Origin of the sequence: Shewanella gaetbuli (assembly GCF_023284065.1) — a bacterium.
Classification (GTDB): Bacteria; Pseudomonadota; Gammaproteobacteria; order Enterobacterales; family Shewanellaceae; genus Shewanella; species Shewanella gaetbuli.
This window is the reverse complement of sequence record NZ_JAKIKP010000008.1, coordinates 115,343-173,013: the sequence shown is the minus strand read 5'-3', so window position 1 is coordinate 173,013 and position 57,671 is coordinate 115,343. Positions and strand designations below refer to the sequence as shown.

The window sequence follows — 57,671 nt, the reverse complement described above, 5'->3', positions numbered from 1 at the left end:
TTGCCCTTGGGCTTCAAACTCAGTAACGGCTTGTTGAGCTTGTGTCATTAATGTTTGCGCCTCAAAGCATTGCTGATGTAATTGCTGTTTTAAGTTTTGCAGCTCAGTTTTTAATTCAGCCGATAAAATAGCTTGCTCAAATTGCTGTTGTGACTCAAAAGGGCTGGCTGATAATAATGATTCAAAGGTTTGCTTAGTCTCATTAATTTCTGCATTCAACTGAGTAAGTTGCTGCTGGCTCGCCTCACTTTGCGCACTAATAGTCGCCAACTGGTGCTGTTGCGCAGTTAATGAGTCCGCATGCTGCTCTGTTTGCTGTTGTTGCTGCTCAAGCCGCTGTTGGCTGGTTTGTTTTTCAATGGCACAATCTTTGTCAGCAAATAGCGCCCTACGTTGCTCAATTAATTTCGTTAGCTCTTGTTGTAACTGTTGTTGCTGCGTATCAAGAGTGTGCAATTGAGCGGCAGCCGCTTGCAGTTGTTCAGTTAAGCTAGTGTTTTGCACTGTCAGCTGACTGATTTGTTGGCTAACCTGCTGTTGCAGCTCATTGGCTTGATACCAATCATCAATCTGAGTTTTTAACTGAGTTAACCAAATACTTAAATCACTGTGTAAGCTTTGTTCGTCAACCTCAGGAAGCTGCACATCAGTTTTTTTAATCGAATCAATTAATGCTTCACTGAGTTGCCGAATACCTTGTGTGAGTTGCTGTTGCTTTTCGGTATTTGCACTGATTGATGTATGTAAGCCTTGCAATTGTTGCTCAGCGAGTGATAACTCATGTTGTAATTGTTCAGCTAAGGTCACCGATTGCTGCTGTTGGGTGGTTAATTGTTGATGTGTTTGAGTTAGCTGACGATATTGAGTTAACTGACTAGATAACCGAGACTGAGTGTCAGCTTGCTGAGTCACATAATCAGCTAATTCATTAGACTCAATCACTAAGTTAAGCTGTATTTGTTGCGCTATTTGGGCAAACTCTTGGGTTAACTTAGCAATTTGCTCATCAACCACTTGGTGTTGCTGGCTGTTTACTTGCAACTGATTTTCTAATTTGTTTTGCGCTAATTTAGCCTGTTCACCCTGCTGTTTTAAGCTTTCAAGCTGATCTGAACTTTGCTGTAAACGCACTTCAGTGTCAGACATGTTGATCGACTGATATTGTTCCACCAATGGATGTTCTGTTGAGCCGCATAATGCACAAGGCTCTCCTTGAACCAATTTTGCACGCTCTTGTTCAAGATTAACAATTTGTTGTTCTTGTTTTAAAATAGTTTTCAAATCAACAACCTTTTGGTTTTGATTTTTCCAATCTAGTCGAATTTGCTGTAATGATTGATTTAACGGTGTCAGCTGTTGAGTTAATGCTTGTTGCTGCTGAGTTAATTGTTGTTTAGAGCCAAGGCTGTCTTGATAAGACTGCTGTAAAAACTGTAATCGGCTGCGCTGTACTTGTTGGTCAACTAACTGTTGGTATTGCTGTTGCAGCTCAGGTTCACTCACACCATTTAATTGACTGGTCAGTTGTTGTTGGCTTTGTTCAAGCTGCTGCGTTAACTCTGCGCTATTGTGCTGAGCTTGTTGCTGTTTATGCTGCAACGCCGCATGACCTTCTGATAAGCCTTGGGCTTGTTGATTTTGCTGAGCCAGCTCTTTGATTAACACATCAAGTTGTTGCTGATTATTGGCAATATTATCCACTTGCTGCAGCCATGCTGGTATCTGAGCATGAATCACTTTCCCCTGAGGAAACTGTGCAATTTGTTGATTATATTGCTCAAGCACCTGACTCGATTGAGTCAGTTCAGCGGTAAGCTGGGTTAACTTATGTTCCAGTTGCTGTTGTAATTCAAGCTGTTGTTGCTTTGACTGTGTTTTTTCAGTTAGCTTGAATTCCACTTGTGCCAGTTGATTATCTAAAGGTTGTACCTTTTGCTCAATAATATTCAGCAGTTGATTATGCTCATCTTTCAGTTGATTCAATTGCTGTTTATGTTGAGCCACAACCGTTTCAGCTTGCTGAACATTTTGCGCTAATGTCAGCTTGGTGGCCGCTTGATTTTGATGAGTTTCCTCTAGTGCCTGCTGCTGATGTAATAACTTATTTAGTGCAGTAAAAACTGGCTGAATTTTTTCAGCAGGTTCAGAAGAGTCAAGTTTGGCAAGTTGCGCTTGCTGCTGCTCTAGCGCTTGATTAGCCTGCTCATAAGCTTGTTGTTGCTGCTGAAGTTGCTGCTTTGATTGTGCCAGTTTGTCAGCCCACGATAAGTAATCTGTATACTGGGTAAGCTGTTGCTGTAACTGTTCGCTTTGCTGTTGCTCGTTGGCTATAACGCTTTGCTTTTGTTTAATTTCTTGCTCACCAAGCAACTCAATACTGCCCATACGTGCTTTATGCAACTCAAGTTGTTGTTTACTTTGGCTATACTGTAGGTGAACTTGCTCTGAAATAAGCCCGTAAATTTCAGTTCCTGTAAGTTCTTCTAACAGTTCGGCTCGGTCATTGGCGTCAGCATTTAAAAATGCGGCAAAATCGCCTTGAGACAACATCATCGACTTGGTAAAGCGGGCAAAGTCTAATCCAGTTATTGCCTCAGTAAGCTCAATTTTTTGTTTAACTTGGCTGGCAAGAATTTTGCCGCTATTAATTTCGGCTAGCTCGACTTGAGCATCTTGTAAGTTGCCATCAACTTGCCCTCTTGAGCGTCTTTGGCTCCAAAATGCACGATAAGCTTTGCCTTTTACTTCAAACTCTACTTCCGCTAAACATTCGCTGGTACCGCGGGTCATTAGCTCATTAGTTGATTTTGAAATGACTTTCAGTCTGGGTGTGCGGTGATATAACGCTAAACAAATAGCATCTAATAATGTGGTTTTGCCTGAGCCGGTTTGACCGGTAATGGCAAATAAACCATTATCTTTAAAGGGCGTCTGGGTAAAATCAATTTTCCATTCATCTTGTAATGAATTGATGTTTTTTAATCGAATACTGAGTATTTTCATTATTGTTTATCCTCAGTAGCCATTAATTGCTGATTAACCTTATCAACCACCTGAACAAATAACTGGTTTATACGTTGCTTTTTATGTTGTAAGTCTTCGCCACTAAAGTCTTCCTTTGCTAGCCTACGCTGAAATACTTCCTCAACCGATAACTCTGATAATGTTTCATTTTCCTGTTGTGTTGCTGACGGGTTATAAGTTTTTCTGCGGCGCTTAAGTTGCAAAATTTCAACCGGTAAACCTTGAGTCAATTCACTGATTTTATTCTGTAAATCAGAAAGATATTCTTGTTGCGCCACCTCAATACTTAACCAAGTTGTCTGCTGAGGTTCGTCACTAACATCAGCAAGGGCAAATTGCGCCAACTGAGATTCAATTTCAGCTAAGTTACCTTTAAGACTTGCCATAGCTTGAAACCTTGGCACAGGCAAAGCGTCAACTTGAACTAATTTTGCTTGATCAAATTCCACTAAATACACACTTTTTTGACCATTTAACTCATCAAAACTTAATGGAATTGGCGAGCCGCTATAACGAATATGCTCGGTTTTGGCTATTTTTTGCGGTCGGTGAATATGCCCTAAAGCAATGTAGTCAGCTTGGGGAAATAAATTGGCATTAAAGGCATCTAAGCTACCAATATAAATATCGCGTACAGATTCGCTAGTACTGGCTCCTACGGTGGTTAAATGGCCGGTGGCAATGATGGGTAAACGATGCTCATATTGCGCATTTTTTTGTTGTGCTAACGCAAAACATTGTTGGTATTTTTGAGCAATTTCATTGGCCAATTTATGCTGTTTGTCATGGCTAGACTCATCAGCTTGGCTAAGCACTAAGTCTCTAGGGCGCATATAAGGTAATGCACACACTATTGCGCTAGGTTGGTTATTGGTTTCAATCACTACAACATGCTCGGCTAATGCTTCAGCAACACCCGGAACAACGGTCACGTTCAAAAACTTTAATAATTGCTGTGACTCGCCTAATGTGGCTACAGAGTCATGATTACCGCCTAAGACAATCATCTGGCAAGATGTTTTTTGAATATCCACCATAAACTGATTGTATAAACTGCGGGCATAACTTGGCGGTGTGCCTGTATCAAAAATATCTCCCGCTACAATTAACGCATCAACGTGATAACGCTGGATTTGCTCGAGCAGCCATTGCATAAACGCTGCATGTTCTGCAGCGCGACTCTTACCCAAAAAGTGCTGACCTAAATGCCAGTCTGATGTATGAATAATGCGCATAATATCCAAGTTTTTATCATGTTTTATGGTAAATAAAATAGTGACTGCAATGTTACAGATACCGTGTTGTTACAAATAGTACGATGCTACATATACTGCGACCACAATAGGTTGATGCTCATTGCAAAAGACATCACCACTACCAAAGGTTTAATAATTTTAACCCCTTTTGTCATCACTAAACGTGAGCCTAATGTTGCACCAATGGCTTGACCGACTAACATGATCAGCCCCAGAACAATAGCCACTTGGCCGCCAATAATAAAAAATATCAATGACGCAATATTAGTAGCAAAGTTAAGTACCTTGGCATGTGCTGTGGCTTTAGCTAAACCAAAACCCGCCAGCGAAACAAACGCTAAGGCAAAAAAGCTACCTGTACCGGGACCAAAAAAACCATCATAAAAGCCCACACCTAAAGCGGCAGTAAATGCAAACACCGTTGGAGTAAGCACTTGTTGTTTATCATCTTCTGAAATCTTTTTTGAAAATAAGAAATAACAACCGATGGCCAGAATCAGAAAAGGTAACACCAGTTTAAGAATTTCAACATCAATCATCTGCACCAAAATGGTTCCAACTGCCGCGCCCGCAAAAGCGCAAGCGAGAGATAGTTTGATTGAAGATAAATTGACCATGCCTTTTCGAATGAAATACAAGCTGGCAAAAAAACTGCCGCCACAGGCTTGCAATTTATTAGTGCCTAATGCGGCTGCGGGGGGGAGTCCTGCCCACATTAATGCAGGAATAGTTAATAATCCTCCACCTCCTGCAATGGCATCAATAAAGCCAGCAAGTAACGCGACAGCAAAAAGTATAACGGCTATTTGTAAGGTTAATTCAAACATGAAGTATTGGGTTGCAGAGTAAAGAGAGCTATTAAACCCGCTTTAACTCAGAATTACAAAGTATCCGTAGTAGAAATTAATAAAGCCTCGGGCTATGTGTATAATCTGAGGCTTTTTTATACATCAACTGTCAATTTTTATTGCAGATGTATCAAATTTTGGTTTTAACGTTACAACCCTGCCCCAAAGACTTCTTGTTCATTTAAGCCCAGTTGTTCGACATAAGACTTACCGGGTGTGAGGGTAAATTCAAACTTTAAGATGCTCAAGCAAGCATCAAATAACGCATCACCTAACCAAGCGCGATCATATTGCATAAGCGCATTAACAATACCATCTGCCCCATAATCACCTTTAAAATTATCAGGCACTAGGGCATCAACAAAACTGGCCACTAAACCATATAAGTCTTTTTCAGCTTCACCTTCTACCGCCCATAAATTGGGGTCAGCATATTTAGACGCATAATGCGTTGTTGCAACATCAACGCCGACACCAAAGTTAACTAATGTGGCTTTACCTTGAGAACAAATAATATTTTGTGGGCAAATGGCACCATGATAAATATCTAAACTATGAATATATTGTAAAGCGGTTAACAGTTGCACAAACCAGCTAAAGGGTTGACCTTGTTCAATACTTTTAACTTCATTTAACTCTTCACCTTGTGCCCATGAACGGGCAATAAACAGATCATTAGATTGTGGTAATTGTCCAAAACCTAATACTTTCTCAATATGAGGGTGATAAATTTTAGCCAAGCTACGATAAGTGTTACTAATGGATGCCCATTGGGTATCAACATCTTTATAAATGCTGACCACACAGGAATAATTTCCTTGTATATGAGTTGCTTGCCAAATTTGGCTTCTTTCAGTGCCGCTGATAAAACGCACCAAACGGTAATGATGATCAACCACCGCACCACGCTCAATAGCAATATAATTTTGTGCTGTGTCGCATACGCCTAAATCAATCAATGCCGAAATATCACAGCGCACTGCATCTACATCAACGGTTTTTCCCTTAGCAGCATCACGATACCAATGGTAAATGCGCGGTTGTCTTGTTCGTTCAGCCAAGGTTAAAAACGCCGCCGCATATTGAGCAATATCTTCAGCGTTTGTTAGGTTGTCTTTAATATCAATAAATTCAACATCTGCATCATCCGAGATAAAGATGCAGTTACTTTCCCACCCGCCAATGGTAAACCCTCGACGATGGATTTGCTGAACCCCACCAATACTTCGACGTAAAATCTCTAATAATTGATAAGTGCTTTGCTGTTCAACCTCAAAAATATTCAGCGGAATGCCGCGCGGCATTCTAATGGGCAGCACTAATTGCTCGCCATCATCAATCAATGGCGCACAAAACGGTACGCAACTGCAACCAGATAACGACTGCATGCGTTTAAAGTCTTGGCGTAATTTAAGTTCATGGGTTTCGGCTTCATCTTGAGTCTCAAACTGGTTCATCACTAAAATTTTAAGTAACCAAGGAGCCGTCCAACCTCCGGGGTTGTACTCTGACTGCCAAACTTCTAGACCTTGCTGTAAAAACAGACATTTGAGTTTAATGAAATCTTGAATTTTATTATTACGCTGCTCAACAATCGCAACTTGCCCGATGGTATCTAACACCATTTCTTTTTGGGCATCGGTAACTTGATGTTTGTGCGGTGCCGTCAACCCCCACTCTTTGGTCAACGCGGCAATAATTTTACTTGGGGTATAAATACTGAGTTTGCCATGGTCTTTTTCAACCAGAATTTCTTCACCTTTACGGCCAGTCACAAATACCATACCTTGACACCAAGGTGCATAAACTCCAACGGGAATTTTATGCTTTAAACGCCCTGCCAGAACTCTTGCCACATAATTGGCTTTTGATAAGCTGTTGTCGACATCACGGCCATCCAGTGACCAAGCATGTAACCCGGCGTTTAATCGTCCAATATAGCCTTTCACATCAACCACATAAACGCCCCACTCACCAATAACAAGCGCATCTACCTCCATGGCTTGGCCTGAGTGCGTGGGTATTTCAACATTCGTGAGTAATAAATAATCTTCGGGAAGTTCGTCGGATAATAATGCAAATGCCCAACGCTCTGCATCATTAACTGGGGTGCCAAAACTGATATGCCTAGCCATTGTAATTCATCCATTTACTGCTTGTATGACATGCATCCTAAGTTTTTGACAACAAAAAAACCACCTATAAAGGTGGCTTTTAGTAACAATTCATTAGCAAGCGCCTGAAAATCCATCAATACTTGCTGTGATTATCTTGCTAGTGCTGACAATGTTCATCACATTGATGATCGTCATCGGCAAATTCGCCATCACCTTCTTGGTGCTGCATAACACCCCAACCATCAGAAATACCGTCAAACTCTTTTGCGAAATCATTTAATTGCGTTTCTTTGGCCACTAATGCTTCATACTCGGGCACCATCGTCAAACAGACGATGACTTCCCACTGACTGGTTTCTTCGTCAAAGTTAAGCTCTAATTCGCCGTTTGCTTGCTGTTGGCTTAGCTCTTCTAGTGCAGATTCAGCATCACGCTTATCTTCAAAAACTAAGAAAAAATCAACATCAAGCTCACGGGTTAAGTCAATACCTGATTCGGCCATCGCGGCCAACATTTGTCCATTATCGTCATCTGGAAATTGCATGGGGGTTCCTTAAATTGCAGCTACAATTTTAACGGTTTCACCGTTAAATGAAATGATATCACCAACAACACATTTTTTACGTTTACGGGTATCAACTTCACCGTTAACGGTTACTTGACCTTCAGTAATAACATGCTTTGCATCGCCACCACCATTGACCAGACCTTGTACCTTCAACACTTTGTACAGCTCGACGTATTCATCGCCTGCTAATAATGGAAAATCTACCATGAGGTTGTCACCTTGAACTTACACCTAAATCAAACCGCAATTATAACTGATGCAACGTTAGCAAGCATCAAGCATTTTAATGGGGTCAGAGTAAATATATTGATACCCCAACTCTTGAGTGATTTTTTGCCCATCCACCGTTTTGCTTGCCATGGGTGTTTGATTAAACTCAGGAGGCTGCAACCCTAAATGAATGCTGGCCTGAGTGTAAAACTCTGCCCTAGTAGGATGTTGTGGCGCACATAAATTATAAACCTTTGCTAGGTTAGCTGTTTTTATTAATTGGCTTACAGCGGCTACACAATCATCAAGATGCACTAAATTAACGATGGCATCGGCGCCACTGACATCGGTTTTGCCAGCAAAGAATCGCCCGGGGTGACGTTTAGGGCCAACTAATCCCGCAAAACGCACAATGCAGGCATTAGCCATACTCGAAAACAGCGCTTCGGCTTGCAATAAAATGTCACTCACCGGACTATGAACTTGGCTATCATTTTCGGTAACAACGTTATCATGACTGGGGTAAACGCCTACGGTACTAATAAAAAATAGCTTTTGATATTGTCTTGAGCCAATGGCAGACTTCAAGCGATTTAAATGGCTAAGATAATGGGTTTCACCACGGCGCAGACCGGGTGGAAGATTAATAATGATGATGTCTGAATCGAGTAATTCATCGATGGAGTCAGTCAGATGCTCATCGGCTAAATTTAATGGGTAAGCGATTATTCCTGAATCGACTAATGCCGTTAAGTTTTCTTTTTTACGTTTAGTCCCCTTGACGATATACCCTTGATCAACGAGATGTTTGGCAAGGGGAAAGCCAAACCACCCGCAGCCAATAATTGTGACTTTTTGCATTTGTTACCTTACTTAACCTGAACCGCGGATAACAACTTGCTTTCTAGAGGCTATTTTTACTGATAACTGCGTTAAATTTGTTTGCAATAGACTAGCTATTGACGCACAAATTTGCCTTGTTCTAAGCAAAAATATCTCTCTAGAAATATATTTTAAAGTATACTTTAAATAAATTAGTGTGTTAGCTAATCTCTTATCCACAGCTCAGGTTACTTAGAAAAATGATTGAAATAGAAATTTATCACATTATCCGCTTGTAATGTTTTTATTGCGCCATCGGTTAAGGTTTCTTTTTTAATGACTTCAACAATTTCAACATCCTCATCAATTAAAAAACGCAAGCGCGGCTTGCCACCACTGACATTACATGTCCAAACATGGGGTTTTTTAACCTTGCTAGTAGTCATCATTACTTTACCAATTTGCTCATCTGACAGCTTTACTAAAGTGCCTGGAGGATATATCCCTAACAGCTTGACCAACATTGAAACCAGTTTTTCATTATGATATTCACTGCGCTTGAATAACACTCCTAGCGCCAATTGTGGAGACTGGTACTGATGTAATAAGGCTTGGTAATGGTTTGCTAATGAGACTATTTGGGTTGCGATGGGTATTTTTATCTCTCTAAGACCATCTGGGTAACCAGAGCCATCATTAAATTCATGGTGATGTAAAATAATGTCCAATATGGGTTCAGGAAATAACCCACTTCGACTGACTAACTCGTAACCCAAACTGGGGTGAGTTTTCATAAAGTTAACTTCATGATCGGTTAAGTCTTTTTGTTTGCGCCTTATGGCGTCAGGCACTTTAAGTTTGCCAATATCATGTAAGATGCTGCCTAAAGCAATATCGCGTATTTCAGACTTGCTCATATTATTTAAGTGGGCAATCCCCATAGCCAAAACAGCAATAGACACTCCATGAGAAGTGATACTGACATCCTTTTCACCATGATCGACTAGCGACAAATACACATTATCTGTTTCAATTAAGTGCGCTAACAAATCTTCCACTAAGGTTGCCGATTCTCGATACATTCCTTCAGGGTCGCTGACCACATTAGCAAAAATATTACGGCTATCATTAATGGCTTTTATCGAGCGTTTTTGGCTCAACCTCATGGATTTTTTTGCCAAGGCTTTGAAATCCACTTCTTCGGCAGCCACCTCAAGCTTTTCAGGTTCAGACGTTTCTTCATCAATAATCGGTAATAAATCATGCCCTGAAACAACAAACACAAAATCGATATCTAACCCTTTGATGATTTCAATTTGAGATTGTTGTTCCAGTTTTATTTTATTAATGAAAAAAGGGTTCTTAGTCCACGGCAAAGGAAGCTTCACCGTGAGGCCAATAATAAGATTTGATAATGGAATTTGCAGTAATTCTTGTTTAGCCAAAAAAGGTGCCTTCACCGATATAAGTTTTAGAGTTCCCTTACCAACTATAGATTAAATAACGGATTTAAGGTGACTTTTTATTCAACTCACCATCAACTTCATGCCAGTCATTAAAATAGTGATATAGCCGCTTAGATTTTAATAAGTATAGACTAACCCAAAATAAAAATAGTGCGTCCAAACCATAAGCAAGTTTAAAGATAAAATCATCATGAATAAGCCGTTGAGTTAACATTGCTGCATCAATAATTAATAGTACCCACAGCAGCATTCTTCCACGCTTAAACCAAGGGATGAATTTAGCCCATTTTCGTTTGCGTTCAGCAATAATCAAACCATAAACAAACACTGCTCCAATACCCGCTACAAGCGCCATAATAAAATCTTGCTTGTAGGGGTAGAATAATCTGACCAGCCCTGCTCTATCATTGAATTGAGTCAAAGAAGCAACAAATACGCACCAGCCGCGGGCCAAAAACACCAATATCAAGTACAGCATAATGGGAGGTTTTATATGCCCTTTATCGTCAAGCCAGGTAATATTGCTAAAGTTCATATTATGAGTTCAACATTGCTAACAATGCTTGTTCATCAATGACTTTTACGCCTAACTCTTGCGCTTTGGTTAATTTAGAACCTGCGGCTTCACCCGCTACTAAGCAATCGGTATTTTTTGATACACTACCGGCAACTTTTGCCCCCAACGCTTGCAGCTGAGCCTTAGCATCGTTGCGATTGAGTTGAGTTAAGGTTCCTGTTAATACCCAAGTTTGCCCGCTTAAACTTAGGCTATTTTCATCAATTTGTTCAATTGCTGGCCAAGTGATACCACTTGCTAATAATTGGTCTACAACCTCAAGGTTATGAGGTTGTTCAAAGAAGTGTTTAATATGCTGTGCAACAATCACACCCACATCATCAACGGCAAGTAATTGCTCAATTGTGGCGGTTTTTATTAACGCTAAATCTTTAAAGTGTTGCGCTAAATTATTAGCAGTAGCCTCACCTACCTCACGAATACCAAGACTATAAAGAAAACGTGGCAAAGTGGTATTTTTAGCATCATTAATGGCAGCAACTAATTTTGTTGCCGACTTCATTGCCATGCGATCTAACATTGTCACCGCTGAGGCTGATAAGCTGAATAAATCTGCTGGGCTTTTGACCAGTTCTTTATCAATCAATTGCTCAACAACTTTGTCGCCCATACCATCAATGTTTAATGCTTTACGGGAAGCAAAGTGTTTAATGGCTTCCTTTCGTTGCGCTTCACAAAATAACCCACCAGTACACCTTGCAACGGCTTCGCCTTCTACTCGTTCAACATCACTTTGACAAACGGGACACTGTTCAGGAAACGTAATAGCTGAAGCATTATCAGGGCGCTTATCAGCCACAATAGCTACAATTTGAGGAATCACATCCCCTGCACGGCGAATAATAACCGTGTCCCCAACTTTGACACCCAGTCTGGCAATTTCATCAGCATTATGCAAAGTGGCATTTGATACGGTAACCCCGCCAACAAATACCGGCTGTAAACGTGCCACTGGCGTAATAGCCCCTGTTCTCCCGACCTGAAAATCAACAGATTCAAGTAAGGTCATTTCTTCTTGAGCGGGAAACTTATAAGCAATAGCCCAACGAGGCGCTTTCGCCACAAAACCTAAACTCGTTTGCTGAGCAATATCATTAACTTTAATTACCACCCCATCAATTTCATAATCAAGTTCAGGGCGACGGGTCATAATATCTTGGTAATAGGCATACACCTGAGGCAAATCAACACACACTTTAACTTCAGGGCTGACAGGTAACCCCCACACTTTTAGCTGCATTAACTGTCCATGATGACTCGCCTCTAGTGGCTGAGAATCACCTTGTACAACACCTAAAGCATAAGCGTAGAACCCTAACGCCCTTGATGCGGTAATTTTACTGTCAAGCTGGCGCAAGCTGCCTGCAGCAGCATTGCGAGGGTTAACGAATGTTTTATCATTTTTGGCAATTTGACGTTGGTTTAACGCTTCAAAAGCCGCTTTAGGCATAAACACTTCACCGCGAACTTCTACCAACTCCGGATAACCTTCACCACGTAACTTAATGGGGATAGATTTAATTGTGCGCACGTTTTCGGTAATATCCTCACCCACGGTACCATCACCACGGGTTGCTGCTCGCTCTAACAAGCCATTGCGGTATGTAATAGAAACAGCCAGTCCATCTAGCTTTGGCTCACACACATATTCTACCGCGCCGACTTTATCAGTAATACGTTTATTAAAAGCTTCAAAATCAGTCTCTTCAAAAGCATTATCTAGACTGAGCATGGGCTTTAAATGGGTAATTTGGTCAAATTTGGCCAAAGCCATGCCGCCAACACGCTGACTAGGTGACTCAGCAGATTTAAACTCAGGATATTGTGTTTCTAACTCAATTAGGCGTTGCATCAGCCTATCGTATTCGGCATCAGGAATAGTGGGCGCATCGTCAACATAGTAGCGAATATTGTGTTGATTTAACGTCATGGTTAAATCGGTAATTTCTTGCTTAATTGCTTGCATAATGTTGATCCGTTGTACAAAAAATATGAAGGCCGCATTTGCGGCCTTGTTATGCTAAATAAAGTGTTGGTTCAGGTTAAGCGGCTTCAATGCGGCGCTTGTAATCTTGTTTGGCGTTGTCATCCCACGGCCTGCGACTGCCATCTAACAACTCAGCACCTAAATCATCTGCCAATTGCAGTGCCGAGTTAAGCATAATAGTAAAGTTCATTTTAGGGTCGCCATAACAAGGTAATGTCATAAACAATACTACGCCTTCTGTGACAAACTGCTCCATGTTATCTGGGTCAAAAATACCCGGCTTAACCATGTTAGCTAATGAAAATAAAACATTGCCGGTTCCGGCGTTATCAATATGGCGATGAAATATATCCATGTCGCCAAATTTGAAATTAAGGCCTAATAAGGCTGGTAATAGCTCTGCGCCTTGAAGTAATTCGCCTTCTTTAGCAACTACATGCAGTACAAGTACATCGGTTGGGTCAGCTAAAGGCTCTTGCTTTTCAGTCGGTTGCTCGGCTTCAACCTTCATATCTTCAACCTGAGAGACTTGCTCTGCTGGGGCATCGAAGTTTAGTGGATCATTTGTTGGCTCATCGTCAGCAAACAGGCTTTGCTGTTGTGCAGTTTGAGTGGTTTCATTATGAGCGGGGCCTGCTGCTGAAAATGACGGTTGTTGCTCATCATCAGTGTTAAAGGTTGGTTCAACATCCGTTATTTTAGCCGCTTGAATGGCAGATTCATCAGTTGCAGCCTTAAGTACCGTTTCTTCATAAACGGTTGTTTGAGGAGCAGTGGCTTGCTGATTTTTACTGGCAACGGCATGAGCTGTTTTTAACGTCGGTTTAATCACCGGAGGATCAACTTCATCTGCTTTGCGAACACGCACAGGGCCGATACCATCATTATCAAAACCTTCAGCATCTCGATTGTCGGCTTGTTCTTTATAGAAATTAGCCATTGGGCTATCTTTCATAGACTTAGGTTGTTGTTTTCTAATTGACCAAAAACCGTGCACTAACACCGCAATAATTGCGATTGCACCTAAAACTAACAACACCAGTTGTAAATCATCCATCGTCTAATGTATTCCTATTTATACTGCGTCAGCTAATGCGACCGCGGCTTCAATATCCACTGCGACTATGCGCGAAACCCCAGGCTCATGCATAGTTACGCCAATGAGTTGATCTGCCATTTCCATGGTAATTTTATTGTGGCTAATATACACAAATTGCACACTTTGCGACATCTCTTGCAGTAATCGACAGAATCGCTCTACGTTAGCGTCGTCCAAAGGTGCATCTACTTCATCCAGCATACAAAATGGCGCTGGGTTTAATCTAAATATGGCAAATACTAATGATAAAGCGGTTAACGCTTTTTCTCCACCACTAAGTAAGTGAATGGTACTATTCTTTTTACCCGGTGGCTGAGCCATGATTGACACGCCTGTTTCAAGCAAGTTGTCATCCGTTAATGCAAGGTACGCTTTACCGCCTCCAAACACCTTGGGAAATAGCGCCATTAAATCTTTATTGACGGCGTCAAAGGTATTTTTAAACCGAGTTCGAGTTTCTTTATCAATTTTACGAATTGCATCTTCTAACGTACTTAAGCCTTGATTTAAATCGCTATCTTGACTATCTAAATAATCTTTTCTTTCACGTTGAGCATCATACTCTTCAATGGCGGCTAAGTTAATAGCGCCTAGTTCAACGATTTGTTGTCTAATATTATCAAGCTCGCGCGAACATTTTTTTACATCAAACTTTTCATCTAAACTTGCCAGCACAGTATCTAGTTGAATGTCTGCTTCATCAATTAACTGCTTTTGCGTCTCAGATTGTCCATTTAAACCTTCACGACGTAACTTTAACGTGCTTATCTTGTTAGTCAAGCCCTGCATCGTGACAAGTTGTTGTTTTTGCATAGATACTGAACTATCTATACGTTGTTGAAGCTCGGCTTGTTGTTGTCGGTTTGCGGTTAACTTTAGTTGAATACTTTGCTGTAAATCGAGATGCTCTGCTAGTTGGCCATTGAGTTTTTCAAGCTCAACTTGAGGCAGATCACCATTTGATTGCGACTGCAGCTGCTCGTTTTGATAACGTTCATTTAAGTCAGCCACTTTTTCGCGTTGTTGTTCAGCTTGTTGCTGGCTCACAGCAATTTGGGTATTGATGTGCTGCAAGCCTTGATTGAGCTGGTTCAGTTGTTTTTCTAACTGCTGCTTATTTGCTTTTAGCTCACGTAATTTTGATTGACTTTGCTCTAAGCTAATGGTTGTTTTTTGATAATGCTGCTGTGCCACTTTGGCTTTAACATCAATATCTTCAACTTGCATTGATAATGCTTCGGTGTTGACCTTGTCTTGCTGTAATTGCAACTCAGCTTGCTGTAATTCTTGCGATAATTGCGCTGAACTCGCTAATTGTTGTTGATGCTGCAAAGTCACACTTTCAATTTTCGCTTGGGCGCTAGTTTGTTGCAGTAGCCATTGTTGCAGCTGTTGTTGGCATACATTAAGTTGCTGATTCATGTCCGCCAGCTCAGTTAACGCATCGGTTTTATGTTGTAAACATTCACTAGCCTGCAGAGTCAGCTCTTCAACCCGTAGCATCAGTTGACCTTTTTCAGCATGTAAACTGATTGCAGATTGCTGATGCGATATTGATAAAGTGAACCCCTGCCCAACCAGGTAGCCGTCTTTTGTGGCCACCAGCATTGAATTTGGCATTGTTGCTAATAAGGTTTTAGCTTGTGGAAGATCGTCAACAAAACTTACATTTTCAAACCATGGAGCCAAATTAACAGGACTATTGAGTGCTTCATTTTGAAAAGCCTGATTTCGCTCAAATCCTTTATTTATTTGATTGGCATCATTGGCTTGGTAGTCGAATACATTTAAGTGACTAATGTTTTGCAGCACCACGTCAATCGCTTTTTCATATCCTGGAACAACCTCAATAACTTGCCATACTTTTGGTAATGCATCATCGCCCTGTTGGGCGACTAACCACTCATCAATTAACGCAAGTCTAGCACTGGAGGTCGATAATTCATGGGTGATTTTCTGGTATTGAGCTTGCGCTTGTTCTAAATGCTGTTGTTTTTGCTTTATTTCGGCTTGGTGTTGCGCTTTTAGTTGTTGCTGTTGGCTCACATTGTCAGCCAATGTAATTAAACTTAGCTCCAGCTTATTGAGCTCATTAGTTAAATCTTGCAGAGATATTTGCTCAAGTTTATGCTGCAACACAGGAATGCTATGTTGATGTTTTTCTAATAAATCCTGTTGATGCTGTAATCGTGATTGATATACCGCTAACTGAGTTTTCGCGTCGTTATAAGTGCTATTTTGTTGATTTTTTTGCTGCACTAGCGCATCGGTTAATTGCTCGACTTCATCAACTTGCTCGGTCACCATTTCAAGGTTAATGGCAATGGCTTCACTTTGTTGTTGCAGCTCAGATTGCTGAGTGAGTAACTGAGTTAATTCATTACTCACTTGCTCATATCTTGCGCTGGCTTGCTCAATAGCCTGCTTTAATTGCTCAAGGTTTTGTTGACGACGAGAGTCCTGTTGCTGCTGGTGCTTTAGCTGCTGTTCAAGTTTGGTGACTTGATTACCAGCTTGATAATATTGCTCAACCCATTTTTGTTCTTCATCAACTAATAAGTGACTTTGCTGTTGCAGTTCAATTATCAATGTTTCTGAAGTTTGCTGTTGTGCCGTTAATTGTTCTTCTTGCTGAAACAACTGTGATAACTGACTTTGTACTAGATCGTGTTGCACTAACAACTCTTTATAACGTCCCACCAACAACTGGCTGTGTAAGGCGCGCTCTTGAGATTTAAGCTGGCGATATTGTTTAGCCTCTTGCGCTTGCTGGGCTAAACGATCAATTTGAACGGCAAGCTCCTGACGAATATCGTTTAACCGTTCAAGGTTTTCACGGGTATGTTTAATACGATTCTCAGTTTCACGACGACGTTCTTTGTAACGCGAGATACCTGCGGCTTCTTCTATAAAAACTCTTAAATCTTGAGGTTTAGATTCGATTAAACGAGAAATAGTCCCTTGTTCAATAATGGCATAACTACGCGGGCCAAGACCGGTGCCCATAAATAAGTCGGTGATATCTTTGCGGCGACATTTTTGTGAATTGAGAAAGTAGCTCGACTCACTATCTCGATTAACTTGACGCTTGACTGAAATCTCTTGGTAACTAGCATATTGGCCAGTTAAACGCCCTTGACTATTGTCGAAGGTCAGCTCAACACTGGCAACTGATATGGGTTTTCTGGCTGCAGAACCGTTAAAAATAACATCGGTCATGGAGTCGCCACGTAAATGCTTGGCACTACTTTCACCTAATACCCAACGAACAGCGTCAATGACATTAGATTTACCACAGCCGTTAGGCCCGATAATAGCGGTCAGTGGTTGATCAAATGGGATTTTTGTAGGGTCTACAAACGACTTAAATCCAGCAAGTTTTATTTGTTTTAGTTGCATTGCTGCCGGTGGTATTAATGATAAATGAAAGTACTCGACGGCTACTTTAACAATAGAGGCGCATTTTGTAACGATTTTTTGCTTTTAGATACAGTTTACTGCTTGTTTTATCGCTTATCGAGCGGCAAACTCGGGGTATTGTATTAAAAAAGGACTTATTTCATGGCTGTTAATCTCCCTTCTATCCGTAAAAGTGGTGTGAATTACTTTCTAGAAGGCTTTCAATTGATCAAGCAACCCGGCTTGCGGGCATTCGTATTTATCCCCTTGTTAATTAACCTACTTTTGTTTGCTGGTGCAATGTATTTTGCCATTGGAAAATTAGACGAACTCTTTACTTGGATGAATGGTGAAATACCTGAATATTTAACTTGGTTAAACTTTTTTTTATGGCCTCTTGCCGTGTTAACCATGTTAGTGGTGATGTCATTCATATTTAGTTCAGTCATGAACTGGTTAGCCGCTCCCTTCAACGGATTATTAGCCGAAAAGGTTGAACAGCACCTCACAGGTAAAAACCTCAATACCGGTGGAACAGTTGACTTAATCAAAGATCTACCTCGCATAATGGGGCGTGAATGGCAAAAGCTTAAATATTACTTACCCCGTGCGCTGTTGTTTTTAATTTTATTTTGGGTTCCTGTTATTGGTCAAACAGCCGCGCCTATTTTATGGTTTTTATTTACCGCATGGATGATGGCAATTCAATATTGTGACTATCCATTTGATAATCATAAAGTCCCCTTTGATGACATGAAGTTCGCGTTGAAAAACACCAAAGGAACCAGTTTCAGTTTTGGTGCCTCAGTGACATTGTTTTCAATGATTCCTATTGTTAATTTTATTGTAATGCCAGTAGCCATTTGCGGCGCTACCGCAATGTGGGTGGATAAATATCGTGAAGCATATAAAAACCCAATAGTCAGTCAAGACTCATAAGCTGTACCTCATTATCTCAGCAGACACCCTTACTACATTAATATTTTGCAACAATTTAATCACCAAACGGCAACCGTTTGGTGATTTTTTTGCTTTATTTGGTTCGAAATCAAATTGTTATTTTGCGACAATAAGCTAACTCAATAAATAATAAAAAGAATGTGTAATGATAAAAAAAACAATAAGCCTATTTTTAGTCAGCTTATTAAGTTGTGCTAGTGTTTATGCAGGTGATAGCAATCAGTTTTATACCGAAATCCCTACCTTAAAAGGTGAAATGTCAATTGATGGTGATTTTAACGAGCCTCAGTGGCAACAAGCTGCTGTGGTTGAGTTGAAGTATGAAACCTCTCCCGCTGAAAACACACCAGCTCCGGTAACAACTACAGCGAAAATTTTTGCCTCTCAAACCAGTTTATACGTTGCATTCATAGCTAATGATCCAAACCCGAGTGAAATTAGAGCTAATATCCGTGACAGAGATAGCTCATGGGGCGATGATATGGTGGGAATTAAACTCGATACCTACAACAATACTCGCTTAGCCTACCAGTTTTTTATAAACCCTTACGGCGCACAAAACGATTCAATTGAAAATGAACTGACAGGCCAAGAAAGTGATGCTTGGGACGGCATTTGGTACAGTAAAGGTAAAATTACCGAGCAAGGCTTTCAAGTTGAAGTGCAACTACCCCTGCGGTTATTTAATTTTGACGATGCTAAGGCCATTCAACAATGGGGCATCGAACTCGTACGTTTTTATCCACGTAATGAAAACCATCGATTATCAACCCATAGAATTGATCGTAATGTCAGCTGCAAACTATGTCAGTTGGGCATAATGCAAGGTCTTGAAGGAGCCAAACAAGGCAAAGATATTCAAATTACCCCCTCTTTAGTGGCTAATCAAAATAATCATCGAACCATTAACCCTCAAGGGCCTTGGGAAGATGAAACGAATGTTGAAGTGGGTCTAGATTTACGTTGGGGAATCACGCCAACCACCTTATTAAATGCCACTATCAACCCTGACTTTTCACAGGTTGAAGCCGATGCTGGTCAACTTGATGTGAATAATACATTTGCGTTGTTTTACCCAGAAAAACGCGCTTTCTTTTTAGATAACAAAGATTATTTTGACAGCCAATTAAACTTAATACACACAAGAAACATCAGTTCGCCAGACTATGGCGTTAAACTGACCAGTAAGAATGACGACCATACCGTCGGCGTGTTAGCGACCAATGATATTCAAACCCAGTTTTTAATCCCAGGTAACTTAAGCTCTGACATTGCGACTATTGACCAAGAAAGTTATAACGTCGCGGCACGCTATCGCTACGATCCAAGCAGAGATTTCTCTATTGGCACAGTCGTGACGTTAAAACAGTCTGATGACTATCATAATTATGTTTACAGCAGCGACTTAAAATATCAACCTAGCGAACAAGACACCTTCACTGCACAGTATGCTTTTTCACAAACCCAATACCCTAAGGATCTATTTAATCAATTTTGTAATGGCGATGACTGTAATACCATCCCAACTGATTGCGATATCGCCAACTGCGATTATAACGAACGCGTACTTCGGACCAAACAAGAAGGAGAGTTTAATGGCGACATGTATAAACTCACCTATGAACACAACAGACGTAATTGGTATGCAAACACCCAGTATGAATCTGTAGGTGATGACTTTAGAGCTGACTTGGGCTTTATTGAAAAAGTTGATGCGGCTAAGTTTGTTGCAGGTGGTGGCTACCGCTGGTATCCAACGGATCACTTTTTTAGTCAGATAAGGTTTGGTGGCGACTGGGATATTACCCACACTCAACAAGGTGAAAAGCTTGAGCAAGAAGCGGAAGTTTTTTTAACATTAGACGGCGGTTATCAAAGCTATGTCTCTACCGGTGTCGTACAACGGACACGAGTTGGACGTAGACATAACCCCGCCAATATCGACATTGAAAATAATACCCAAAGCTTTGATGAAACAATGGGTTGGTTTTACACTAATTTCTTACCTATTCAACAGCTAAAATTAGAGTTAGACATCAATTATGGTGACAATATCGACTTCGCCAATGACAGATTAGGCACTCTGACAATGTTTAACCCCGAAGTTGAATGGAAAGTGACCGAGTCTATTGTGTTAGATGTTTCTCATCGCTATCAAACATTAGATGTTGATGGTGGCAGATTGTTTACCGCAAATTTAAGTGACATAAGACTAAATTGGCAAATTAGTCTTAACAGTTTTCTGCGCTTGAGTAGCGTTTATACCAATATTGAACGAGACCCTAGCTTATATTTGTACCAGAGCCCTAATGCTAAATTTCAAGATTTAGGTAACGAGGTACTTTACGGTTATAAACTTAATCCCCAAAGCGTATTTTACCTAGGCTACTCTGACGCCTTTAAAGCTAGTGATGAAATAGACTCGCTAACCCAAAAAGATAAAACCTATTTTATGAAGGTGAGCTACGCTTGGTTACTGTAAATAAAGTATTATTTGTCGGCAGAAAGTTGACTTAGTTTTATAAGTTATTGTCTAAATTCACAGCATTACAAAGACGTAATGCTGTGATGTAAAACCTCAAAAACGTCGGTAACGCTGTTTTGATACACATTAAACCTTCCCCCCTGGGGCGGTAAAAGGCTTCATGCATAATGATAGGTACTCAATCGAAAGATATGGTTTTAAGCTGATATAATTTGGTTGCGACCATTCTGTTTTGCTGCGTATAAATACTCATCAGCTCTTGCTAACAAGGCATCTATATCTTCACTATTAGCTGTTGCAACCCCACAGCTAAAGGTGACTTCTAAATCGCCGCTAGCTGTAGTGATAGGTGTTGACGCACATTGCGCTCTAAACTTATCCATTAAAGTGGTTGCTTTGCTGCTATCTAATCCTTTAAAAGCAATCACAAACTCTTCTCCACCAAACCTTGCTACGGTAAAGTGTTCGGCAAATGCGTGTTGTAACCGACGAGTAAACTCAACTAATACGTGGTCACCCACATCATGACCAAAATTATCATTAATCTTTTTAAAATAGTCGATGTCAATTAAAGCTAAAGTAAATTGGCTAGATTCATAAACGTCATTCTGGTGCAGTTTGAAGAAATAACGACGAGTATAAGCACGGGTTAAATAGTCTTTGTTTGCCTTTTCCCAAAGTCGACGGATCATATCTAGCGAGTCTAATGTATTGAGCACTCGGCAGTGAAATTCCTCATGAACAAAAGGCTTTTGTAAAAAGTCATTTGCACCATTTTTAATAAAACGCGCAGACAAGCTTTCATCGGTGTCATTAGATAAACCAATAATGGCAATATTTTCTCGGCTGAGTTTCTCTCTAACTCGTAAAATTAACTCAAACCCATCCACATTGGGCATATTGTAATCAGTAATCAATAGTTGAATATCAGGCTGTTCTGATAAAATATTCAGCGCCACTGCGCCATCTTCAGCTTCAATGACTTGAAATAAATGTTGCTCCAATAAAACCCGCACAAACTTTCGGCTTACCACTGAATCGTCTGCAACAAGAACCTTCACGCTTTGATTACGGTGCAAACGCGAAATCAACTTAACAACATACTGATAGCTGTATCGATTTTCTTTTAAAAGATAATCAGCAATCCCCAATTTAAGCAGTTTTTTACGTTGTTCCGCGTCTAAATTACTGGTTAATACAATACAGGTGGTTTGATATGTATTAAGAATTAATTTAACAATTTCCCCGTCTGGCGCATCAGGTAAATCTAATTCTGCCACCACAACAAAATAGCTATTTTTATCTAGCAATTTAATCGCAGTTGTCAGATCGGGGGCAATATCTACCTCACAGTCCAATTCTTGAACAATAAGATGTTTAAGTACCTTGGAAACCGTTTCATTATCTTCAATTATCAATATTCGCAAATGTATTTACCTAATTTTTTAGCACTTTTCTAATACGATACTGCCAATAGAATAACCAGCACCAAAGGAGCATAGCAAGCCTAACTCGCCCGTTTTGAAGTCATCATTAAATTTATTAAATGCAATGATTGACCCTGCAGACGCCGTATTAGCAAATTCATTCAGCACGACTGGTGCGGTTAACTCATCAACTCCATCACCTAACAACTTCTTCACCACAAACATATTCATATTAATATTAGCTTGGTGAAGCCAAAGTCGCTTGAATTCCTCTGGTTGAATTTGTTCATTTTCAAATTGTGTCTCTAGATGACGGTAAATCATTGGCAACAGTTCTTTGAAAACTTTACGCCCTTGTTGATGAAACAGCTTGTCAGGGGTCTGAGCATTAGCAGGGTCGCAACGGTTTACAAAACCAAAGTTACTGCGAATATTATTTGAGTAATCTGTCATACAACTAGTTGATAACACATTGAATGCATGTTCTGACTGAGCGAGTTCTTGCCTTTCAACAACAACAGCGGTAGCAACATCTCCAAAAATAAAATGGCTATCTCTATCTTTAAAGTTGCTTTGTGGTGAGGTTAATTCTGGGTTGACGACTAACACTCGGTTTGCGGTTCCACCTTTAATAGCATTGATGGCATTAACAATAGCAAACGTGGCAGATGAACAAGCAACCAACATGTCATATGCAACACCTTTAGTACCTAATGCTTGCTGAATTTCAATAGCAATCGCAGGGTAAGCGCGCTGGGTATAAGCACAAGCCACAATCACTAAATCAATATCTTCGGCGTTAACTTGAGCTTGAGCTAAAGCAGATTTTGCTGCCTCTACGCCCATACTGGCTTGCATAGAAAGCTCGTCAGAGGGTTGATCAGCAATTAATGGCATCATAATTTCAGGGTCTAAAATCCCCTCTTTCACCATCACATAACGGCTTTGAATGCCCGAAGCTTTTTCAATAAATTCGCTGGATGAATAGCTTAACGGCGCTAGTTGATTATCGGCAATCACTTGAGCATGTTGTTGATTATATAAGTCCACATAACTATTGTAACTCATCACTAATTCATCATTACTGACTGAATGAGGGGGAATAAATAGACCACTGCCTGAAATAACGACTTTTATCATATTATTGTTACCATTATTTTTGATGATGGATAATGTCCACATAAGGAAATCAAAACTAGCTTATTCTAGGCTCAAGTAGCGATTTTTCTTATAAGTAAATGTATGGTCAGACCATAAAAGGCCAAATCTGCGCTTATTGCTCAATAAGCCAACAAATTACTTTAGCCTTTAGTATAAAAGCAAAGGCCTTTATAACCAAAGGGAATAAGGAATAATAAATATATACTTCTAAATTCCTGATTCAGGTTTATGATTAGATAATGCAAAAATAGGAGCACACAATCCATGAGCAAAATTTTCGAAGATAATTCATATACTTTAGGCAATACACCCCTTGTTAGATTAAACCGTGTAAGCAACGGTAATGTGTTAGCTAAAGTAGAAGCCCGTAACCCAAGCTTTAGTGTTAAATGTCGTATTGGTGCCAATATGATTTGGGACGCCGAGAAAAAAGGTACCTTAACTAAAGACGTAGAGATTGTTGAACCGACTTCTGGCAACACAGGTATTGCGTTAGCATATGTAGCTGCAGCTCGTGGTTACAAATTAACCTTAACTATGCCTAATACAATGAGTTTAGAGCGCCGTAAGCTGCTTAAAGCTTTAGGTGCAAATTTAGTGCTAACTGAAGGCGCTAAAGGAATGAAAGGTGCGATTGATAAGGCAGAAGAAATTCGCCAATCAAACCCTGAAAAATACCTGGTACTAGGTCAGTTCAGTAACCCAGCCAACCCTGAAATCCATGAAAAAACAACTGGCCCTGAAGTATGGAACGATACAGAAGGTAAAGTAGACGTGTTTGTGGCAGGTGTTGGTACAGGTGGTACCATTACCGGTACAAGCCGTTACTTAAAAGCACAAAACAAAGATATTGTCTCTGTTGCTGTAGAGCCTGTTGATTCACCGGTTATTGCTCAAGCGAAAGCGGGCCAACCAATTCAACCTGGCCCACACAAAATTCAAGGTATTGGGGCCGGCTTTATTCCTGACAACCTAGACCTTTCATTAGTTGACCGCGTAGAAGCGGTTAGCAACGAAGACGCTATTGAAATGGCACGTCGTTTAATGAAAGAAGAAGGTATTTTAGTGGGTATTTCATCGGGTGCTGCAGTCGTTGCCGCCAACCGAATTGCTGCTTTACCAGAGTTTGCAGGCAAAACTATTGTAGTCGTACTGCCTTCTGCCGCTGAACGTTATTTATCTTCAGTATTGTTTGCGGGTGAATTTGGCGACAGCGAAAACATTCAGTAAATAAAATAATTTTGATAAAAGCCCAGCGCTAAATTGCTGGGCTTTTTTGTATCTAAAACCAGATCAAGTTCATTAACACACTAAGACGACTTTGATGACACCAGTAATTTTAGCCTCTTTAAAGTAAGCTACTATGGTACGTTCAGGCCAGTTTGGAGCTTAAATTAAGCCAAAAAAATACCTCGCATGGCTAGTGGCTAGCGAGGTATTTTTATTTGATATCAGTCTAGTCAGCTATTGTTTTAACAGTTACTCAGCTTCTGGCTTAACAGCAGGGTCTAACACTTCTTTTGAAGTGAAAGAAGAAAAGCTACCGTTTTCAACTAACCAGTAACCTAAACCAATAAATATTCCACCACCAACAATATTACCGAGTGTCACTGGAATTAAGTTATTAAAGATTGCATTGGTCACATTCACATCGGCAAATTGATCACGACTCATTTCTATCATGGTGAAGAAACTATCTGGGGCAAAGTTTTGTACCGCAATGCCAAATGGCAACATAAATAGGTTTGCAATACAGTGTTCAAAACCTGCAGCAACAAACATCGCTACAGGTAAAATAACAATAATACATTTAGTTAATAGGTCTTTAGTCGCAAACGTCATCCAGATACCTAAACAGACTAGAATGTTACACAGGATCCCCAATACAAATGCTTGTGTCCAGGTATGGTGAAGCTTGTGTTGTGCAATATTCAGTGCAGATAAGCCCCACTGGCCATCAGCAAGTTCAAATAAACGCCCCATCATGATTAACGCTACCATTATTAGTGCACCAACCATATTGCCTAAGTAAACTCTGGCCCAGCACTGTAATTGCTGCTTCATGGTAATACGCTTATTAACCCAACCAATAGTGGTTAACACGGTACTGGTAAATAATTCCCCTCCGGCGGCAATCACTAACATCAGCCCTAAGCTAAACGCCATTCCACCAATAAACCTTGTTAAACCCCACCCTGCATCACTACCGGTTGTGACAGAGATGTAAAAAACAAAGGCGATAGCAATAAAAGCACCTGAGAAAATGGCTAAGATAAAAGACTGCCATGGCGTTTTGTTCACTTTCGCAATGCCGTAGTCATTGGCAATAGCAAGCGAGTTAGGTGCTTTAGCTGGCGTCTGAACTGCTGATTCAGGCTGAGAGTCTGTCGATACAGGTTTCATTTATGAGATCTCAATTAAATTAAAAGTTAAAAGTTGCACAACAAAATAAGCTGATGAAACCACTTAGCAAAATGGGTAACAATATTGCCACATTTGCAAACCACTCACCAAGGTAATTTGGTAAGACCAATTTATCCGGTTATATAAAAGGGGAATAAACCGATAAATAACATGGTTGAAAAATCGTAATAACTCATCATAAGTGGTCTTAAATTGAACGGAATAGTAAAGTTTTGTGGCTAACAGTGCCACTAATCGTCATAAAACTGTTAGCTGAGTAACACTTTTGAATAAATACTCAGCAAAAGTAATACAATAGAATGGCAAAGCTAAATTACTATGTTATTATAATTGGGTAAATTGGTCTTACCAATAAAAAGTTTTCATTTTCTGATGTCCATGTCATATAAGTTTTGAGTTCAATTGACATCAGTAAATAAGCAAAGCTAGCCTATTTGTATTCATTCTATAATAAATAGTTAGCTACAAAAGTTTCATGAAGCCTGTTAATTCTGAAACCCACAACAAATTCAGAAAAACAGACTTTATACCGATTCATTTAGATAAAGGTAAAAAGACATGACTGATCAAACAACGGTTTTTGCAAACGCATGGAACGGATTTGTTGCTGGTGATTGGAAAACAGAAGTTAACGTTCGTGACTTCATTCAAAAGAACTACGCACCATATGAAGGCGACGAATCTTTCTTAGCGGACGCAACTGAAGCAACAACTCAGTTGTGGGATAAAGTGATGGAAGGCATCAAGCAAGAAAATGCCACTCACGCCCCTATCGATTTCGATACTAAACTAGTATCAACCATTACCTCTCATGACGCTGGCTACATCAACAAAGATTTAGAAACCATTGTTGGCCTTCAAACTGAAGCGCCTTTAAAGCGTGCCATGCTACCTAACGGTGGTATTCGTATGGTTGAAGGTTCATGTGCTGCTTATGACCGTGAATTAGACCCAGAAGTAAAACACGTTTATTCAGAGCTACGTAAAACTCATAACCAAGGTGTATTTGACGTTTATACGCCTGAAATTATGGCTTGTCGTAAATCTGGTGTGTTAACCGGTTTACCTGATGCTTATGGCCGTGGTCGTATTATTGGTGACTACCGTCGTATCGCGTTATACGGTATCGACTACTTAATGCAAGACAAACTTGCACAGTTCAAATCTTTACAAGCTGATATGGAAGCTGGTGAAGACTTAAACAACGTTATCCAGCTTCGTGAAGAAATCTCTGAGCAATATCGTGCCCTTGGACAAATGAAAACCATGGCAGCTAAATATGGCTGTGATATTTCAGCGCCAGCAACTAATGCTAAAGAAGCCATTCAGTGGACTTACTTTGGTTACCTTGCAGCTGTTAAAAGCCAAAACGGTGCAGCAATGTCTCTTGGTCGTACTTCGACTTTCTTAGACATCTTCATTGAGCGTGACATCCAAAGCGGTGTTATCACTGAACAACAAGCACAAGAAATGGTTGACCACTTCGTAATGAAATTACGTATGGTTCGTTTCTTACGTACTCCTGAATATGACGAGTTATTCTCTGGTGACCCAATTTGGGCAACTGAGTCTATTGCTGGTATGGGTGTTGACGGCCGTACGCTAGTAACTAAGTCTAGCTTCCGTTTCTTACACACGCTATACAATATGGGCCCAAGCCCTGAGCCAAACATCACTGTTTTATGGTCAACTAAGTTACCACAAGGCTTTAAAAACTACTGTGCAAAAGTGTCAATCGACACTAGCTCTATTCAGTATGAAAACGATGACCTAATGCGTCCTGACTTCCAATCAGACGATTACGCCATTGCATGTTGTGTTAGCCCAATGATTGTGGGTAAACACATGCAGTTCTTCGGTGCTCGTGCCAACCTTGCTAAAACCATGCTTTATGCAATCAATGGTGGTGTAGACGAAAAACTGAAAAAACAAATTGCACCTAAATCATCACCAATTACTGATGAAGTATTAGACTTTGATGATGTAATGGCACGTTTAGACACACAAATGGATTGGTTAGCCACTCAATATGTGACAGCACTAAACAGCATCCACTACATGCACGATAAGTACTCTTACGAGTCAGCGCTTATGGCACTACATGACCGTGACGTTCGTCGTACAATGGCATGTGGTATTGCGGGCTTATCAATTGCAGCTGACTCTTTATCTGCTATTAAATTTGCTAAAGTGAAGCCGGTACGTGATGAAGACGGTATTGCAGTCGATTTCGAAATTGATGGCGACTACCCTAAATTTGGTAACAACGATTCACGTGTAGATGACATCGCTTGTGACTTGGTTGAGCGTTTTATGGCTAAAATCCGCCATAAGAAAATGTATCGCAATGCGATTCCAACTCAATCAATCTTAACCATTACCTCTAACGTAGTTTATGGTAAGAAAACAGGTAACACACCTGACGGTCGTCAAGCTGGCGCACCATTTGCTCCAGGTGCAAACCCAATGCATGGCCGCGATGAAAACGGCGCTATCGCTTCGTTAACCTCTGTAGGTAAACTGCCATTTGAGCATGCTCAAGACGGTATCTCTTACACTTTCTCTATTGTGCCAAATGCACTAGGTAAAGAAGAAATGGCTCGCCGCAGCAACTTAGCTGCACTAATGGACGGATACTTCATGCACAATGATCACCAAGAAGGTGGTCAACACTTGAACGTAAACGTTATGAACCGCGAAATGTTAGAAGATGCGATTGTTAACCCTGACAAGTATCCTCAATTAACCATCCGCGTTTCTGGTTATGCTGTTCGCTTTAACGCGCTAACCACTGAGCAACAACAAGACGTTATTACCAGAACCTTCACGAAAGGCCTGTAAAGTCTGCTAAAATTAGCTGTACCGAATATTCGGTACAGCTTTTTTATTCACTTTATTCATCTATAAAGGGTTTTCAATGACATTAGGTCGCATTCACTCAATCGAATCATTTGGTACCGTAGATGGTCCAGGCATTCGTTACATCACCTTTATGCAAGGCTGCTTAATGCGCTGCCAATATTGCCATAACCGCGATACTTGGGATTTAGAGGGTGGCAAAGAAGTGACTGTTGACGAACTGTTGTCGCAAGTTAAAACCTATCGTCCTTTTCTTGAGTCTAGTGGTGGCGGTGTTACTGCCAGCGGTGGAGAAGCCATTCTTCAGGCAGAATTTGTTGCCGAGTGGTTTAAAGCCTGCAAAACCCTGGATATTCATACCTGTTTAGATACCAATGGATTTGTTAGAAAGTATACCCCTGTCATTGACGAACTACTTGATAACACTGACTTAGTACTACTTGATATCAAACAAATGGACGACCCAACCCATATCATTTTGACTAAAGTCAGTAACCAAAGAACCTTACAATTTGCCCAATACCTCGCCAAACGCAACCAAAAAACTTGGATTCGTTATGTGGTCGTAAATGGCTTTACAGATGATGTGGAATCGGCAATTAAATTAGCTGAGTTTATTCAGCCTATGAAAAATGTCGAGAAAGTAGAATTATTGCCATACCACCAACTTGGTGAACATAAATGGCAATCATTTGGAGAGGAGTCACCTTTGGCAGAGGTATCGCCCCCTTCAAAAGAAACCATGCTTGCAGTGCAACAAGTATTTACTGAGCGTGGAATTAAAGCGACATTTTAATGAAAAATTAGACCGCTAGAGCACTTATAGCTCATCCCAGTATTGTTGGTCTAAACGTTCAAATGCCACTTTAAGTAATTCAGCTAAGTCTAAGTAACAGGCTTTTGCGCCTAAACGGGGACAATTAACCCCCATTTGATTCAATTTTTGACTAAGCTGATTGCTCCAGTCAAATAACGTTAAAGGTAAAGGGTGTCGAGCTCGCCACCCAAGCCAAAGCAAGCCTTGCATAGGTAAGCTTAAAATAAACAAAGTAATTGCCAAGGTTTGCGGCAAATGCCCCCAACCTAAAATATAAATTTGGCTTAATGCAACCAGAAGTGCCACAACCGGCATAGCTAAAAAGGCTATTTGAGTTGCTTTAACCACACGGTATTCAGGAAAGTAAAAACCTAACTGGCGCACTAAAGGCCAAGTGGTCATATATTTTCTGCCGTCGCGCAGCAAAGTGACAAAATTGAATACCAAAGAAATTACCTAACAACATGGAACATAAAATAACTTTAGCATATTGCGCTAATTATGTCCCAGACAAACGCCCTTGCAGCATGGCATAGGCTAACAATTTATCGCCCTGAAACACTTAGCGTTCAGCGCACTAATTTTTAAAACATTATTTAAGCTTACAAGGTCTAATTATGTCAGATAATCTAGTATTAGTTTTAAACTGTGGTAGTTCTTCACTGAAGTTTGCCGTTATTGATGCGCAAAGTGGTGACGAGCATATTTCAGGCTTAGCAGAATGCTTTGGTCTTGAAGACTCACGTATCAAGTGGAAAACACAAGGCAATAAAAATGAAGCTAAATTAGGTGCATTTACCGCTCACCGTGAAGCAGTTGAGTACATTGTTGACACCATTCTTGCAAGCCAACCTGAATTGGCTGCACAGGTTAAAGCAATTGGTCACCGTATTGTACATGGTGGCGAGAAGTTCACTCGTTCTGTCATCATTACTCCTGAAGTTATTCAAGGCATTGAAGACTGTGCTTCATTAGCGCCATTACACAACCCTGCTCACCTTATCGGTATTCGTGCAGCAATGGCTTCTTTCCCAGCACTTCCTCAAGTGGCTGTTTTCGATACGGCATTCCACCAAACTATGCCTGAAAAAGCCTACGTTTATGCATTACCGTACAAACTATACCGCGAGCACGGCATCCGTCGTTATGGCATGCACGGTACTAGCCACCTTTTTGTTAGCCGTGAAGCTGCTAAAGTATTAAATAAAGACATCGCAGACACCAATGTTATTGTTGCTCACTTGGGTAATGGTGCATCTGTAACTGCCATTAAAGGCGGTAAAAGTGTTGATACTTCAATGGGCTTAACTCCACTTGAAGGTTTAGTTATGGGCACTCGTTGTGGTGACTTAGACCCTTCAATTATTTTCCACTTAGTGGATCAATTAGGTTATACCGTGACTGAAGTGAACAACCTACTAAACAAACAAAGTGGTTTATTAGGCATTTCAGAGCTAACTAATGACTGCCGTGGCATTGAAGACGGTTACCAAGATGGTCATAAAGGTGCCACGCTAGCATTAGAGATTTTCTGCTATCGTTTAGCCAAGTACATTGCTTCATACACAGTGCCATTAGGCCGTTTAGACGCCATTATTTTCACCGGCGGTATTGGTGAAAACTCAGATATCATTCGCGCTAAAGTATTAGGGTTATTAGAAATCTTTAACTTTAACGTTGACGATACTAAAAACAAAGCAGCACGTTTTGGACAAGACGGCATTATCACTGCTGACAATAGTCCTGTTGCTATGGTTATTCCAACCAATGAAGAATGGGTTATTGCTGAAGATTCAATCAAACTTATCTCAGCAAAATAATTTATTAAAAATATAGAGGTTATTATGTCTCGTAATATTATGCTCATCCCTATCGGAATTGGTGTTGGTTTAACATCAATCAGCTTAGGTATGACTCGCGCACTAGAGCGCAAAGGCGTTAAAGTACAATTCTTTAAGCCTATCGCACAAATTCGTTCAGGCGATAAAGGACCTGAGCGTTCGACTACTATTTTAAGTAAGTCACCTACGGTTAATCCGCTTGAACCATTTGATATGGATCATGCTGAAGCATTAATTCGTTCAGAACAAACTGACGTATTAATGGAGCAAATTATTGCTCGTGCCGCTGAGTGTGCTTCAAACACTGAAACCATCGTTATTGAGGGTTTAGTGCCAACGCGTAGCCACCCTTTTGCTGACGACATCAACTATGAAATAGCCAAAGCATTAGATGCAGACGTGGTATTTATTGCTACACCAGGTAACGACTCACCAAATGGCTTAATGAACCGTCTAGAGATTGCATACAACTCTTGGGGTGGCGTTAAAAATAAACGCGTTATTGGTGCCGTAATCAACAAAATTGGCGCACCTACGGATGATGAAGGCCGTGCGCGACCTGATCTATCAGAAGTATTCGACCTAGACAATATTCAAGTGGGTGACACGGCTGGCATGTTCCAGTTACCAGGTAAAAGCCCTGTGCGCATTTTAGGTAGCGTACCGTACAACTTAGACTTAATTTCACCTCGTGCATCTGATTTAGCCAAACATTTAAATGCTAAAATTATTAATGCTGGTGAAATGCACACTCGTCGTATGCGTCGAGTCACTTTTTGTGCTCGCTCAATTCCTAACATGGTTAACCATATTAAAACTAACTCATTATTAGTGACTTCTGGTGATCGTTCTGACGTAATAGTTTCAGCCTGTTTAGCCGCCATGAACGGTGTCAAAATTGGTGCATTATTATTAACGGGTGGATACGAGCCAGAGCCAGAAATAATGAAGCTATGTGAACAAGCATTTGAAACCGGCTTACCTGTATTCTTAATTGGTAGTAACACATGGCAAACTTCGTTGAATATTCAACGTTTTGACCATGAAGTACCCGTTGACGATGCAGTGCGTGTTGAAAAAGTACAAGAGTACGTTGCTAGCCACATTGATCAAAACTGGATTGAAAGCGTGACTCAAGATTCAACTCGTGAGCACCGTTTATCGCCACCGGCATTCCGTTACAAGTTAACTGAACTAGCCCGTGCTGCGCGTAAGAAAATTGTTTTACCTGAAGGGGAAGAGCCTCGTACCATTAAAGCAGCGGCTATTTGTGCTGAACGTGGTATTGCACGCTGTGTGCTGTTAGGTAATAAAGAAGAAATTTTACGTATTGCCACCCAGCAAGATGTAGTACTTGGCGAAGGCGTAGAAATTATTGACCCAACATTAGCACGTGATAAATATGTTGAGCCAATGCTAGATTTACGCCGCCACAAAGGCTTAACCGAAGTGGTAGCAAAAGAGCAATTAGAAGACAACATGGTACTCGGTACTATGATGTTAGCTGAAGATGAAGTAGACGGTATTGTATCTGGTGCAGTCAACACTACTGCAAATACTATTCGTCCGCCACTGCAGTTAATTAAAACCGCACCGGGTTCTAGCTTAGTATCTTCAATCTTCTTTATGTTGATGCCAGATCAAGTACTAGTTTACGGTGACTGTGCGATTAACCCAGATCCAAATCCAGAGCAACTAGCTGATATTGCAATTCAATCAGCTGAATCAGCCTCAGCCTTTGGAATTGAGCCTCGCGTTGCGATGATCAGTTATTCAACGGGCACTTCTGGTACCGGTTCTGATGTTGATAAGGTGCGTGAAGCTACTCGTATTGCTAAAGAAAAACGCCCTGACTTAGTGATTGACGGCCCACTACAGTATGACGCTGCGGTAATGCCAAACGTTGCTCAGTCTAAAGCACCAAACAGCCCAGTTGCAGGTAAAGCAACAGTGTTTGTATTCCCAGACCTTAATACGGGTAATACAACCTATAAAGCGGTTCAACGAAGTGCAGACTTAATCAGTATAGGTCCAATGCTTCAAGGTATGCGCAAGCCAGTTAATGACTTGTCACGTGGCGCATTGGTTGATGATATTGTTTACACAATCGCATTAACGGCAATTCAAGCTTCGCAAAACGATGCTAAAGCTAATTAAGTTATAGCGATAGATTATCGATTTAAAAGCACTGCATATCAGCAGTGCTTTTTTTTAGCCCAAAAACTTTCTTAAACAACGGCAAAAATGGATAGAAGGAAAGACCTCTCGATAAAGCGGTATTTTTTAACCAAGGGAAAATACCACTTAAAAACATAAGCTTAAGGCGCCACCACAGATTCATTAACATAGTTGTCCACAGATTCTGTGGATAACATTTTATCGACCATGAAGGTTGATAGAAAAAGTAATTAAAATCAAAGTCCAATTCACCATAGCAACTTTATCTCGGCTATTGCTACAATTAAATCAACATCATCAATAAATATTCATTTAACTGAGCGCATTTTAAACAACATTCAGTTTTTTATAGGTTTCTAGTTAAATTTGCTATAGGTTTTATGGTTTAATAACACTCTAGTAACAAAAGTGGTAGGCGGATTTTATACTCCCCCTTAAGCAAGCCCATAAACGGTCAGTACAATACAAACCAACTTAATCGCTTATTAGTTATCTGCTTAACATCAGAAAGGAAGCACTGAATTATGTTTCGAGTTTTATTCATTGTGAGTCTTTTATGCCTTATGGGGTGTGAAAAAATATCAGAAAAAGCCGCTGCGCCTGAAACTCCAGAAAGCGTAACCTTGAGCTTTTTTAAAGCCATTTATACCGACAGAGATGTCAGCAAAGCATTACCCTACGTTAGCCCTGAAATGCGTGAAGTTCTTGAACACTATCATATCGCCTCTTCCGTTCAACGGCATGTGCTTGGATTATCAATGACTGATGTCACCATGAGTATTGATGAGATTGATATCGACTTTTTCAGAAAGTTCACTGACGACGTCACCATTATTGTCAAAATGGAAGGCCTTAAAGGCGGCAGACCTTGGGTAGACGACAGAACCTTACGCCTTAAAAAACAAGGTAAAAAGTGGATAATTGTAGAAGTACTGCCTGAAAAAGGAAAAATTAACGGCTAGTTGTTTTTTATGATAATAAGCCAAAAGGAAAAAGGCACAACCCCTAAAGGTTGTGCCTATTTTTTTACGCTATGTTAGCTATCCGGCTAAATTGATGCTCCCTGCTCCATCCTTGCGATATACCATCCTGGTATGTTCCTAAATCCATTTTCTCAACCATCCTTTACTCACGTAAGTTGAGCTCAATCCCTTGTTCAGTTATCCATTACTGAAATTCAATTCCGTTGAATTGTCCCTATGCATCCTGCATCCAGTCCTTTATTCCTTGTGTTAATTTGCATTAACACCCATCCTTGTTTCGGCTATCCATTTGCCGAGCTTATGCCCTTTTCCTTAGGCGTGTCCTTCATTCATCCTTGAAAACTTATCATCACTGATAATCGAAGTGTTTAATCCATTTACCAGCCGAGTCTTCATCCTAAAAACTGACCTTAACACTTGATGGAATCATTTTACCTCACCAACAAAAAACAAAAATAGATTTAACGTACACCTACAAACCCCCTACACACACAAATAACCACATTACACAACTAAATCACTGAAAATAATAAACTTAAACAAAATATCAATAGGATTGTACTACATTGAAAACGATTATAGCCTACATTTTTGTAGGAAAAAGCTTACACGCCTAAGAGCAAATAAGGCGATCAAGATTGTTTTTTGAAAAACCTTGTTAACATTTGCCAGAACATAACCCAATCACCCATCAAACTATATAAGGGGTATTTAAAGGTTGCAGGTCGATTTTTTTCAAACACAAAATGCCCTATCCAAGCAAAACCATAGCCAATTACTGGAAGCCAAAACAGTTGCCACCATTGTTGATTAATTAAGGTATTCAGTAAAACAATGATAATTATTGTGCTGCCAAGGTAATGCAGTCGACGGCACACCGGATCTTGATGCTGAGATAAATAGAAAGGGTAAAATGATTTAAAACTGTTGAATTCTTTAGCCATTAACGTGCCCTCCTATTTGGCATAAAACAATATTTCGCCTTCAACTTGGCCAATTGACACATTGGCAATTGATTTAAAACCTTGTTGCGTAAGTACTTTATGATGCTGAGGATGATTAACAAATACGCCTAGCCCATCGAGTTGTGGTTGCTCGTCACACCAACTTAATACCGCCTGAATTAATTTAGCGCCGTTGCCTTTATTTTGTTCGGTTGGTGATAGCGCAATAAACTGCAAAATTCCGCATTTATCTGTTGGAAGGTGAGAAAGTAAGCAGGTTTCTTTTTCCATTAATCCTTGGGTTGATTTCCAGCCTGTACCTAAAACCATTTTTAATCGCCAATGCCAGTAACGTGACTGACCTACTGGAATTTGGTGAGTAATAACACAAGCCACTCCAATTAATCTTTCGCCGTCAAACCAGCCTATTAAGGGTTGCTCTTGTTGCCATAGAGTATTGAGCTCTTCACGAATAGCCGCACGTAATTTTTGTTCATACACACTGGCATCATCAGCGCCCAGCACTTCAACAAAATAAGGGTCATCATGATAAGCGTTATAAATTATCGAGGCGGCAACACGTAAATCTTCTGCAGTGAGATATACTGCTTTATATTGTTCCAAGGTTTGATTATCCATTGTTATTTTCCCTTGATGATTTTATATGCACACCTAACTTATCAAGTTAACAAGAATGAAACAAACTCTTGTCAGCATAAATTGATTTTGCATTCTTTTCTCGTGTTTGATACTACTTAAAAAAGCTTTGAAAGGAGAACGAAATGGATACAAGTAACAATAATTTACAGCAACTATTTCAACAGCTTGGATTAGAGCACGACGATGATTCAATCAATGAATTTATTGATACTCATCAATTAGCTGAAGATACTTTATTAATCGAGGCGTCATTTTGGAACAATGCCCAAAAAGCATTTATTCAAGAAGCCTTATCAGAAGATGCACAGTGGGCTGAAGTCGTTGACTTACTTAATGTTATGCTACGAAAAAAGCCTACTGATGGAATCAAATAGTTCCTTCAACAGGCTTTTGGTATTGCAAGATTAAAGGCTTATATTTGCTTATAAGCCGTATCGCCCCAACCAATCAATTTACCGTCTCTAAAGACTACTGGAGTACATTCATCTTTAGTGGTTTTACCGTCACCTTTGGCCCACTGAGTACGATAAAATAATACATTTACCGTTTCTGCTGCACTTTGTTCACTAGCTTGATTCACAAACGCCTCTGTAAAATCTGAAGTTCCCATAATAATCTGTACTTGATCTAGGCTCATTCCTAACGAAAGCTTGGTTAAATTAGTTCGATTTTTTTCTTGTTGTACTTCCCAATAATTATGTCCTTTAGATGATTCATGATCACCCACATTTAATACGCAACCTGTTAAACCTAAAGAAATAGACGCAATTAATGCAGCTGCAAGCAAATTTGATTTCATGTTATGTCCTTTTTGTTAGAATGTGCTCAATTATCTAAAACTGCGATATCATTTAATGCGCAATTTTATCTTGATTAAGCTAAAATCATGCCAACACTTACCTTATTGATTTTAAATAACATTTAATTCAATTATTTTGCTTTTAGCCAATTTCGCTATTAAATTTAAAGGTTTTCACCACATATGAGTCAAATAGAACAAGTTATTGCTGCGGCTAAATCGATTGCAATTAAAGGCCATACCCCAACCATTGCACTAATTAAAAGTCGTGTTGGTAAGTTGCCTATGCCCGCTATTGTCCAAGGCTTACAGCAATTTAAAGCAATACCGCAATCTGAATGGAAAAATATTGCAGATGTTAACCTAGATGCTGAAAACGCTGACAACACACCACAGCCGACTATTGAAGAACTATTGTCTAACCAAAAAACTATGCAACAACACATACAAGCATTAACTGATCGCGTGACTGAACTTGAAAAATTACTGACCCCAAAGGCCAAATAATGTTTGTTATTGAATTACGTTTTGAGCCATTTGCTGACACCACGATTTCGGCAGCTGAAAAAGCCATTAATGCTCATTTAGAAGCCCTTAGAGCCAATGGCCAGATTCTTGGTCGTGAATTTGCAGTAGCATTTAATGATGGTGAATTTAGAGTACGTTTGATGGTGCCTGAAAAAACCAGCCTTGCAAATCGTTATAATAGCGCTTGGGTCAAAGCAACCCTTCAAGGGTTAACAGACGCAAAGCTGCTGGCCCCTAGAGACAAATTTATTGGCCAAGATATTAATTCTGAAGTGAGTAATACTGACGACCCGAGCTGGCAAGTGTTATACACCAGCTATGTGCATATGTGCTCACCGCTTCGAAATGGCGACAATTTATTGCCTATCCCCTTATATCAAATACCCGCAACATTTAATGGTGATCATAAACGAGTGATAAAATGGCAAAGCGAGTGGCAAGCCTGTGATGAACTGCAAATGGCGGCGGCAACTAAAGCTGAATTTGCGGCATTAGAAGAAATAAGTAGCGTACACAGTGACATGTTTAGACGCGGCTGGGATTTACGGGGCCGGATTGAATATTTAACTAAAATCCCCACCTACTATTATTTATACCGAGTAGGTGGTGAAAGCTTACAAGCTGAAAAGTCACGAGTGTGCCCGAAATGTGGCAGCGCTGATTGGGCACTTGAAACGCCTCTACTCGACATGTTCCACTTTAGGTGTGAACCATGCCGAATTGTGTCTAACCTTTCATGGGATCATCAATAGGTCAGTTTATTTTTTGCGCCATAAATACTGCCACATTAATTTGATGCGTTGCCAGATCCCCGGATGCTGGTAATGCGTATCTTCAGTTATTTCAGGCTTAACTGGCGGAGTAATATGTGGCGATACCAGCTGTAAAAATTCAGCTAACGAATCGGCTAACTTTTGATGTTGAAGCTCGCCCGGTATTTCAATCCAAACACTGCCGGTTTCATTGTCAACGGTAAGCATTTGATCGCCATCACCCAGTACCCCAATAAACCAGGTAGCAGGTTGCTTGAGCTTTTTCTTCATCATCAAATGACCAATCATATTTTGTTGAAGATACTCATAGTCTTGCTTATTCCATGCTTGCAGTAACTCACCCTCACCCCACTGTGAAGTAAACATCAATGGTGCGCTAAAATACTGACCAAAAAACGGATTAATATCAGCATGTAAGCTAATTTCTAACGCATGTTCAACGTTAGTAAAATCAGCACAAGCCTTACGCTTAAAAGGCTTAAAATAAACCGCGTCAGGGCTGAATGCATTAAATTCCCCTTGAATACATGACGACTCTTCACCCATTGGATAATACCGAGGGAGTTCTGACAATGCTTCTTGGTAAGCGTGTAAATATCGACTAATAAAATTTTCAAGTGCGGATGAACAAGACACTAGTGCTTCTCGTAGTTTATAATAAAGCGATATTTTGACATGGAAACCGATTAGATGACACAAAATCACGATCCTTATAATGATGCTCCTGCACTTCAGGGCCTAACCTTAGGCCAATCAACTGAGTACCAAGCCGAATATGATGCATCATTGCTGCAAGGGGTCCCGCGCAAGTTAAACCGTGACGCCATTGCGTTAAGCGGTGATTTACCTTTTCATGGCACTGATATTTGGACTGCGTATGAACTGTCTTGGCTGAACAGTAAAGGTAAGCCAATGGTCGCTTTGGCTGAAGTTCATTTAGACATTAATAGCGTTAATTTAATTGAATCTAAATCGTTTAAACTTTATTTAAACAGCTTTAATCAGACCAAATTTGACAGTGTTGAAGATGTTCAAAACAGGTTAACTCAAGACCTCGCTAATTGTGCCCAAGGGGACGTTAGCGTGAGCATTATTGAACCAAAACATTTCACCTTTGAGCGTGTAGTAGAATTACCCGGCACTTGTATTGATGATTTAGATATTGAAGTCGATAACTATGACTTCAACCCAGATTATTTACAAGATAGCACCGAAGACAAAAATGTAGCAGAAACGCTGAATTCAAACTTATTGAAGTCTAACTGTTTAATTACTTCACAGCCCGATTGGGGCAGCGTAATGATACGTTATCAAGGCCCTAAAATTGACCGCGAAAAGTTATTACGCTATTTAATTTCGTTTAGACAACACAACGAGTTTCACGAGCAGTGTATTGAACGCATTTTTGTGGATTTAAAACGTTACTGCGGTTGCACTAAATTAACAGTGTACGCAAGATATACTCGCCGAGGTGGTTTAGATATAAACCCTTATCGCAGTGATTTTGAAAACCCACCAGAGTCGCACCGTTTAGCGAGACAATAACATTTCCCCCAACGGCATGTTGTCCATGCCGTTGGGATTAACATCGCAGGATTCCATCCTGCACCGGCCAAAAGGGTATCAACAGCAATACCCTCTTGGATCACCCTGCTGCCCCAAACGAAAAATGCTGAAAAGCGCATAATTTTCGATGGGGATTGATCCAGATTTTAACTTCGTTGGGTTCTGCCTTCTGTCATTGTCGAAAAGCTCTAACGCTTCCGATAGGCCATCCTTGGCCTAACGTAAGCTAGCTTAGCATCCATGCCAAGCTCACGAACTTTACTCGATGCCCTTAATACACATTGAATCTGAAAGTTTTACGTCTAATTAGATACAAATAAGGCAAATCGAAGAGGCGAAAATTTCAGGTGTAAGCGCGGCGGTGACTACTGACCGCCATGGATGGTGGGAATGTCAAAATTTGTCTGGAACAAATTTGACCATGACATGGCGAAGTTTGACGGTGTGAAACGCTTTGAGCGAGAGGCATGGATGCCGAACTGGCTGTTTAACATGGATGTTATTCGTCATGGCCGAGCTTTCAGGGACGAACTTGCAGCGTGTCACGGTCGTGTTTGCACGATAGCCTGCGGCAGGCAATTGATTAGATTGAAGCTATGGTCTTCTATACCTGAACAGAGATAAATAATTTATAAAATGGATTCCTGTAACGCATTTCTGTTCAGAAATGAGTTGGTTGAACGTCAAATTATTAGTTTTATTTAAGTTACACGGCTGCTGAACAGCCGAAATTGGCACATATGAGACTGCCAGCTTTGATCAAGCTCTATTAGTCAAACCTGACAGTTCAAGCTCAGACTTGTTCATATTAGCTTTCTACAGCTAATAACGGCTCATTCTCGCCTGTTAGCAAACTGCCTTATAATACACCTGAAATTAACTGTTCCAAGGTGGCGACTTTACAGTCTGGCACAATTTGCTTTGGCTTCGAATGCATTGACGAATCTTCACTTTCTAAGCCCCAGCATAGGCTAAAACGATATTCTGTATTAAGCCGACCAAATAAAAAATGCCAAGGCTGATGCTGCAAGGCTTCAGGTGCATGAAACTGCACATAATCATCGCACGCAACATAAGGCGCTAACACAGATTCATCTGCCACTTTCAATACCTTATTAGCCGCAAATGAAAAGCCAAAAGACGTTAAAGATTGGGCTAACCCTTTGCCGGTAGCCTTAATAAATGCTTCTTTTAATGCCCATAAATCAAAAAAACGTTGCCGCTGATCAGCTTCACCCAGTAATGCGAGTTGGCTTACTTCATCGGGAGTAAAGTAATGATTCATAATGGTATGAATGTTGGTATTGCGCCGACATCGCTCTATATCAATACCCAAACAGGCTTTATTTGCGTTATTGATATTCTGCAAATGGGTATCCACAATCGCGACCGATAACCAGTCACCACTATGGCTTAAATTAAACAATAATCCACTTTGTTCAAACAATGCTTGGCTGAGTTGAGGTTTACCTTTATCACCGTATTCAAATTGCCATTCTTGAGGTGCGATATCTGCGTGTGTCGATAATAATGCTCGCAATGCTAACCTGACTTGTAAGGCGTTGTATTTGGCGTTTTGCTGTGAATATCTAGCTACTTTGAGTTGCTCAGCCTCATTAAGCCAGCCTAAAGCCAGCCCAGCGTCAAAGTCTTGCGCAGTAAAATTTGCTTTAAAAGGTATAAAATAAATTGATGCCGTTATTTTCATTATTCACACACTGAGTAAAGTAGCGTTAAAGTTTATCATCAAAACACCCACCATAATTTGCATCATTTCAATGTTGGCATTATTGCTTCACTAAACTGGATATTAGCGCCCTCAGTGCCGCGGGTTTAATCATTTTGGCTAAGTAATGATAACCACGCTTCTCAACATCTTCGATTAACTGTTTATTGGTATTGGCCGTAATTAATACTCCAGGTAAGTGCATGCCATAACGTGAGCGAATGCCATCCATAGCATCAACCCCATTTTCATCATTATCTAAATGGTAATCGGCTAACACAATATCAGGGGCAACACCTTTCAAGCCCAGTTTTATACGAGCATCAGCCAAACTGGTTGCACAAATAACTTCGCATTGCCAGCGGGTTAACAGTGACTCTAACCCCGCTAAAATTGCCTCTTCGTTGTCAATACACAGTACTTTAATGCCTGCCAGCGGCTGAACAGGATTAGTATTCGACTTAGCTTCTGCTTTATGCGTGGTTTGTCCTAAAGGCACTGTGACGGAAAACATTGAGCCATCACCTAAACTCGATTTAACATCGATTTTATGATTCAAGACCTTGCTAATCCTATCTGCAATCGCTAACCCTAACCCCAAGCCACTTACATTACGGCTACTAGGATCATTCAAGCGTTTAAACTCTCTAAAAATCTCATTAATGTCGTCAGCTTTGATACCACAGCCAGTATCAAATACTTGAATTTCAATCGACTGACCTCGCCTTCTACATCCTAAAAGCACTTTGCCACCCCGTGCGTAGCGATACGCATTGGTTAAAAAGTTTTGTAATATTCGACGCAGTAAGGCTGGGTCAGAATTAACGGTTAACTTAGACTCAATTAATTTGAATTTAATCTGATTATCTTGAGCCATCGCTTCAAACTCTACCGCTAAGGCGTTTAACACTTCAGCAATGGCAAAGTCTCGGCGATTAACGTCTACTTTGCCCGAATCTAGTTTTGAAATATCCAATAAATCAGTTAATAACTCACCGGCCGTTTTTAAAGAGCTATTAACGTGAGTGATGGTGGTTTGTGCCTCTAAATCTAAATTGGGATACTGAGATAATGATGCAGTAAATAATCTAGCAGCGTTTAAGGGCTGCATTAAGTCATGACCCACTGCGGCTAAAAAACGCGTTTTAGAGGCATTTGCTAATTCTTCTTGCGCTTTAGCTTCAAGCAGCTCGCTATTTAGCATGGCCAGTTCATAGGTTCTTTCTTTAACGCGTTCTTCTAAGGTTTCGTTAGCTTCTTTTAACGCTTTTTCTTGTAATCGATACTGAGTAATGTCGGTAAATGTCATCACAAAACCACCATCTGGCATGGGGTTTCCTTGAATTTTAATTACCTTGCCATCTTTGCGTTCACGTTCTGAAATATGCGCTGTACCATTTCGCATGTGTTGCACACGGGTTTCCACTTGCTCATCAATATCCCCTTCACCACAAAAACCACGGGCGGCATTAAAGCGCACAACCTCACTAATAGGCATGCCATGCTTTAAAAAGCCGTCAGGATACTGATATAGCTCGGCATATTTATAATTCCACGCAACAAGGTTTAAGTCTTTATCCACCACGCTCATGCCTTCATAAGCATGTTCAATTGCACCGCGAAGCATATCTTGACTCAAAATGATTTTTGAAGAAGCTTCATCCACTAAACTGAACACTTCATCTAATGCTAAATCACGCCCTTGTAACACTGAGTCCATCACTAATTTAGCACTTGAGGCACCTAATACCCCAGCAAGCATATGTTCGGTATGAGAGATCAACTCATTTGGAGCAGCTTTGTGCCAGCTATCACTTTTTACGGCTTCAGCTGAAAATCGACTAAAGCTTTCATAAGCCCGAGTTGGGCTAACAAAGCGACTAGCAAGAATAAGTAAATCTTGTTGAGAAATAGGCCCTTGGCGCTTATTTTCATTTTGTTTTAATAGCCAAGGCTTAACAAAATTACTGGCTTGAATTCGTTCTGCAACACCGGCTCTGAACCATAACGACCCCAATACATAGCAGACAATATTTGCCATCAATGCAATCAGAGTGTCGCTCACATTAGGTTTTATAGACTCTAATATTCCTTGGTTAGCGCCAAAGTGCGATAAGGTACCTGCATCGCTGGCGCTAAAAAACAATATGTAACACCACAAACTAAAGCCAACGGCTAAGCCTAAAAACACCCCATTACGGTTGCCGTATTTCCAATATAAGCCGCCAATTAACGCTGGAGCTAACTGAGCAAAAGCGCCAAATGACAACATGCCTAAATGTGATAATGAATCGCTTTCAGCTAAATTCAAATAACTGACATAACCAAATCCCAAAATCATGACAATGGCAATACGTCTGGCATTTAATAACAATTGAGAAAATTGACTAAAGTTTTTTTGCTTAATTTGTCCCGTTCGTAACATTAATGGCACTAACCATTCATTACTGATCATCACACTAATGGTCACTACGGCCACAATCACCATTCCGGTTGCCGCCGACAAGGTGCCTAATAATGCAATAACAGCCAAAATAGGTTGGTCAAGCGCCAAAGGAAGATTAATCACATAGGTATCAGCGGCAACAGAGTCACCCAGTAACACTTTGCCAGCTAAGGCTAATGGTGCAACAAACAAGCCAAATAACACCAAATACACCGGAAATATCCAGCGAGCTTTTTTCAAAACCGACTCGCCACCGCACTCAACCACCATGACGTGAAATTGTCGTGGCATACATAAAAATGCCGCCATGCCTACTACTAACTCAGGTAATAATGCTTGTAGTCTAATTTCGCCAAACTCAATAAGGTTGCGCTCGCCTGCTTGTTGCCAAATATCGCCAAAACCATCAAAAAAACCAAAACTAATAACAATGCCCACCAGCAAAAAGGCGGTTAATTTAACCAAAGACTCAAAGGCAATGGCTACCATCATGCCTGGGTTGTGCTCTGTTGCATCAAGTTTTCGAGTACCAAATAAAATGGCAAACACGGCTAAAATAAGGGTAATTAATAATGGTACGCCTTGCGGATTTAAAGGGGAATCATGGGGTTGGAATAAATTTAGCGAAAACACCATCGCCTTAAGCTGTAAAGCGATGTACGGCATGATACCAAATAGTGCAATCAAGGTTACTAACGCGGCAAGTAATTGTGACTTACCATAACGCGCGGCGATAAAGTCAGCCACCGAAGTGATATTTTGTGCCTTAGACACCACGACCATTTTGCGCAGTAAGCCAAAACCAAAGGTAAAAATGATAATAGGCCCAACAAAAATGGGCAGAAATGACCATAAATCAGAAGCCGATTGCCCCACTGTGCCTAAAAAGCTCCACGACGAGCAATAAACCGCAAGGCTAAGACCATAAATCCATATTTGCGCTTTTTGACTAATTTTACCAAACCAACGTTCAGCCCCCCACGCCAAAATAAACAGTAGTGACACATAACAAACGGCAATAATTGCCACAAAAAGAGTTAAATTCATAACGCGCGTTATCACCTTAAATCAGTGGATGAGACATCCGATCTCATTATTATTATTGTTTACATTAAACTCAGTGTAGCAAGGTTTACCTTGTGATTTATTTTTACTGAAGTGACATTAATTTCAATCAATCCCATAAATAGGTTGAGATAAACCCTGTCGGCATTATGCTGGAACATTCAATAACATCAACATCGAAATAACAACAAGACTTAATACTAATAATAAACAGTGTCTCATAATTGCAACAGATTCAATATTAAGGACTTTATTAAACTAGACCAAGGTCTAATGGAGTTTGATAGCTATTGCAGATGATACTTTCACCAAGCCAATAATTGAAAGGGAAGCCCAAATGAGCTCGCAGTCTCTTTATAAAGTACCTAGTGACATAGCCCAAAACGCACTAGTGAATAATGACCAGTATAAAAAAATGTACCAAGAATCTGTGGTTAATCCAGAAGGTTTTTGGAGAGAACACGGAAAACGAATCGACTGGATCAAACCTTATACCAAGGTAAAGCAAACTTCTTTTGATGATCACAATTTATCTATCAATTGGTTCTACGATGGCACATTGAATGCATCTGCAAACTGTTTAGACCGCCACCTCGAAAAAAATGGCGATAGAGTCGCTATTATTTGGGAAGGTGACGATGCAAGCGAGCAACGTAAAATCACCTACGCCGAATTACATGCAGACGTATGTAAATTTGCTAATGCACTGCGTAGTCAAGGTGTCGCTAAAGGTGACGTTGTGACTATTTATATGCCAATGGTGCCAGAGGCCGCTGTAGCCATGTTAGCTTGTGCGCGCATTGGCGCAATACACTCAGTCGTATTTGGTGGTTTTTCACCAGACTCAATTGCATCACGTGTTATTGACGGAAAATCAAAAGTCATCATCACTGCCGATGAAGGTATCCGTGGTGGACGTAAAATTCCGCTAAAGCGCAGTGTAGATGAAGCTATATCAAGCCCAGATGTTACCTGTGTTGAAAAAGTTATTGTGCTTAACCGTACTGGTGGCGATATTGACTGGGTTGAAGGACGCGATGTGTGGTGGGACTCATTAATGGATGTCGCCTCAGAGCATTGCCAATATGAAGAAATGGGCGCTGAAGACCCGCTATTCTTACTTTATACCTCAGGTTCAACAGGTAACCCAAAAGGTGTTTTACACACCACTGGTGGTTACATGGTTTACGCGTCAATGACTCATGAGTATGTATTCGACTATAAAGAAGGCGAAGTATACTGGTGTACTGCTGATGTAGGTTGGATTACCGGCCATTCATATATGGTGTATGGCCCCCTAGCAAATGGCGCAACAGTATTAATTCATGAAGGGGTACCTAACTCACCGTCTCCGGCTCGTTTAGGTGAAATGATTGACCGCCATAAAGTGAATATTCTATACACTGCACCAACATTAATCCGTGCATTAATGGCTGAAGGCAAAGAACAATTTAGTGATTATAAAGGTGACTCGTTGCGTATTATGGGGTCTGTGGGTGAACCAATTAACCCTGAAGCATGGCGTTGGTATCATGAGGTAATTGGCCATGAACACTGCCCAATTGTCGATACATGGTGGCAAACAGAAACCGGTGGCATTTTGATCAGCCCACTCCCTGGAGCTACTGACGCTAAACCAGGCTCTGCAACTCGTCCATTCTTTGGTGTACAGCCTGCCCTAGTTGATAATATGGGTAATATTATTGACGGAGCGACCGAAGGTAATTTGGTCATTCTAGATTCATGGCCAGGTCAAATGCGCACCGTATATGGTGATCACGACCGCTTTGCACTAACCTACTTTAAAACATTCCGTGGCATGTACTTTACCGGCGACGGCGCAAGACGTGATGAAGATGGTTACTACTGGATTACCGGCCGCGTGGATGATGTTATTAACGTATCTGGCCACCGTTTAGGTACTGCTGAAGTTGAGTCTGCACTGGTTGCGCACGAGCTAGTAGCTGAAGCCGCAGTGGTTGGTTACCCGCATGACATTAAAGGCCAAGGCATTTATGCCTATGTAACGTTAAGCCGTGGAATTGAACCTACAGAAGAGTTGCGTCAAGAGCTGCGCCAATGGGTTCGAAAAGAAATTGGCGCTTTAGCAACACCGGATCTCATTCAATGGGCAAGCGGCTTACCTAAAACGCGCTCTGGCAAAATTATGCGTCGATTCTTACGTAAAATTGCCGCTAATGAAGTGACTAACTTAGGTGATTCTTCAACATTGGCCGATCCAGCGGTTATTGACACCTTAATTGAGTCTCGCCTCAATAAAACTGAGTAATATTAACCATAAGTGTTCGCTAAGGCTTGAATTAACCACTGGCCTTAGCTCCTTTTAAATAGTGTGTTTTAACATTATTTCTATCCCTTAAAAACCTCACCGGTTTTTCTTCTCGCCTCCTTGTTTTATTTTGATGAATAAAATCAAGGAGGCAATTTTTGTGACAACCAGCAACAGATCCTCAATAACAGATCTCGAGGATGACGAAAATTGAAAACCTCGAGGATGACAGGCCTATCGTCATTCCTGCAATGCTTTTGGGCTGGAATCTACCCTAATGAAAACCAATACCAGATCCTCGATAACAGATCTCGAGGATGACAGGACTACCGTCATTTCAGCAATGCTCTTGAGCTGGAATCTACTCTAATGAAAACCAATAGCAGATCCTCGATTACAGATCTCGAGGATGACGAAATTGGAAGCTTGAGGATGACAGGACTTTCGTCATTCCAGCAATGCTTTTGGGCTGGAATCTACTCTAATGAAAACCAATAGCAGATCCTCGATAACAAATCTCGAGGATGACGAGGCTGGGATAGCGTGACACTAGCTTAAATATTTTTGCAAAAAGTAACGCTTAATCATTGTTTCTATTTAAATTATCGCTCGATTTAGTTGATGATATACCTGCGGTTAAATTAAAGCGCATGGCTTCTTCAAATGACCAATCCACATCAATTAAGTCTTCACGTTTTACCAAAGTGGTAACGCCTGCTACTTGATAACTTAGCTGGAATAACACCGGAACCCATTCACCTTCGGGTAAGGCATCGATTAATGGTTTTGGAGTGTTGTCACTCATAATAAAACCTACAGCATAGCCACCATTGGCTTGTTTCACTAATACCGTTTTTTGCGACTTAGGTTTGCCGTCGGTGTTCATTAAACTGGCAATATCTCGAATACTGCCATAAACAGACTTAAATAGAGGAAACTTCATCAATTGACGTTCTAGCCATGAATATAGCCAAACAATTGGGCTAACGGAAAATAACAGTCCTACAATAAAAACAATAATACTGACAAGAATAAATCCCGCGCCAAGAAACAAATAACTCACTCCCAAGCTATTAAGCAGCACTTGACCTAAGCCATCTAGCGAAATAAACAACGACCAAAACAACCAAATCGATAGCGCCATAGGCAAAAGATTCATCAGCCCACGAGTCAGTGTTTTTTTCATATTTATATCTCCAAAAGTGGCCAATTAATTAACGCAACTAAAAACGCCTTAAGCGATAACTTAAGGCGTTATAGTTCAAAACACAATAATTTACTAAAAAACAACAGTATACAAGCCTAATTTATAGGTTTTATTGTGCTATTAATCTTGTAAATCTTTTTCCATATCTTCGTACGAGGTATGACGTACATCTTTTCCTTTAACGTAGAATATGACATATTCGCAGATGTTTTTACAACGGTCACCTACTCGCTCAACAGCGCGAGCAGCCCAAAGTACATCTAGTACACCTGGAATTGAACGAGGATCTTCCATCATGTAAGTCATTAATTGACGAATAATGCCTTCATACTCTTTATCCAGCTTGGCATCTTCTTTATGTAATTCAAATGCTTGTTCTGCATCCATTCTTGCTAGCGCATCTAATGTTGAATGTAAGGTTCTGGTCGCATGACGACCCATACTCTCAATACTGACCAATAACGGCTCTTGGTTTTTGGTCCGTTTCTCAACTGCGGCTTTGGCAATACGCACACAAGCATCACCAATTCGCTCAAGGTCTGTAATGGTTTTTGAAATGGCAATGATTAACCGTAAATCGCTGGCTGCTGGTTGGCGCTTGGCAATGATTCGGGTACATTCTTCATCAATAGCCACTTCCATGCCATTCACTTTATGATCACCCTGAATCACTTTTTGCGCTAGTTCTGCATCTAAACCTGCTAATGCATCTAAAGCCTGTTCTAATTGGCGTTCAACTAAACCACCCATAGCGAGCACACGGTTGCGAATATCGTCTAACTCAGCATTGAACTGACCTGAGATATGTTTATTTAAATTCATTTTTTCCATGATAAAACCTTAAACTGTTATGAGCTTTGCGCAAATACTGTGTTATTAACCCACCTAAATTTAGGCAGGTATATTTAGCCGTATCGTCCGGTAATATAATCTTCGGTTTTACGCTTTTTAGGCGTCGTGAAAATAGTATTTGTGTCGGCATACTCTACTAACTCACCCATGTACATAAAGGCTGTTTGATCAGACACACGAGCCGCTTGTTGCATGTTATGAGTCACAATTACTACGGTAAATTGCTCTTTTAACTCAGTGATCAACTCTTCAATAGTTAAGGTTGAAATAGGGTCAAGTGCCGATGTAGGTTCATCCAATAACAATACTTCCGGCTCAATAGCAATAGCACGAGCAATCACTAAACGTTGCTGCTGACCACCAGATAAACCAAAAGCATTATCATGCAAGCGATCTTTAACTTCGTCCCAAATAGCCGCGCCACGTAATGAACGCTCAGCAGCGTCATCAAGTTCGCGACGGTTGTTGATCCCTTGAAGTCTTAAGCCATAAACCACATTTTCATAAATAGATTTTGGGAAAGGGTTCGGACGCTGAAACACCATTCCCACGTTACGGCGTAATGCCGCCACGTCGACTTTTTTGTCATAAATATTTTGACCGTGGAGTAAAATTTCACCGTCAATTTTACAGCTATCAACTAGGTCATTCATGCGGTTGATACAACGTAATAATGTTGATTTACCACAACCACTCGGACCAATAAATGCGGTTACTTTCTTTTTAGGTATCTTCATCGATACATCGTACAGTGCTTGCTTGTCACCATAGCGAAGGTCAAGGTTGCGAATTTCTAACGCGGTATCCTGTTGAGCCAAATTGGCTAAGTCTAGTGTGTCTGTTTGCATATTTGAGCTATCAATCGAAATCATTTTATATTTTCCTCAGGATATCGCTAATTAGTGTTCTAGCGAACGGAATTTTTCACGTAAATGGTTGCGGACGCTAATTGCAGTTAAGTTAAGCGCAACAATTACAGAGACTAATAAGAATGAAGTGGCATACACTAAAGGTCGAGCCGCTTCTACGTTAGGGCTTTGAAAGCCAACGTCATAAATATGGAAACCTAAATGCATGAACTTACGTTCTAAATGAACAAATGGGAAGTTCATGTCTATAGGTAAAGTCGGGGCAAGCTTTACTACACCAACTAACATCAGCGGTGCAACCTCACCTGCTGCACGGGCAACAGCTAAAATCAATCCGGTCATAATTGCCGGACTCGCCATTGGTATAACAATTCGCCACAAGGTTTCAGCTTTAGTTGCACCCAGTGCTAAACTGCCTTGACGCACTGCACTAGGAATTCGGCTTAAGCCTTCTTCTGTAGATACAATCACTACTGGCAAGGTTAATATAGCTAAGGTTAATGCCGACCAAATTACCCCTGGTGAACCAAACGTAGGCGCAGGTAATGCTTCAGGGTAAAATAATTGGTCTAGCGAGCCACCTAACATATAAACAAAGAAGCCTAAACCAAATACCCCGTACACAATAGATGGCACACCCGCTAAGTTAATAACGGCAATGCGGATCATTTTAGTAATTGGGCCTTTTTTAGCATATTCATGTAAGTAAATAGCCGCTATCACACCAAAAGGTGTCACAATAACCGCCATTAACATCACCATAAATACCGTACCAAAAATGGCAGGAAACACCCCACCCTCAGTATTTGCTTCACGAGGGTCATGACTAATAAAGCGACCTATACCTACAAACCAATGGCCCACTTTATCTATAAATGACATATGGTTGGTGTAAGTTACATCAAGAATTGAATCAAGCTTTAAGGTCACCTCTTCACCACGCATATCGCGAATAACAACAGAGTCTCTGGCTGCTTCATCACGCAGGGCAAATAAATCTTTTTCTAATACTAGGTAATCATCATTTAATTGCTGCAATTGGGCAGCAATTTGCTGTTTACGCTCAGGGGTTAACTCTCCATCAAGTTCATATTTACGCTCTTTTAAACGTAAACGTTCCATCTGGTAGTTGATTGAACCAATATCACTTTTTTGCAGAGATAACGCTTGCTCTGAAATCGTCACCGCACGTTCAATATGTTCAACTAGTGATGACTCAATGGCGTCGCCAGTTAATTCAAGACGTTGCCCCTCTTCAATAACAGCCACTGGGTACCCATAAAAGTTACCATTTTTAGTTCGTTCAAATTTAGCCACATCAAGCGGAATGCTGCGGCTAATAATATCAGTTGCTAAAATCCAACGGAAATCTAATCCAACAAATTCGCGGTTACCTGTTTTAACCAAATAACGCGTTACAAACTCACCAGGATGTTGATTAAATTGATGACCTGCAGAAATTAATCGTTCTGTTGGTACTTCTTCTCGATCATAAATTTCGCCAATTAAGGTGCTTTTATTGCCTTGTTGATCTTCAAGTTGCCATTGGTAAACCTCAGCAGGCCAAAAGTAACTTAGTCCACGCCATGCAATTAATAGTAATAATCCAAGCACCGCGATCAAACTAATACTCACTGCGCCACCGGTCATCCAAATCCATGGTGAGCCTGATTTAAACCACTTACCCATTGCACAAACCTCTTAATTTAAGCGCTGAAAATGTATTTAATAACGTCATCATCATTTCCTTATAATGAGCTGTAACGGTCGCGTAAACGCTGACGTACAACTTCTGCAATGGTGTTAAATACAAAGGTAAAGACAAACAATACAAAGGCAGCTAAGAACAGCACACGATAATGTGATGAACCAATGGCCGACTCTGGCATTTCAACCGCAATATTGGCCGCAAGAGTACGCATACCTTCAAACACACTCCACTCCATAATGGCGGTATTACCTGTTGCCATTAATACAATCATGGTTTCACCTACTGCTCGGCCTAAACCCATCATAATGGCAGAGAATATCCCCGGGCTTGCCGTTAATAGCACCACGCGCGTTAAGGTTTGCCAGTTAGTAGCACCTAAAGCCAAGCTACCGTTTGATAAGTGACGAGGCACAGAGAAAATGGCATCTTCTGCAATAGAGAAGATAGTTGGAATAACCGCAAAGCCCATAGCAATACCGACGACTAAGGCATTACGTTGGTCAAAGGTAATACCTAAATCATTGGTGATAAATTGACGCGTATTACCATCAAAAAACATCACTTCAATCATTGGACTAATATGGAAAGAGAACCAACCGACAAATAAAATCACCGGAATAAGCATCAACTCTTGGTACACTTCAGGTAGGCGTAATTTCCACTTTTGGGGTAATTTGCTCCAGCTAAATGCACTTACCAGAATTGAAATGGGCAGTAGAATCAATAACGTAAGAATACCCGGTAAGTGATCTTCAATTAATGGCGCTAACCATAAACCGGCCAAGAAGCCCAAAATAACGGTTGGTAACGCTTCCATAATTTCAATGGTAGGCTTAACCACATTGCGTACTTTTGACGACATAAAATAAGCCGTATAAATAGCACCCGCAATTGCTAGCGGTACGGCAAATAACATGGCGTAAAAAGCGGCTTTCATGGTACCAAAAGCCAAAGGCATTAAGCTTAACTTTGCTTCAAAGTCATCTGAGCCTGACGTTGACTGCCATACATATTTAGGCTCTGGATATCCTTCGTACCAGACCTTTTGCCACATAGCACTCCATGACACTTCTGGATGACTGTTTTCAACGGCAAATAAATGGAGTTGCTTGTCAGCTTCAATTACCAGCGCATTTGAGCGAGGGCTGAACGACAATAGGCCAGGATTAGATAAATCAAATTTTTCTTCAAACAGGTTTCTTTGGCTAGTGGTATATAACAGAGTTAACTCGCCTTCTGGGCTAAGTACCGCAAAGGTTTTACGATAAAACTCGGTAGCCATAGCATTGATTGGTGCTAAATCATCAAATTGACGAATTAATTGATATAAACGACCATTGTCACTATTCACCTGAAAATACTGGCTGACTACACCGGTGTCATAACTCACCATAATAGAGCTTGCACCGGCTAAAAGGTCAACCTGTTTAATATTGGCTGTACCCTGTTTAACATCAACCACCTGCAAAAGAGTAATGTCTTCAACGTCACGAATATCATAAATATAAAGTTTATTGGCCGCAGGAATAATTAACTGACGTTGGTCAGGTGTTGTTAGCGGCAGTAAAGATTGACTAGGTGCTTCTTCAATAATTGAATCATAAGAAAACCATTCCACTTCTTCGGTCATCATATTTTCTTCGCCTTCTTGGCGATTAATATGCCAAAGGCCAGTGCCGTCCTGATAAACAAAAGTCATCTTATTATCAGAGTAATCAAACGACAACTTATAGATAGCGGCACCGTCACTGATTTGCAGCGGTGTTGGGGTTAAGTTGGTTACCTTTGGCGTAATAACCCGTTGGTTATTTGGATAAGTTACCCCAAAATCAATTCCCATCACAATCACTTGCCCTGTGCTTAAGCCCAAAGCAAAACGCTGCTCGCTGGCAATAGACTTCGCACTACTGGTAACTGAAGCACCTGCAGGAAGTAGCATATTTATAGATTGGATATGTTGATTAGTGACCGAAGAGTAAAAATCTACAGTGCCATTTTCAGCGACTCGAAAAAGTACTTCATTTTGCTCATCACTGCCCACCATCAATGTTGGGAAGTCGGTGTTTACTAAAGCCACTTTTGTCGCAGGCGTAATATCCGCGCCATCAAAAATAGGTTTAATGACATAAAGCAAATAAAAGAAAATAAGTAACAGCGCAACAAACACCATTGTTCCGCCTATGGTTACGCCAATTTGTGCTGCTTTATCCTTAAATGCTCTGCGTGTTGCATAATTATCTATTAATAGACTTTTTGCAGCAGAACCAGGCTGACTGACCTGACTTTCCATTAAGAACCTCTATATTTAATCATTCACTAGCAATAGTGCTTTGATTGTGTAAATTACTGTGTTAACAATAAATAATTATGACAACCACAAAATTAATTCATCAACACAATGATAAGTGGCTGGAATTATATTACGTAAACATGACAGTTGTGTTACAGCCAAAACTTTCGTTGTATGTAGGAGAAAATAAACTATGATGCGCTATTTGATAACACTGCAAGCACCTGATAGAAAAGGATTAGTTGAACAAATCGCCAATGCAATTAGTCGCCAAGAAGGTAATTGGCTAGATTCTGAAATGCGTCATATAGAAGGGATATTTGCCGCTATATTACAAATTGAGCTTCCCAGCGATAAATGGGAGCAATTACTAGAGTCGTTAGAGTGCATAGATGGCTTGTCATTAACTTATTCTCAAGCATCTCAGGTACAACCTCCTATAAAACACGTTAGTTATCAATTAGTGGCCTATGACAGACTAGGGTTAGTGCTGCAAATTTCAAACACCCTTAGTGCTTCAGGGATTAATATTGAACAATTCAGCAGTAAATATGAAACCGCAAGCCATACTGGGGTCGCCTTATTTAGAGCCAATATGCAATTGGGTTTAACAGACCCAGAACAAGAAGAACAAATTACTGAACAGCTTTATAAGCTGGGTGATGACGTGGTGTTAGATAAAACCCATTAATCAGCTCCGGTTAATACAATTCTACAATAAAAAATGCCTATCAATTACTGATAGGCATTTTTCTTCTAAAACTACATTCAATCTTAAAAACGATAACCAAAGTTCAGCGTGAAAGCTTCACGTGTTTCACCTTTATTATACAGAGCAGTGATATTGTAGTGCTTGCCGATTTGCTTATTAATGCCCACTAGATAAGCCCACTGGTTTAACTCTACGCCCACATCATAAGTAAAATCACGATTTAATTCTTCAATAAAGCCTAAATTACCTTCCATATTAGCTTTTAAGCCTTGATACTCGGCACCCACAAATACTTGGGCACGGTAATCCAATAATTGGTACCCCACCATTGGCTGAACCGTCACAATACCTTCGCCCCAATCTTGACCATCAAGTTTAGTTACGGCGTATGTTCCCGTTAATGATGCAAAAAACTCACGATAACCAATAGATAAGGTGGTGCCAAATCCAGCCAAGGTATAATCCAACTGTAATGGCACACCGAATGCGGCTGGGTCACAAATAGGTAAACCCACTTCATCAATTAACTTACACGCAATATCAGCTTTGAATTCTGAACCAAGCTTTTCTTCCAATACGTCTCGAATTACACCTGTGTACTCAGTATTTACGGTAGCATCAACTTTAATTTTTCCTCCAAGCACATACACATTCCAAAACGGCAAAATGTTCAAGTCTGCACGTATAGCCATACTTTCAGCGGTAACGATACCGTATGATTTTTCAGGGTCAAAAAAGTCATCTAACTTAAGCCCCATAATATCAAAGTAAGTAAAACCAACATCCATATCTTGTTTTCTATATGACACAGAGACACCGTAAGGTAACGGCACATCAATGCCTTGTCGTCTAACTAAGTCGGCCATTAATGGAAAATATCGGTCTAACTCAACTTTTTCTTCGCGCATGCGAGGGTCTGATACTTTGGTTAACAGATCTCGGTCTGAAATAACCACTGAGTCATCTTTATCGTAGTAAGCAATGGTTTTAATTTTTGTCTCGTATTGAACGGGCTTGCCTTTGCGACTGCCTGAAGCCACAATATGTTTATCTTTAATAAATACTTGGCCGGTGTCAGGTTTTACAACAAAGCTAATATCTTGCTTGTAAGAATCAACAGTATAACCTTCATAATCAAAGGGTTTGTTGTTAGTAATAGACATACTTTGAACATTACCATCAACAACCAGTAGCGACACTCTCATAAAGCGAAAATAAGCAATATCTTGCGGCAGTTGGTATTTAGAGTAATTAAACTCCACGATAACATCACCATTGTCTTTTTCTGTAGCTGTAATCGATGACTTGTCGTACCCCTGAGAATAACTTCTTAATAAATATTCAGTTTTAGTGGCAGATTCAATCTCTTCAATAACATTGGTATCTTCATCTAAATTTCTTGGGTCATATTTGATTCGCAGATCAATATTACCTTTAATGTCAGTAGTTTTAACCATAAACACTTCATTTTTATGGACTTCGCCATCTTCAACAACAGTGCGAACCATATGTTCAACTAAGTTTTCTCCCTGAGTTAATGAGCTAATACCCAGTTTAGGTATATCTTCTGAGATACCGTATTTTTCAAAAATATTTTCCACTTGATCACGAAGTTGAAGCTCATTAGGTGCATCAATATCTGAGGATGCAGCAGAAAAAGACAACAATAAAGCGATAGCACTCGGTGCTAAAATAGAAGGCTTTAAATGGGGTGACTTGCGCATTATTTTCAATAATTCCCTGTAACTATTATTCATACTTTTCGCCTTAAATGCGGTTAAAACTATGTAATGAAGTCTTGATCATGCTTAAAGTTAATTACAATACCTAGCTAATTCTACAACAAAAAAACACAATTGATACAATAAAAGCCCGTAATCACTGATTTTCAGCGATTGTTTCATAATTTTTCAATTAACAATAATATAGTAAAAATTTCATTAATTATTAGAATTAACCACGAAACAAAGATAGGCGAACGCAATAAAAACATGAAAATCAACAGCCTAACAAGATAGTTACGTTAGGTTAATTGCTTTTGGAAATCTGGCTTCATTAATGTGAGTTTTATTTCCCCCCCATACATCAAATGTAACAACTGTGTACTATTCTTAAGTAACTATTCTAATAAAAGTTGTATCTGATCATATTGATAAAACAATCTTAGCCCCCTCATATCTAATTAGGGGATACGAATTTCTAGCACAAAGTAAACACGTTACTTTATTAGTATGTCCCTTAAGGAGAATGTTTAATGAAAAAAGGACTACATACCACTATAGGTTTAGCAACCATATTACTATTCGCAGCTTGTAGTGATGACGACAAAACAACCGCTCCGCCTGAAACGCCAGATCCTAACGAGCCACAACCCGTTGAAATAGTCATTGGCGATGTCACCATTGAAGCCATAACTGAAAAAATTGAAATAACTAATACCGATAGTGAAACAAATTTAGTCAGTATTGATGCCATTAAAGGCGTCACTTATGCTAATGCAATGCGTTTTGAACATAGCGAATTATTATCTTTATCTGAAACTAGTGATGCTAAAGGGACTATTGACGCAACTGACTTTGGTGATAGCTGTCCTCAGCAGAGTACTCAGTTACCTTCTTCTGAAGATTGCTTGAATCTTAATATTTGGCGCCCTAGCGGTATAAGTTCTGATACTAAATTACCGGTTTATGTTTATATCCATGGTGGTTCATTTGAAAATGGATCA

43 protein-coding genes (2 of these 43 running past the window's edge) are annotated in these 57,671 nt (G+C 40.3%); 15 read left to right on the top strand and 28 right to left on the bottom strand.

What is annotated here, in order from left to right; genetic code table 11:
• The 12 genes from L2672_RS12035 to smc all read right to left on the bottom strand — a co-directional run.
• Window positions 1–3,003 carry the 5' portion of an SbcC/MukB-like Walker B domain-containing protein gene (locus L2672_RS12035; protein ID WP_248996099.1) on the bottom strand. The gene continues 699 nt to the left of window position 1, outside the view, so 3,003 of the gene's 3,702 nt are visible here — the first part of the coding sequence; the start codon lies at window positions 3,001–3,003; its stop codon lies off the left edge, out of view.
• A complete protein-coding gene (gene sbcD, locus L2672_RS12030) occupies window positions 3,003–4,259 on the bottom strand; it encodes an exonuclease subunit SbcD (protein WP_248996098.1) in 1,257 nt (418 codons plus the stop codon). Before sbcD ends, L2672_RS12035 begins: the two co-directional genes overlap by 1 nt.
• 86 nt (window positions 4,260–4,345) lie before the next feature.
• The gene (locus tag L2672_RS12025; protein WP_248996097.1) at window positions 4,346–5,107 is read right to left on the bottom strand and encodes a TSUP family transporter; all 762 of its coding nucleotides are present in this window, start codon (window positions 5,105–5,107) and stop codon (window positions 4,346–4,348) included.
• A gap of 170 nt (window positions 5,108–5,277) precedes the next feature.
• Window positions 5,278–7,263 (bottom strand): NERD domain-containing protein kinase family protein, encoded by a 1,986-nt coding sequence (locus L2672_RS12020; RefSeq protein WP_248996096.1) that lies wholly within the window; start codon window positions 7,261–7,263, stop codon window positions 5,278–5,280.
• A gap of 139 nt (window positions 7,264–7,402) precedes the next feature.
• The gene (locus L2672_RS12015) at window positions 7,403–7,789 is read right to left on the bottom strand and encodes a ribonuclease E inhibitor RraB (protein ID WP_248996095.1); all 387 of its coding nucleotides are present in this window, start codon (window positions 7,787–7,789) and stop codon (window positions 7,403–7,405) included.
• Between the two features lie 9 nt (window positions 7,790–7,798).
• On the bottom strand, window positions 7,799–8,020 hold the full coding sequence (locus tag L2672_RS12010; protein WP_248996094.1) for an RNA-binding S4 domain-containing protein: 222 nt from the start codon (window positions 8,018–8,020) through the stop codon (window positions 7,799–7,801).
• A gap of 57 nt (window positions 8,021–8,077) precedes the next feature.
• A complete protein-coding gene (locus tag L2672_RS12005; protein WP_248996093.1) occupies window positions 8,078–8,884 on the bottom strand; it encodes an SDR family oxidoreductase in 807 nt (268 codons plus the stop codon).
• A 209-nt stretch (window positions 8,885–9,093) separates the two neighbouring features.
• A complete protein-coding gene (locus L2672_RS12000) occupies window positions 9,094–10,290 on the bottom strand; it encodes an HD-GYP domain-containing protein (protein WP_248996092.1) in 1,197 nt (398 codons plus the stop codon).
• A 64-nt stretch (window positions 10,291–10,354) separates the two neighbouring features.
• The gene (locus L2672_RS11995; protein ID WP_248996091.1) at window positions 10,355–10,846 is read right to left on the bottom strand and encodes a DUF2919 domain-containing protein; all 492 of its coding nucleotides are present in this window, start codon (window positions 10,844–10,846) and stop codon (window positions 10,355–10,357) included.
• A 1-nt stretch (window position 10,847) separates the two neighbouring features.
• Window positions 10,848–12,854 carry an NAD-dependent DNA ligase LigA gene (gene ligA, locus L2672_RS11990; protein WP_248996090.1) on the bottom strand — a complete coding sequence of 669 codons (2,007 nt, stop codon included), beginning with the start codon at window positions 12,852–12,854 and terminating at the stop codon, window positions 10,848–10,850.
• A 76-nt stretch (window positions 12,855–12,930) separates the two neighbouring features.
• Window positions 12,931–13,932, bottom strand: coding sequence for a cell division protein ZipA (gene zipA / locus L2672_RS11985; RefSeq protein WP_248996089.1), 1,002 nt, complete (start codon window positions 13,930–13,932; stop codon window positions 12,931–12,933).
• 18 nt (window positions 13,933–13,950) lie between these two features.
• Window positions 13,951–17,373: a chromosome segregation protein SMC gene (gene smc, locus L2672_RS11980; protein WP_248996088.1), complete on the bottom strand. Its 3,423-nt coding sequence runs from the start codon at window positions 17,371–17,373 to the stop codon at window positions 13,951–13,953.
• Between the two features lie 162 nt (window positions 17,374–17,535).
• Here smc and cysZ point away from each other — a divergent pair, with 162 nt between their 5' ends.
• Both cysZ and L2672_RS11970 read left to right on the top strand, forming a co-directional pair.
• Window positions 17,536–18,312, top strand: coding sequence for a sulfate transporter CysZ (cysZ, locus tag L2672_RS11975; protein WP_248996087.1), 777 nt, complete (start codon window positions 17,536–17,538; stop codon window positions 18,310–18,312).
• A 166-nt stretch (window positions 18,313–18,478) separates the two neighbouring features.
• Entirely contained in the window at window positions 18,479–20,815 is a 2,337-nt protein-coding gene (locus L2672_RS11970; protein ID WP_248996086.1) for a carbohydrate binding family 9 domain-containing protein, read from the top strand.
• A gap of 200 nt (window positions 20,816–21,015) precedes the next feature.
• Here L2672_RS11970 and L2672_RS11965 read toward each other — a convergent pair whose 3' ends face one another.
• Together L2672_RS11965 and L2672_RS11960 are read right to left on the bottom strand one after the other, a co-directional pair.
• Window positions 21,016–22,245, bottom strand: a complete 1,230-nt coding sequence (locus tag L2672_RS11965; RefSeq protein WP_248996085.1) for a response regulator — start codon at window positions 22,243–22,245, stop codon at window positions 21,016–21,018.
• 18 nt (window positions 22,246–22,263) lie between these two features.
• Window positions 22,264–23,385, bottom strand: a complete 1,122-nt coding sequence (locus L2672_RS11960; protein ID WP_248996084.1) for a beta-ketoacyl-ACP synthase III — start codon at window positions 23,383–23,385, stop codon at window positions 22,264–22,266.
• Between the two features lie 285 nt (window positions 23,386–23,670).
• On the opposite strand from L2672_RS11960, the gene cysK reads away from it, so the two are divergent.
• Window positions 23,671–24,636, top strand: coding sequence for a cysteine synthase A (cysK, locus tag L2672_RS11955; protein WP_248996083.1), 966 nt, complete (start codon window positions 23,671–23,673; stop codon window positions 24,634–24,636).
• A 249-nt stretch (window positions 24,637–24,885) separates the two neighbouring features.
• Here cysK and focA read toward each other — a convergent pair whose 3' ends face one another.
• Window positions 24,886–25,809, bottom strand: coding sequence for a formate transporter FocA (focA, locus tag L2672_RS11950; protein WP_248996082.1), 924 nt, complete (start codon window positions 25,807–25,809; stop codon window positions 24,886–24,888).
• Window positions 25,810–26,388: 579 nt separating this feature from the next.
• Between focA and pflB the strand changes: the two genes are divergently transcribed.
• Both pflB and pflA read left to right on the top strand, forming a co-directional pair.
• A complete protein-coding gene (pflB, locus tag L2672_RS11945) occupies window positions 26,389–28,671 on the top strand; it encodes a formate C-acetyltransferase (RefSeq protein WP_248996081.1) in 2,283 nt (760 codons plus the stop codon).
• A gap of 76 nt (window positions 28,672–28,747) precedes the next feature.
• Complete coding sequence (gene pflA, locus L2672_RS11940; protein ID WP_248996080.1) at window positions 28,748–29,485, top strand: pyruvate formate lyase 1-activating protein; 738 nt, start codon at window positions 28,748–28,750, stop codon at window positions 29,483–29,485.
• 24 nt (window positions 29,486–29,509) lie between these two features.
• Here the strand turns inward: pflA and yfbV are convergent, their stop codons facing one another.
• Window positions 29,510–29,953: a terminus macrodomain insulation protein YfbV gene (yfbV, locus tag L2672_RS11935; RefSeq protein ID WP_275975029.1), complete on the bottom strand. Its 444-nt coding sequence runs from the start codon at window positions 29,951–29,953 to the stop codon at window positions 29,510–29,512.
• Between the two features lie 170 nt (window positions 29,954–30,123).
• Here yfbV and ackA point away from each other — a divergent pair, with 170 nt between their 5' ends.
• The 3 genes from ackA (at window position 30,124) to L2672_RS11920 (ending at window position 34,487) form a co-directional block, all read left to right on the top strand.
• Window positions 30,124–31,326 (top strand): acetate kinase, encoded by a 1,203-nt coding sequence (gene ackA / locus L2672_RS11930; protein WP_248996078.1) that lies wholly within the window; start codon window positions 30,124–30,126, stop codon window positions 31,324–31,326.
• Between the two features lie 24 nt (window positions 31,327–31,350).
• Complete coding sequence (gene pta / locus L2672_RS11925) at window positions 31,351–33,504, top strand: phosphate acetyltransferase (protein ID WP_248996077.1); 2,154 nt, start codon at window positions 31,351–31,353, stop codon at window positions 33,502–33,504.
• 545 nt (window positions 33,505–34,049) lie between these two features.
• The gene (locus L2672_RS11920; protein WP_248996076.1) at window positions 34,050–34,487 is read left to right on the top strand and encodes a nuclear transport factor 2 family protein; all 438 of its coding nucleotides are present in this window, start codon (window positions 34,050–34,052) and stop codon (window positions 34,485–34,487) included.
• A gap of 653 nt (window positions 34,488–35,140) precedes the next feature.
• Here the strand turns inward: L2672_RS11920 and L2672_RS11915 are convergent.
• Window positions 35,141–35,452, bottom strand: coding sequence for an Mpo1-like protein (locus tag L2672_RS11915; RefSeq protein ID WP_248996075.1), 312 nt, complete (start codon window positions 35,450–35,452; stop codon window positions 35,141–35,143).
• A 12-nt stretch (window positions 35,453–35,464) separates the two neighbouring features.
• Window positions 35,465–36,091, bottom strand: coding sequence for a GNAT family N-acetyltransferase (locus L2672_RS11910; RefSeq protein WP_248996074.1), 627 nt, complete (start codon window positions 36,089–36,091; stop codon window positions 35,465–35,467).
• A gap of 143 nt (window positions 36,092–36,234) precedes the next feature.
• On the opposite strand from L2672_RS11910, the gene L2672_RS11905 reads away from it, so the two are divergent.
• Window positions 36,235–36,486 carry a DUF2789 family protein gene (locus L2672_RS11905; protein ID WP_248996073.1) on the top strand — a complete coding sequence of 84 codons (252 nt, stop codon included), beginning with the start codon at window positions 36,235–36,237 and terminating at the stop codon, window positions 36,484–36,486.
• 38 nt (window positions 36,487–36,524) lie between these two features.
• On the opposite strand, the gene L2672_RS11900 is transcribed toward L2672_RS11905, so the two are convergent.
• Window positions 36,525–36,911, bottom strand: coding sequence for a DUF3192 domain-containing protein (locus L2672_RS11900; protein ID WP_248996072.1), 387 nt, complete (start codon window positions 36,909–36,911; stop codon window positions 36,525–36,527).
• Between the two features lie 183 nt (window positions 36,912–37,094).
• Here L2672_RS11900 and L2672_RS11895 point away from each other — a divergent pair, with 183 nt between their 5' ends.
• Both L2672_RS11895 and L2672_RS11890 read left to right on the top strand, forming a co-directional pair.
• On the top strand, window positions 37,095–37,418 hold the full coding sequence (locus L2672_RS11895) for a hypothetical protein (protein WP_248996071.1): 324 nt from the start codon (window positions 37,095–37,097) through the stop codon (window positions 37,416–37,418).
• On the top strand, window positions 37,418–38,191 hold the full coding sequence (locus tag L2672_RS11890) for a Zn-ribbon-containing protein (RefSeq protein WP_248996070.1): 774 nt from the start codon (window positions 37,418–37,420) through the stop codon (window positions 38,189–38,191). Before L2672_RS11895 ends, L2672_RS11890 begins: the two co-directional genes overlap by 1 nt.
• Before the next feature lie 6 nt (window positions 38,192–38,197).
• Here L2672_RS11890 and syd read toward each other — a convergent pair whose 3' ends face one another.
• The gene (syd, locus tag L2672_RS11885; RefSeq protein ID WP_248996069.1) at window positions 38,198–38,848 is read right to left on the bottom strand and encodes a SecY-interacting protein; all 651 of its coding nucleotides are present in this window, start codon (window positions 38,846–38,848) and stop codon (window positions 38,198–38,200) included.
• 54 nt (window positions 38,849–38,902) lie between these two features.
• On the opposite strand from syd, the gene queF reads away from it, so the two are divergent.
• Complete coding sequence (queF, locus tag L2672_RS11880; RefSeq protein ID WP_248996068.1) at window positions 38,903–39,757, top strand: NADPH-dependent 7-cyano-7-deazaguanine reductase QueF; 855 nt, start codon at window positions 38,903–38,905, stop codon at window positions 39,755–39,757.
• Window positions 39,758–40,637: 880 nt separating this feature from the next.
• On the opposite strand, the gene L2672_RS11875 is transcribed toward queF, so the two are convergent.
• Entirely contained in the window at window positions 40,638–41,486 is an 849-nt protein-coding gene (locus L2672_RS11875) for a 4'-phosphopantetheinyl transferase family protein (protein WP_248996067.1), read from the bottom strand.
• A gap of 79 nt (window positions 41,487–41,565) precedes the next feature.
• On the bottom strand, window positions 41,566–44,997 hold the full coding sequence (locus L2672_RS11870) for a hybrid sensor histidine kinase/response regulator (RefSeq protein ID WP_248996066.1): 3,432 nt from the start codon (window positions 44,995–44,997) through the stop codon (window positions 41,566–41,568).
• Between the two features lie 355 nt (window positions 44,998–45,352).
• Between L2672_RS11870 and acs the strand changes: the two genes are divergently transcribed.
• Window positions 45,353–47,305, top strand: coding sequence for an acetate--CoA ligase (gene acs / locus L2672_RS11865; RefSeq protein WP_248996065.1), 1,953 nt, complete (start codon window positions 45,353–45,355; stop codon window positions 47,303–47,305).
• 580 nt (window positions 47,306–47,885) lie between these two features.
• Here acs and L2672_RS11860 read toward each other — a convergent pair.
• The 5 genes from L2672_RS11860 to L2672_RS11840 all read right to left on the bottom strand — a co-directional run bounded on the left by L2672_RS11860 (window position 47,886) and on the right by L2672_RS11840 (window position 54,234).
• A complete protein-coding gene (locus L2672_RS11860) occupies window positions 47,886–48,491 on the bottom strand; it encodes a DUF502 domain-containing protein (RefSeq protein ID WP_248996064.1) in 606 nt (201 codons plus the stop codon).
• 141 nt (window positions 48,492–48,632) lie between these two features.
• Window positions 48,633–49,343, bottom strand: a complete 711-nt coding sequence (phoU, locus tag L2672_RS11855; RefSeq protein ID WP_248996063.1) for a phosphate signaling complex protein PhoU — start codon at window positions 49,341–49,343, stop codon at window positions 48,633–48,635.
• A gap of 74 nt (window positions 49,344–49,417) precedes the next feature.
• The gene (gene pstB, locus L2672_RS11850; RefSeq protein ID WP_248996062.1) at window positions 49,418–50,236 is read right to left on the bottom strand and encodes a phosphate ABC transporter ATP-binding protein PstB; all 819 of its coding nucleotides are present in this window, start codon (window positions 50,234–50,236) and stop codon (window positions 49,418–49,420) included.
• Window positions 50,237–50,263: 27 nt separating this feature from the next.
• Window positions 50,264–51,922 carry a phosphate ABC transporter permease PstA gene (pstA, locus tag L2672_RS11845; RefSeq protein ID WP_248996061.1) on the bottom strand — a complete coding sequence of 553 codons (1,659 nt, stop codon included), beginning with the start codon at window positions 51,920–51,922 and terminating at the stop codon, window positions 50,264–50,266.
• A gap of 59 nt (window positions 51,923–51,981) precedes the next feature.
• Window positions 51,982–54,234 (bottom strand): ABC transporter permease subunit, encoded by a 2,253-nt coding sequence (locus L2672_RS11840; RefSeq protein ID WP_248996060.1) that lies wholly within the window; start codon window positions 54,232–54,234, stop codon window positions 51,982–51,984.
• Between the two features lie 193 nt (window positions 54,235–54,427).
• On the opposite strand from L2672_RS11840, the gene L2672_RS11835 reads away from it, so the two are divergent.
• A complete protein-coding gene (locus tag L2672_RS11835; protein WP_248996059.1) occupies window positions 54,428–54,925 on the top strand; it encodes a glycine cleavage system transcriptional repressor in 498 nt (165 codons plus the stop codon).
• A gap of 83 nt (window positions 54,926–55,008) precedes the next feature.
• On the opposite strand, the gene L2672_RS11830 is transcribed toward L2672_RS11835, so the two are convergent.
• On the bottom strand, window positions 55,009–56,703 hold the full coding sequence (locus L2672_RS11830) for a porin family protein (protein WP_248996058.1): 1,695 nt from the start codon (window positions 56,701–56,703) through the stop codon (window positions 55,009–55,011).
• Window positions 56,704–57,200: 497 nt separating this feature from the next.
• Here L2672_RS11830 and L2672_RS11825 point away from each other — a divergent pair, with 497 nt between their 5' ends.
• Window positions 57,201–57,671: the start of a carboxylesterase family protein gene (locus tag L2672_RS11825; protein ID WP_248996057.1), read on the top strand. 1,617 nt of this gene lie beyond the right edge of the window; the window shows 471 of its 2,088 coding nt (coding positions 1–471); it begins with the start codon at window positions 57,201–57,203; its stop codon lies beyond the right edge, outside the window.

Coding starts and splice junctions, on each gene's coding strand:
- sbcD (WP_248996098.1), bottom strand. CDS start 4,259: ATGCGCATTATTCATACATCAGACTGGCATTTAGGTCAGCACTTTTTG.
- L2672_RS12025 (WP_248996097.1), bottom strand. CDS start 5,107: ATGTTTGAATTAACCTTACAAATAGCCGTTATACTTTTTGCTGTCGCG.
- L2672_RS12020 (WP_248996096.1), bottom strand. CDS start 7,263: ATGGCTAGGCATATCAGTTTTGGCACCCCAGTTAATGATGCAGAGCGT.
- L2672_RS12015 (WP_248996095.1), bottom strand. CDS start 7,789: ATGCAATTTCCAGATGACGATAATGGACAAATGTTGGCCGCGATGGCC.
- L2672_RS12010 (WP_248996094.1), bottom strand. CDS start 8,020: ATGGTAGATTTTCCATTATTAGCAGGCGATGAATACGTCGAGCTGTAC.
- L2672_RS12005 (WP_248996093.1), bottom strand. CDS start 8,884: ATGCAAAAAGTCACAATTATTGGCTGCGGGTGGTTTGGCTTTCCCCTT.
- L2672_RS11995 (WP_248996091.1), bottom strand. CDS start 10,846: ATGAACTTTAGCAATATTACCTGGCTTGACGATAAAGGGCATATAAAA.
- ligA (WP_248996090.1), bottom strand. CDS start 12,854: ATGCAAGCAATTAAGCAAGAAATTACCGATTTAACCATGACGTTAAAT.
- zipA (WP_248996089.1), bottom strand. CDS start 13,932: ATGGATGATTTACAACTGGTGTTGTTAGTTTTAGGTGCAATCGCAATT.
- smc (WP_248996088.1), bottom strand. CDS start 17,373: ATGCAACTAAAACAAATAAAACTTGCTGGATTTAAGTCGTTTGTAGAC.
- cysZ (WP_248996087.1), top strand. CDS start 17,536: ATGGCTGTTAATCTCCCTTCTATCCGTAAAAGTGGTGTGAATTACTTT.
- L2672_RS11970 (WP_248996086.1), top strand. CDS start 18,479: ATGATAAAAAAAACAATAAGCCTATTTTTAGTCAGCTTATTAAGTTGT.
- L2672_RS11960 (WP_248996084.1), bottom strand. CDS start 23,385: ATGATAAAAGTCGTTATTTCAGGCAGTGGTCTATTTATTCCCCCTCAT.
- cysK (WP_248996083.1), top strand. CDS start 23,671: ATGAGCAAAATTTTCGAAGATAATTCATATACTTTAGGCAATACACCC.
- focA (WP_248996082.1), bottom strand. CDS start 25,809: ATGAAACCTGTATCGACAGACTCTCAGCCTGAATCAGCAGTTCAGACG.
- pflB (WP_248996081.1), top strand. CDS start 26,389: ATGACTGATCAAACAACGGTTTTTGCAAACGCATGGAACGGATTTGTT.
- pflA (WP_248996080.1), top strand. CDS start 28,748: ATGACATTAGGTCGCATTCACTCAATCGAATCATTTGGTACCGTAGAT.
- ackA (WP_248996078.1), top strand. CDS start 30,124: ATGTCAGATAATCTAGTATTAGTTTTAAACTGTGGTAGTTCTTCACTG.
- pta (WP_248996077.1), top strand. CDS start 31,351: ATGTCTCGTAATATTATGCTCATCCCTATCGGAATTGGTGTTGGTTTA.
- L2672_RS11920 (WP_248996076.1), top strand. CDS start 34,050: ATGTTTCGAGTTTTATTCATTGTGAGTCTTTTATGCCTTATGGGGTGT.
- L2672_RS11915 (WP_248996075.1), bottom strand. CDS start 35,452: ATGGCTAAAGAATTCAACAGTTTTAAATCATTTTACCCTTTCTATTTA.
- L2672_RS11910 (WP_248996074.1), bottom strand. CDS start 36,091: ATGGATAATCAAACCTTGGAACAATATAAAGCAGTATATCTCACTGCA.
- L2672_RS11905 (WP_248996073.1), top strand. CDS start 36,235: ATGGATACAAGTAACAATAATTTACAGCAACTATTTCAACAGCTTGGA.
- L2672_RS11900 (WP_248996072.1), bottom strand. CDS start 36,911: ATGAAATCAAATTTGCTTGCAGCTGCATTAATTGCGTCTATTTCTTTA.
- L2672_RS11895 (WP_248996071.1), top strand. CDS start 37,095: ATGAGTCAAATAGAACAAGTTATTGCTGCGGCTAAATCGATTGCAATT.
- L2672_RS11890 (WP_248996070.1), top strand. CDS start 37,418: ATGTTTGTTATTGAATTACGTTTTGAGCCATTTGCTGACACCACGATT.
- queF (WP_248996068.1), top strand. CDS start 38,903: ATGACACAAAATCACGATCCTTATAATGATGCTCCTGCACTTCAGGGC.
- L2672_RS11875 (WP_248996067.1), bottom strand. CDS start 41,486: ATGAAAATAACGGCATCAATTTATTTTATACCTTTTAAAGCAAATTTT.
- L2672_RS11870 (WP_248996066.1), bottom strand. CDS start 44,997: ATGAATTTAACTCTTTTTGTGGCAATTATTGCCGTTTGTTATGTGTCA.
- acs (WP_248996065.1), top strand. CDS start 45,353: ATGAGCTCGCAGTCTCTTTATAAAGTACCTAGTGACATAGCCCAAAAC.
- L2672_RS11860 (WP_248996064.1), bottom strand. CDS start 48,491: ATGAAAAAAACACTGACTCGTGGGCTGATGAATCTTTTGCCTATGGCG.
- phoU (WP_248996063.1), bottom strand. CDS start 49,343: ATGGAAAAAATGAATTTAAATAAACATATCTCAGGTCAGTTCAATGCT.
- pstB (WP_248996062.1), bottom strand. CDS start 50,236: ATGATTTCGATTGATAGCTCAAATATGCAAACAGACACACTAGACTTA.
- pstA (WP_248996061.1), bottom strand. CDS start 51,922: ATGGGTAAGTGGTTTAAATCAGGCTCACCATGGATTTGGATGACCGGT.
- L2672_RS11840 (WP_248996060.1), bottom strand. CDS start 54,234: ATGGAAAGTCAGGTCAGTCAGCCTGGTTCTGCTGCAAAAAGTCTATTA.
- L2672_RS11835 (WP_248996059.1), top strand. CDS start 54,428: ATGATGCGCTATTTGATAACACTGCAAGCACCTGATAGAAAAGGATTA.
- L2672_RS11830 (WP_248996058.1), bottom strand. CDS start 56,703: ATGAATAATAGTTACAGGGAATTATTGAAAATAATGCGCAAGTCACCC.